Source organism: Flammeovirga sp. AWQ4_249, assembly GCF_056161045.1.
Genome location: NZ_JBSWYJ010000017.1, coordinates 1 through 57671, shown reverse-complemented (window position 1 = coordinate 57671; position 57671 = coordinate 1). Strand labels below are relative to the sequence as shown.

The following is a 57671-nucleotide window of genomic DNA, read 5'->3' as shown; positions in this document are numbered from 1 at the left end:
ATAGAACAATGCTAATAATAAATAGTATTATTTTTTTAAATCTATCTATTAACGAATTTCATATTTTGATTAAATACTACTATCAATTCTGTTTTGTACTGTTAATAATTACATTATGTTTAAATTTAAATACTTACGGCCAAGATGCACAGTTATCACAATATTATGCAGCCCCTTTATATTTAAATCCTGCTTTAGTAGGTAGTGGAGGAGATGGAAGAGCAAATATTAATTATAGAAATCAATGGACAGGAGTGCCTTCTAATTACATGACATTTATAGGAGGCTTTGATACACCATTAGCAAATAAAAGACTTTCAATCGGTGGACAAATTCAACAAGATATCATGGCACAAAATAGTGGTGCTATTTTAGACAGAACTGTAGTCAATGTCACTGGTGGATACAAACTCAAAGTATCAAAAGAATATACTTTGAGTTTTGGTTTACAAATGGGTTTTGAACAATCTTCACTTGGCTTTTATAATTTATTGTTTGGTGATCAAATTGATGATGATGGTGTAACTGGAAATCCCACACAAGATAGAGTAGATAGGGAATCTATTATCTATCCTGATTTTTCAGCTGGAACTATGTTATATGGTAAAGGCTATTGGTTGGGTGTATCTTTTTATCATATTAATCAACCTACAATTTCTAGATTTAATAATGGTAATGATTACTTACCATTGCGCTACAGTTTACAGGCTGGATATCGATTACCACTTTCATATAAATGGCATGGCAGTGTAGCCAACTATGATGATAAATATCTAAGTTTCATGTTACATTATCAATCACAAGGGAAAAATGATCAATTGAGCGTTGGAGCCAACTTTGATTATCATCCAATCATTTTTGGAGTTTGGTATAGAGGTTTATTATTAAAAGAAAATGAAGACCCTAATCAATTTAATCATGATGCAATTACAGTGATGAGTGGCGTTAAATTAAAGCGTTTAACATTGGGGTATAGCTTTGATATTCCAATAGGAGGTTTGCAATTCTCAGAAGGAAATTCTCATGAATTATCACTTACTTATAATTTTAATTTTTATCCTGATTATCGACGAAAGAAAAAGAAAAGTAAGATGGGTGTTCCAACTGATGAATGTCCTGTTCCTAATCTTTAATATAAATAAAGGCTTTGTAAAACGATGAATAAATTAACTCTACTAACAATCACTTTACTTTTTAATATTTCTACACTTTTCGCTCAAGAAATATGGATAAAGAGTAATACCGACGGATTAGAATATAATTTAACTTCTGGAACACCTTTAAAAGGATGTACAGATGTTAGTGGCCTCTTTTCGCTGAGAGGAGTTACATATGATGAAATATTATGGACATTTAGTGGAGGAACTTCTATTGAAGATAATCCTGAGCTACTTTTTCAAAATAAGGGAATAGAAACAATAACAGCACAATATAAAATTGGAACGGATTATTTTACTGTTTCGGCCTCTATTGAAGTTACAGGTATACCAAGTGGTTCTGATTTTTCATTATCTACGAATGAAGGTTGTGTTGGAACAACAATACAATTTACTGCAAGTACCGATTTTGAATATGAAGAAATTAGATTTCTAGTGGATGGAAATACAATTCCAAATGAAGGTTTTCATAATTTTACTAGTCCAGGTGCATACACTGTTGTGATGGAAGGCAAAACAATCGATGGATGTCCTTTTGATGTGCAAAGAACAAACATCATTAATATTGCAGGAGATATCAGCTTTGATATTACACCTAAAGTTGGGCACGATTGTAGTAACTCTTTAGAACAAACATTCACGGTATTAAATGGTAAAACTGATGTAGTATATACGTGGGATTTTGGAGATGGAACTATTGAAGTTAGCAACAATACAGCAATAACACATACTTTTAATAGTTCATCTGCAGAGACATTTACTGTAAAAGTTATTGGAGAAAAAGGTGGTTGTACATTTGAACAAGAAGCTGTTGTGGCTTTAAATGTTGGAACAGATTTATTCGTTATCAATTATCCTTCTTCTTTTTGTAATACCTACACTATTCAACTTCAATCCCAATTACCTTCATCTTTAGATGGACAACAAATTAAATGGACTTTTAATGATGGGACAGAATTAGTAAGAACTTTACCCTCTACTATTTCAAGAACATTTACGAATAGTGGAGAAAACATAACGGTTACAGCTGAATATGATGGTTGTGAAGAAACAGAAAGTTTTATAGTTCCTGATTTACTTCCAAATTCAATTTCAATTAATGCCGAAACACAGTTTTGTGAAGATCCTTATCTTGTTCCTGTATCTGTTAATAATTTAGGTGATCTATCAATTGATTATACATTAAGTTGGGAAACAAGTGACGGGCAAACGGCAAATGGCCCCACAGCTAATTTTACATTTAACGGAAATAACACAAAAACGATTCGTTTAATTGCAACAGGAAATGGTAGTAGTTGTACAATCGATGAGATTACGGTACAAAGTCAACCTATCGTTTCTACTATTCAAAGTAATAATGGTTTTAGAGGATGTGTAGGCTTTACTACTACATTTTCGCATATAAGTACTCTTTTCGGGACTACAATAGATCCAAGTGATATTAATTCAGTACGTTGGGAATTATATCGTGATGGTACTTTAATTAATAATTCAAATACAGAAGACTATACCCACACTTTTAATACACACGGTAATTATAAGGTGCTATTTTATTTAGAAAACAATAAGGGTTGTATTGTTACTGTTGAAGAAGATATTGAAATAGGATATGAAGTTACTCCATCATTTGATGTAGATAAATCACCCGTATGTAATTATGAATTAGCGACTTTCACTAATACAACTCCAGCAACTACAGATTTTGTTGCGTTAGGAATTAATCCCAATGATGTTAGGTATGAATGGAATTATGGAAATGGTTGGGTAGGAAGTTATAATGGTGAAAATACATATGCCAATGTAGAAGGAGATCAAACGGTACAATTAAGAGCAATTTATAATGGTTGCACAGGACCAGTTGTATCTAAAATCATTACTGTTGTTCCTCCAGTTGCAGAATTTACCGTTGATATGGATGATTTATGTCAAATTAACTCATTGACAATTGAAAATTTATCAATAGGAGCGACCGAAGATTATCAATGGAGAGTATCAGTTGGTACAGATGAATATAATTTTACAACTTCTGATTTAACACCATTCAAATTATATGATAAGATAGCAGAAAATATAAGACCAAATGAAGTATATACTATTGAACTAACGGCTAGTAATGCAACATGTTATGATATTTATACATTAGAATATACACCATTAGCTAACCCAGCATTAGATATTACTTGGTCACCTGATATTGATTTTGCATTATGTGCTAATACAACAATAACATTTGATCCAGGTGATGGAATTGATGCTTCAAATGCTACTTTCTTATGGACTTTTTATAAAGATGGAAATCCTTATACATTTCCAGGAAGCCCTATTACAGAGGCAAATCCAGACATAATTTTCACAGAGATTGGTAGCTATGATGTTGAATTAGAAGTTAATTTTACTACTCCAGGAAGTTGTATGGAAACTCAGAGAGTAAATGATATTAAAGTATTCGATATACAAGTTACAGGTATAACGGGTATTAATTCCATTTGTCTTTTAGACGGTAGTACACCATCTCTACAAGAATTTAATGTTGATTTATCAGTAGATGCAATTGATTATACTACGCTTACTACTTTTAATTGGAGATGGGAAGTAGTAGGTGATAATAATAATATACTTCATTTCGAAGAAGGAAATGATCCAAGTGATTTAGCTGAAGCATTAGATTTTGAATATGATTTTAATACTCCATTAAATGATCAGAATGACAGATATAAAGTGAGGTTTAGATTAAATTCAGATGCTTGTGATTATTCTTTTCAAAAGAACATCATTGTGACTGAACCAACTATTAATTTTGGAGATGTAGACACTCATGTTAATTATGCATTTGAATGTGATTATGTAGTTACTACTATTGATCCCAAGCTAGATAGATCTAAGTTACAACGACCGCATAGTGCTTCATATAAGTTATTTAGTGAAAATTTAACTGATGGAACTAGAACAGAAATTACAGATTTCACTATGGATAAATCTGAAGCTAATAATGTGAAATTTATCATCAATAATTTAAGTGCTGGTGAACATAAAATCTGGCTTCAAATTGAAGATAAAAATAATTGTAGTATAGAAGAAGCTTTACTTTTGGATGTTCCAGAGTTACCAATAGGTATTGCAGATTTTACTCCCGATGTTACTGCTTTAGCTTGTCGAGGTTCTATAAATTTCACAGATGAAGCAAATAGTTTAGTGGGTAATTCTACTCCAAGAAAATATGTTGATGGTAGTGAAGTTCCAATAAAACAATGGGTTTGGCATATCACGAGAGATGCTGATCTTGATTTATATTTAGATACAGATGAAGGTATTTTAAATTACTTTTTTGAAGCGGGTATTTATAATGTTTCATTAATGGTTGTTGATGAACAAAATTGTACTTTTACAAGTGATGAAATTGAAATTACAGTAGGTGGTGTTCGAGGGGAATTTACCATTTCAAAAAGGGCTGGTTATGCTCCATTTGAGACTCACTTTGTAGGAACTCCTTCTTATGCCAGTGTTAATTCTGGTAATATTGATTATCTATGGTTTTCTGGTGATGGTAGAAGTGAAACTACAGATGGAGAACTTACGCTTGTGTATGACAGCCTACCACTAAATGATCGTCTTGCTACACCTGGTGTAATTTTTATTGATGAAGAAGGTTGTCGATATCCTGCCAATCCACAAGGTGAAATTAATATACTAACAGCTCCCAAAAGAACGGTATCAGATATTGAACGCTGTATTGATGAAGGAAATATTACAATTGATTATGCTGATCCTGATTTTACAGTAGCCAATATCGATAATGAAAATTATTCTTATTCTGGAATACTTTCTTACCAATGGTATGAAGAAGGAAATCCTATATCGAATGTTGAAGGTGGTAACAATAGTGAGGTCACATTTACATATGGTAAAACAGGTGAAGCATTTATGGTTAATCCAGATTTAGAAGAAGGTAAACAATTTATTATTGAATCTTGGATAGATGCTGAATATATAGATAAGGCTAATAGTGCTAACAATCACACTGAAAGAGTCGCAATAAGAAGAGATACTTTGAATGTAATTTTTAATGCTATTCCTGAAGCTAAATTAAACGATTTTGATGCGATTTGTCTAAATGACATTCTTGTATTAGATGGTTCTAATTCAGATTTTGGAGATTACACAAGGGGTAGTATTGATAGTTATTTTTGGGAGATTGAGAATTGGGGAGATACATTAACAACATCACCTATTATTGATATTTATCTTGAGAATGCAGCGGATTATTCTATTAAATTAACTGTAACTTCTGAAAATACTTGTACTCCAAGTTCAATTGAAAAAACAGTAACTGTTAAACCATTACCTATTTTAGCATTTTCAACTTCAAATGTTTGTTTTGGTGAGGAAAACCTTTTCACAAATACTACAACTTATGAAGGGGTGGCAATTAATAATTCTTCACCCGAAATAGAAAAAACAGTTTGGTATTTCAATTATGGAGATAAAGAAAATGAAGTAATTATAGAAGATTTTTCTCCTACTTTTTCTTTTAATTCAGAGGGTTTTCATACTGTTAAGATGGAAGTGTATACAACGAATGGATGTCTTGATTCTTTGGTGAAAGACATTGAAGTTTACAGCTTACCTGAAGTTACAACAACAGAAGATTCATTTATTTGTATTGGTGAATCAATTACTTTAAATGCTACAGGTGGTAATGCATATCAATGGAGTAGTGGTAGTACAAATCAAAATACTCTTGTAACTCCAACCTCTGATAGTACTTTTTATGTAGAAGTAATGAATGAAAATAACTGTATTACTTTGGACTCAGTGCAGGTTTTTGTCATTCCTGGATTTTCGTCTGAAATTACATTTTTTGAAGCTTGCGAAGGCGAATCGATTCAATTAGATGGAACTCTATTGGCCTATGAGAATACAACAGAAGAAATGTTATGGTCAACAGGTGAAACAACAAATTCGATTGTGGTAACAGAAAGCGGTACCTATGAAGTTTCAAATACAGTAACCCATATCAGTGGTAAAACCTGTACTTTTACAAAAGAGATACAGGTTGAATTCAGACCATTACCACAAGCATTACCGACTACATTAGTTCACTGTTTTATTGATGGACCATTAAAAATTCAAGCTGAAGAAAATCCAAATTATAGTTACTTATGGGATACCGGTGAGACAACATCATCAATTAGCGTAAATGAAGTTGGTATTCATACTGTGACAATCACTGACAATACTCACCCTACTTTATGTGAAGCGACTTCAACTGTAGAAATATTTGACCCAGAAACAAAGGCTGATTTTACTGCATCTCAAGTTTGTTTAGGTGAATTTACAACTTTAGACGCAACTATTTCTAGTATAGAAAATGAAGAATTAGCCATAGAATATCATTGGACATTGGGAACTTTTGGAGATACGGTGACGACTGATCCTATATTAAATTATTCATTTCAAACTTATGGATCTCATAATGTACAACTCAGAGTTCAACCTGTAGGAGGGTGTTCTTCAGAAACAATTTCAAAGACAGTAACCGTATTTGAATTACCAAAAACTAGTTTTACTGCAGAAGATGTTTGTTTGAATATTCCTGCTCACTTTGTCAATACATCAACTTTTGAAAATATATTGATTAGTTCGAATGATAATAAGATTACTTCAGTGCAATGGGATTTTAATTATGATGGAACTACACCTCATTTCACAAACAACGAAATTTCTCCTTATCATACTTTTGCATCAGCAGGAACGTATTCGGTATTTGTTCAAGTAACTACTGAAAATGGATGTTCAACAAATTATACTGATGAAATTACTATTCATCCATTACCAGAAATCAGTATTACAGAAGATACCTATATCTGTTACGGTGAAAGTATTACATTAAATGTTGGAGGAGGAGTAGCTTATCAATGGGCACATTCTGATGAAACTTCACCTACGATCAATGTTTCACCCGAAGTCGATGAAGTATATATTGTAAAAGTATGGAATGAATTGGGCTGTGAAAGTTTTGATTCTGTGACTGTTCATGTGATACCAGGAATTCAAGATGAAATTACAGAAATTCAAATATGTGAAGGTGAAGAAATTACTTTAGATGGTACAATTGGCGAATACCAAGGAGTAATTGAAAACTTCGTATGGTCAAATGGTAGTACTCAGCCAACCATTGATGTTAATGTAGCTGGGAATTATACTGTGACAAATACAGTACTTCATGAAAGTGGAAAAGAGTGTACTTTTGATCGAACATTTACAGTAATAACTAGACCAATGCCTCCTGAATTTTCAAACTCAGATACCACTTTTTGTTTTAGAACTGGAGGTGAAATAGAAATTGTAGCTCCAGGAAACAACTCTAATTTCATCTATTTATGGGAAGATACTGAAGAAACAACCTCGTCTGTTTTTAGAGATGAAGAAGGTATTTATACGGTTAAAATTATTGATACTAGTTTTGAAACTGCCTGCGAAACCAATACATCTATTCAAGTCGTTGATCTTTGTCCACCACAAGTATTTACACCAACAGCAATGACACCTAATAATGATGGTTTAAATGATGAATTTGTGATTAGATCAAGATATGCTTTGAATATCAAATTAAATATATTCAATCGTTGGGGAGAAATTATTTTTAGTAGAGAATATCAAAACTCTGCTGAAGCTAGAGAAGAAGGTAATGGTTGGAACGGAATGTATAGGGGTAAAATAGTACCTGGTGGGGTTTATACATACACCATCGATTTTATAAGTGAACTAGATGGTTCACAACATCGAGAAGCAAATTCAATTACTGTTATTCGATAAAGAGATTATGTCACTTCATTATAGAGAATGGAGTGACTTTTTTAATGTTACGCCATTTCCATAAAGTTCTCTAAAATTAGCTTTTCCATTTATTATTGTCACTCCACAAGCTGGGTCATTGTCTAACAATAAGGCACCATCCATATCTACATAGTCTAGTAATGGTAATAATTGTGCAATTGCTGAAATCCCAACAGATGATTCTGTCATGCATCCTATCATCACTTTTAAACCTAATTTTTTAGCATTTTCTATCATTCGTAAAGCTACAGTAGGACCTCCACATTTTGTGAGTTTAATATTTAAACCATGAAAAAGTCCATCACATTTCTGAACATCATTTTCTGAAATACATGATTCATCGGCAATTATTGGAAGTACAGATTTTGAATAAACATGTTTCATTCCATCTACTTCTTCAGGATGCATGGGTTGTTCAATAAATTCTACTCCTAGATCCTTCATCACTATTGAATTGTGAATTGTTTCTTCAGTATTCCAAGCACAATTTGCATCTACTCTGAATAAAGAGTTTGTATGTTTTCTTAATTCCTTTATTATTTTTACATCTTCATTTGTACCCAATTTTATTTTATAAATAGGGCTATTTATTTCTTTCATTTTAAATACCATCTCTTCTATTGAACTTAATCCAATAGTGTAATTAGAAAGCGGTAAATTCTCATGTAATTTTAAACCCCAATATTCATAGGTTTTAATGTTATTTTTCTTCCCATAAAAGTCTAAAAATGCCTCATCTAAAGCACATATAGGAAAAGAATTGTCTTTTAATAAAGTAGTTATTTCTCGATGAAATTCTTCTGGTTTTAATGCATCAAAAGCACTTATAGACGATTGAATTTGCTTTAAATTATGAATAATATCCTCTGCTTTGACACCATAAAACTTATTCTCTGTTGCTTCTCCAAAACCAGATGTTAAACCGTCTGTTAACTCTATAATTACTGACTTCTGAAAATCTCTCTTATCATGAGCAATTTTAAAAGTATGCTTGAGATGTAAAGTAGTAGGGTAGATTTCAAGTTTAAGCATAGAATAATGATCATTATTTATTTTCTATTAGAATTTAACGATTTCATTATTTAAAGACAAATAAAAATATTGAAGTAAATATCCTATGATATATTAATTATTCTTTATATATGCATTTAAAATTTGAATATTAAATTGAAATTGTTTATTCAAATGTTATTAATATTATATACTAATCAACTGTATAGTTTATAATATAGATTTTTACATTAATTTTGCATAAATTTTTAATAACATCGAAATGAGTTCATTTTTTTTAGATAAAGAGGAAATAGGAATAGATACTAATGATAAAACATTAGTTGACAGTATAAGAAGAGTAAAGAAGGGTATAACAGCCCCATGTTACAAAACAATACGGAAATTTGGTACCTGTGAATCTTGTCTTGTGATCATCGATGGTGAAAAAAAATTAGCATGTGGAAATGCTCCTGAAGATGGTTTAGAAGTTATATTAATGGAAAATGATTTAATTCAAGAGCGTAAAGAGAAGGTACAAGCTTTTAAAAAACATGTAACTATGATGGAGAAATTTATGGGTAAATAGACTAATGTATCAATAATTTGGTGTCAGCTTTTGCATTATGACTGATTACTCTTAGTATATAAATTCCACTTGAGGGTACACTAGGTACTAAATAACTTGATAAAAAACTTCCTTGAATATTAACTGATAAAACAGTTTCACTAATAATTTTACCATGTGTACTCACTAAATATGCAGTTACTTTTTCATTATCAATCACACCTGTAACCTCTAAATTAATCAAGATACCTTCAGAAACGACATTAGGATAGGCCTTAACCTTAAGGTTAAGTTCATTGTTTTCTAAAACAATTGGTCCGTAATATCTAAAGCCATTATCAAAGTCAACCTGTTTTAATCGATAAAATCTTCCAATTGACAAAGTATCGATGTAACTGTATTTTGTTGTAGTATTAATATTTCCTGCTCCTTGAATTGTATCTAGTGTAATCCAATCAGTTTGATTTGTAGAATATTCTACTTCAAAATGATCACTATTATGTTCAGATAAAGTTTCCCAATATAAAGTATTATAGCCATTTTCAACTTTTCCATAAAACTGTGACATTTCAACAGGGAGATCTATACTTTTCACGCGTTTGCACATTTGATAATTAGTTGAATATTCACTACAACTAGCATCTCTAATGATACATGATGTTTGAGAATCCACTGAAAACTTACCATTAATATCAACGTTAATAGTATTCCAACATGATAAAATTATATCTCCTCCAATATGTAAACTTCCTGACTCTGCTACAAAAATGGTTTCATTACCGATCAAATCAGAAGTCTGTTCAATATTTAATGCTCCATATACTTCATGGCTTCCTCCACCACCATCCATAGAGATTTGATTGCCTTCTATTCTTGTTGTTGCATTAAGTCCAACATAATTTACTGCTCCACCTTTATTTATATAATCACCTCCAATATTCAATAATCCAAAATTTCTATATGAACTTCTTCCTCCATTATTAGAATTTAAATTTCCACCAATAAATAACTCTCCCTCTTCATGAATATAAAGGTTATTTGCAGCACTTTGAAAAGTAAGATCTCCATCTATCGTACAAGTTCCGTTCACTTCAAATAATATCTGAGTTGAAACAAATATTGCATCACTTTTAACATGTAAATTACCATATACCAAAAGATGAATTAGGTAGGCATCAACATCTATAAACTTAAGTTTTGCCGTTCCATTTTCAGTGACTAATAAATGACTGCCATATTTTAAATATTGAAAGGATAATTCTGTACTAACATCATCAAGATTAAAATCAATTACTAAAGAATCTATGTCATTTGTATATTCAATAGAGATTATATCTGTTCCCGTTGGATAGGTAGTAGTATTACCACTCTTATCTATCCAATTTGTGGGTTCTTGCCAATCTGCAAGAGATGAAAACCTATTTGTATTTGGTACAAAAACATTTTGTGCAAAACCAATCGAAATTGAATTAATAAGCAGTAATAAGGTAAGTAATCTTGAGTTCATAAAATTTGGGTTTCTATTAAGATAATCAATTCATATGATTCTTTTAGCCACACCCATTTTTAATCCTATGAAACATCAGTTCATTTATACAAATGAACTCATTCTATTTATCCTTCAAATTATTACTACATATATTATCTCTTTTTACTACATTTTTTCACATTTATGTTAATCTCATTTTTTTGTTAAAAGAATCATTAGAGTTAATAGATGAAACATTGTTAAATTCATCTTGCTTAATGTCAGTCCATTAAGTGTTTTTCATGAAAGCTATGAGGGAATTTAAATTCAATACAAGTGAATTTATATCACTTCACTACATCTTATTTAAAAGTAAAAATTAAGAGGAGTCCAATTATAATGGCTCACTAACTAAATCAATTAAATGAAATGAAAACTAGACAAAAACTAATGCATTTTTGGTTGTTTACCACACTATTTTTGGGGCATTCCATAATGTCTAATGCACAACAAAATCTTTCTATTCAGATACCTGGTATTATTGAAGCTGAAAATTACAATGCTTATTTTGATACGGATAATATTAATGAAGGCGGAGTATATAAAAACGATGGAGTGGATATTGAAATATGTGAAGAAGGAGGGTTTAATGTAGGATGGACTTCAACTGGTGAGTACTTAAAATATAATGTTTTTATCAATGAAACTGGAAACTATACTTTTGCTTTTAGAATTGCAGCTTTAGAAAATGGAGGACAATTTCACTTAGAAGCAAATGGTGTGAGTATTTCAGAAGTTGTCACTGTTCCTAGTACTGGTGGATGGCAAAATTGGAATTCTATATCAATTTCAAATATTGCATTAAATCAAGGTGAGAATGAAATAACCTTTTTTATTGATCAAGGAGATTTTAATTTTAATCATATCACAACTTCATTACAATCTGAAGATGATCCTCAATTAGTTTGGTCAGATGAATTTAATTATACAGGATTACCTGATCCATCAAAATGGGGATATGACACAGGAAATGGAGGTTTTGGAAATAATGAATTACAAAATTATACGGCAAGTAGATTAGAAAATGCAAGAGTTGAAGATGGTCGATTAATTATTGAAGCTAGAAGAGATTGGCATCAAAATATCGAATATTCCTCTGCTAGAATGGTGACACGAAATAAAGGGGATTGGTTATATGGAAGGGTAGAAGTGAGAGCAAAATTACCTGGACCAGGAAATGGTACTTGGCCAGCAATATGGATGTTACCTACAGACTGGGAATATGGAGGTTGGCCTAATAGTGGTGAAATTGACATTATGGAAAATGTAGGTTATGATCCTCATGTTGTCCATGGGACTGTACATACTGAAGCCTATAATCATCGTCTAAATACCCAACTTGCAGGTAAAGTTGAAAAATACAATTACAACACAGAATTTCACATTTATGCTATTAATTGGTATGAAGATAAAATTGATTTCTTTATTGATGATGAACTATACTTTACTCATTTTAAACATGGTGGTTCTGCTGAATGGCCTTTTGACAAACGATTTCATCTTATCTTAAACATAGCTGTTGGTGGAGATTGGGGAGGAGCTCTTGGTGTAGATTCTAGTATTTGGCCTAAAAGAATGGAGGTCGATTATGTAAGAGTATATGACAAACCAACTTCTACATCTACAGAAGTAGAAGCAGTAAATATCCCTGGTACAGTAGAGGCAGAGAACTATTATTTATCTGAAGGAATTCAAAAAGAATCTTCTTCAGAAGGTGGCCAAAACATTGGATATATAGACACAGGTGATTGGGCTGCTTATAAAATTAATGTATTGGAAGCCGGCAATTATTTAGTGGAATATAGAGTAGCAAGTAATACAGACGGAGGTATTATTAATTTAGAACAAAATAGTGGAAATACTTTATTAGGTTCAGTTAATGTACCCAATACTGGTGGATGGCAAAATTGGCAAACGATCTCACACTCTGTTCAATTGAATACCGGAGAACAAACTTTCGCGATTGGTGTTCCTACTGGTGGGTATAATGTAAATTGGATTCGATTTACAAAAGATGAGATAGAAATTCCAGTACTAGATCCAATCCATATAGAAGCAGAAAGTTTTGTAAGAATGGAAGGAATACAGACTGAACCTTGTAGTGAAGGTGGGGAAAATATTGGTTGGACAGATAGAGACGATTGGATCGTTTATGAGGCAAATATACCTGCAGGTAATTATCAAGTTAATTATAGAATTGCATCACAAAATGATGGAGGTGAATTACAACTTGAAAAAGCTGGAGGTGGTACTTTATTTTCTAATACCATTATACCTTCTACGGGTGGATGGCAAAATTGGCAAACTATTTCAACAGAAGTGACTATTCCAGAAGAACTAGATGAAATAGCGATCAACATCAGAGAAGGTGGATTTAATTTAAATTGGCTTAGTTTAACTCCGCTTCAAAGTAATGGCAGACGTAAGTTTGTTCAACTAGAAAAAGAGCTGACAATCTATCCAAACCCTGCTCATGATTTCATTAAAATAAGTTATCAGGATAGGATTGATAAATTAGAGATTTATACCATTAATGGACAAAAAGAAATTGAATTATTTAATACAAATAAAATTGAAATTAACACACTTTCTAAAGGCCTTTATATTTTAAAAATAATGGATAAAGAAGGTAATCATTTTACTAAGAAATTCATAAAAAAATAAATTATATCCATGTAAATTTCATATTGAACAAGAAAGGGTCACAAACATTTTGTGACTCTTTTTTTACTGTGCAATCTGATCTGATTGTAAACTATAAACATGTGTAGCTTTATTAATTTTTAAAGTATAATTACCTTTTACATAAATATCTATTCCGTTATATTTCCCTTTATTGACTTTATTTTCATAAAAACCATAATCAGTATATGCATTGATTTTACATTCTCCATTTACTTTAGTTCCAGAAAAAAGAGAAATATTGGCTAAATCACTTGAAAAAACTTTAAAATTAGCTGTAAGGTATTCTCCATCATCTTTCATTTTAATATATCCGCAATCACTTAGACCAATGGAAGTATTGTTTCCCGATGCAATATATAAAGTCTCAATTTCTGGGATATTAATAGAGTATTCATAGGTTTCACTATTAAATGTAAAAGTAGCTCCAAGAGGTATATGAATAAAATCGTCTGCATCATTTTGGCTAGAATCAGACATTTTTTGAAGAAAACCATGTTTTTTATTTTCGATATTTTTAGGCCCAAAATGTGTTTTACTAGCTAAGTTTTTTAAACTATACATATAGCCATGCCAGTTATTTTTTTCTATTGTAATAGACCATAAATTGCCATTTTTTTTCAAAGGCTGATATTCACCTAAACCTGATTGTAATTGAAAATCATCTATAGTCGTGTATCCCTCTTCAATTTCAATTTCTTTAATGACTTTACTGAAACCTGGAATTATTATCGTGGCATTTGAAGTATATTCTTCATTATTCGGAACTCTTAAAAGGTATTTTTCATTTAATAAAATCTCAAATGTTTTTTCATAAGAAATTCCTTCATAAGTATTTATATAAACAGTAATAACATTAGAACTTAATTGGTTGATATTGATAAAAGCAAATTTGCTAAATTCTGAAATTACTTCTTCACCAATATCTTCATTAAAAGATTTTTCAACTGAATTATTATAAAGGTCTTTTATGATAAATTCACCATCTAAATTATAATATCCAACGGATACATTGTCGTTCTCTTTTACACCATGATACACATCAATGAAGGCATAAGACAAGTTTTCTAAAACTAATTGTGCTGTTGTATCTTGATAATTGACTTCACTTAATTCTAATATATAATCAGAAGAAATAGCTTCAAATTTCTTATTCTCTAATGAAAGGGAATAAGTACCATTGATTTTGTTGAAGTTTTTCACCCTACCATCCTCTGTTAATTGAACGGATTTACTTTGTATAAATCCGTCTTTATCTTCTAAAGTGATTTGATAACCATCTTTTTTAAAATCTAAATGAGGGTTGAATGCACTCCCATTATTATCATCGGTAATTTTGTAGGATAATGAAATTGTATGGGATTGATCCGTTAAATTTATCTTAGAAGTCTCATCCTCAAGACAAGCATAAAAAGTAAATAGAAGAGGTAACAATAGAAGCTTTAAATTTTTCATCAAAAGAAATACTTATAATTGGGCAAAAGTCAATACTTATACAAAACCTATAACATCAAACAAGTAAATGAATTCATTAAGAAAAGTAGGATACAATAAAAACAATAATAAATTCTATTTCAATTGCTTAGGGTAAATTATGTTCATGAATTTAAAGAAAATAAATGAACAAACCTCTATTATAACATTAAAAAGAGTACTTTTGCAACCGATAAAGCAACTACAGATTTATACATTAACCTAATATCTAATGCAATCAAAATATGTAAATGTGCATGGTTCAAATATGCACGTATTATCCGTAAATGAAGAAAGCAGTCTAGCTCCTGTATTATTCTTACATGGTAACCCTTCAAATTCATTTATTTGGAGAAATATTGCACCAATTGTTGAACAAACAGGGCACCCTATCTATGTTCCAGATTTGATTGGAATGGGTAAATCAGATAAACCTAAATTGGATTATACTTTCCCTGAACAATATTTTTATGTAGAGAAACTAATTGAAACACTAGGTCTTGAAAATGTAATTTTAGTATTACATGATTGGGGTTCTGGATTAGGTTTCCATTATTTTGCTCAGCATCAAGAAAATGTAAAAGCGATTGCCTTTATGGAAGGAATTATCCAAGATGTTGGAACATTTTTCGATGAAGGTACAATTGAGTTCTTCACTCAGTTAAGAGGAGAAGAAGGGTGGAAAATGATCTGTGAGGATAATATCTTCTTACAAAATGTAATGCCTACTTGGGTTTCTAGAGATTTAACTCAAGAAGAAATGGAAGGATATACCGCTCCATTCCCAACTCCTGAAAGTAGAAGACCAATTTGGAAATGGGTATCTCAAGTTCCTTTAAATGGTAAGCCAGAGTTAATGGCATCAGTTGTCGAAAATTATAGAAATGTATTGTCAAAATCTACTATTCCTAAATTATTCTGCTACGCTGAACCAGGTGCATTCATGCCTGAACCTGTACGAAATTGGATTATTGAAAACATTCCAAATTTAGAAACGGTAAATATCGGTGATGGGGTACATTTTATACAAGAAGATAATCCAGAATTAATAGGGGAGTCAATTAAAACATTTATTGCTTCTCTTTAAAAGGAATATATAATTATAGACTTTATTTTCAGGTCTTTAAGTAATAACTTTGCATGCTGATATTGTAAAAGATATCAACGCTAGAACTTCAATACAAATTTTAAACGAGTAGATCATATTTAATGGCTTCAGGATTTTTCGCTCTATTAGATGATATAGCGGCAATTATGGATGATGTTGCAGTAACTACAAAAGTTGCAACACAAAAAGCAGGAGGAATCTTAGGTGATGACTTGGCGGTAACAGCAGAAAAAGCTTCAGGATTTAAGGCTTCAAGAGAAATTCCCGTTTTATGGGCAATCTGTAAAGGTTCTTTTCTGAATAAGCTTATCGTATTGCCTATGGCATTCTTATTAAGTGCATTCTTACCTCAGGCTATCACTCCAATCTTGGTTTTCGGTGGCATTTTCCTTTCTTGGGAAGGTGCTGAAAAAGTATACCATTATGTTTTTACAAAGGGACATACAAAAGTACTAGAAACGAAGAAAAACTTCTCTGAAGAAGAAGCTATTGCTGATGAAAAGAGTAAAGTTAGAAGTGCTATAATTGTTGATTTTATCCTTTCAATAGAGATTGTAATTGTTGCTTTAAGTTCAGTGATGGAAGAGGACCTAACTGTTCAGATTTTATCCGTTTCTTTTGCAGCATTAATTGCCACAGTGGGAGTATATGGTCTTGTAGCCTTAATTGTAAGAATGGATGATTTCGGGTGGGCACTTGTTCGATCTACTCATGGGAAGAAAAATTTGATCTCACGATTTGGTATTCTTTTAGTAAAAGCATTACCATGGGTAATCAAAGCACTTACCGTCATTGGTACAGTAGCAATGTTTTTAGTAGCGGGAGGTATTTTTGTACATAATATACATCAAGTACATGAACTACTTCACAGTCTTCCTTTATTAATTGGCGAACTCCTTTCTGGGCTTGTAGTAGGCACAATTGCTTACATTATTGTAGAAGGCGTAAAGAAAGTAGTAAAAAAGAAGAACTAAATCTATCTTAATAATAATATGTCTAAAAAGAGTAGTTTATTTATATGAATTGCTCTTTTTTTTTGTTCTTAAAAAATAACTATTCTAAAAGAAATAGAAGCCAATTATTTAAATTTTAATCAAACAGAAAATAGGGTAGAAGTTAAATTAAAAGCTAGTTATGCTTAATAAAATGGGTAAGTTTACTAATACTTAATCACTGAAAAAATGAATTACTGTCGGTTTGGATAATGTATTTCAACCTCAAATATATCATGTACAAACAATTCAGAATTTATATTTTTCGGTAGATTTTAGCGTTAATAAAACATTTTTAGATGATGCATTAAAATTAAAATTTTCCACACTGAATTTATTGAGTAATGGTATTATAGAAACGTATTATTTTGAAGACAATACTTCTCAAGAAATGCAAAATTCCAATATTTCAGTATTTAATTTTTCTATAAGTTATTATATAACAAATTAATAGTTATATCTTAAATGTAAATCAAAGTTGGTCATATGAATAACCATGATATTAAATTTACATTTTTTCTAAATGCGATTACAAGTATAATGTTGTTGGTCATTAATACAAATATGGAAAGTATTGGTGACGCTGTATTAGGTATCATGCTTATTTATACTGTAGTATTCTTATGGTTAGCAGTAATTATCTTAGCCTTACTCTTTAAAAAGATTTCATTAAAATCTTTACTCATCAATTTATTTATAATGTTGTCAATTCTTGCACTTATGTATTCATAATATCTTAAATGTCTAATGTATTTACATATACGTTGTAAATATAATTAAGATTATGTTAAATAGATATAATCAATTATATGTATTTAACTAATTGTTAATCAATATATTATGTCAATATTTTTATATAAATTTCTTGCATATATATGTAGTTGTATATTATATTTGTAATACATTAATGATAAACAAAACAACTACACTTATATTATGAAAAATCTTTTGATCTTATTCCTTGCCACTACTCTCCTTTTCTCAGTAAATTCATTTGCTACAGAAACTAAAAACACAACAAAAGAATACACAGTTGTATCAATCATTTTGACTGTTGAATATGGAGATGGCTACTTCCAGTTAACCAGAAAACTATTTAAGGCTTTGGACTTGCCTGCTGAAACTGTCACTTGGAAAGATGTCTTATATGTAAAAGAACTTTATCAACAGAAATATGAAACCTATGATTTGAAGGTTGGAAATGAAATAACAATACAGAAATCAGAGTTTGCAGAATAAAAGAATGGCTGTCATACAATTTAGTATGGCAGCCATTTTTTATAAGATGCTTATTTAAGAAATAACAAAACACAAAAAACTCCTTAATAGCATAACTATAAGGAGTAGAATAAATGAAATGAAAAAATGAAGTATAGTATCTTAAAATATCTTACTCCATTGGTTTATGTTTTAATTCTTAGTCTATTATTAAGCTGTTTAAAAAGCTATTGGTTGCTTTTAAAGTAAAAAGTAACAACTTAATGTATAAATGTAAAACTATACTATTCTAGAATATTAAACATGTACTATTTTGTTTTACAATAGCATTATATTGACATGTAACATTGTGCAAACATTAAAAAAAGAAGTCAGCAAATAGATTTACTGACTTCTTTTAAATAGTTATTAGTTTTTAATAAATCGAATACTTATATTTCCATTAAATTTCAAGAAATAAATTCCTTTTTGTAATGTAGAAATAGCAATACTTTTTTGAGTAGTAACACTCTTTACTTCTTGTCCAATTAAATTAATAATAACAATTTCTTCCGTCTTGTCTAACCCTTTGATATTTAAGATATTATTTGCAGGGTTTGGATAGACAGTAATCTTCTTTTCTAAACCTTCAATTGAAGTAGGAATATCTTCTTTTACTTCAAATGAAATTATTTCTTCAGCTGCATTATATTCTTCATTTCCTTCTTGTGAAATTGTAATTGTAACAATACCCGTTTCACCAGTTAATGTCACGATTTTTCCTGAAATTGAAGCTGGTCCTTCAGCCTTATAACTTAATAATAATCCTGAATTAGTTGATGCTACTATTTCAAATGACTCAGAAGAAGTGTACTTATCTTCGACTGAATTTACTGTAATTTCTTGATCTTTTTTCACAGGAACTTCCGGTTCACTGACTTCAAAAGTGATTGATTTAGAAGCTGCATTATATTCTTCATTTCCTTCCTGTGAAACCGTTATAGTCACTGTTCCTTCCTCTGCAGTTAATGAAACTGTCGTTTCATCTAAAGTTGCTGGACCTTCAATTGCATAATCTAATACCAAACCAGATGTAGTTGATGCGTTAACTTCAAACGAAACATCGGTAGTCAACTTATCTTCTATTCCTTCAATGGTAATTGTCTGAGATTTCTTTTCGATTATTGGAGCTGTTACTTCAAAAGTAATTGATTTAGAAGCTGCATTATATTCTTCATTTCCTTCCTGTAAAACCGTTATAGTCACTGTTCCTTCCTCTGTAGTTAATGAAACTGTCGTTCCATCTAAAGTTGCTGGACCTTCAATTGCATAATCTAATACCAAACCAGATGTAGTTGATGCGATAACTTCAAACGAACCATCGGTAGTCAACTTATCTTCTATTTCTTCAATGGTAATTGTCTGAGATTTCTTTTCGATTATTGGAGCTGTTACTACAAAAGTAATTGCTTTAGAAGCTGCTTTATATTCTTCATTCCCTTCCTGTGAAACCGTTATAGTCACTGTTCCTTCCTCTGCAGTTAATGAAACTGTCGTTCCATCTAAAGTTGCTGGACCTTCAATTGCATAATCTAATGCTAAATCAGAAGTAGTTGTTGCGATAACTTCAAACGAACCATCGGTAGTCAACTTATCTTCTATTTCTTCAATTGATATTGTTTGCTCCTTTTTTTCCTTTTCCATTGGAGCTGATCCACTTACTAAGTAATTATTATAAAAATAGACACCTCCTAACTGTAAATTCCATGCAGATGGGTTAGTATTCTCAAGACCATTTTTAATAGTAACTTTTACGAATTTCACTCCTTCAGGAATTACTATATTATCTGCAGGAACTAAAGCAAATTTTTGAGAATGTCTCCATTCATCTACTACACCATTATTATAAACATCTTCTATGGCAAGAGAGACATGTCTTGTTGGAATTGATAAATACGTCTCATTATCTTCAGAAACAGCAATCTCAACGATATGATCTTTTAATGTTGTATCATTTAAGGCAACGTTTGAACCTGAGTGAATTTCAACTACCTCTATTCTAAATGAACCCATTTCATTTACTTGGTAAATCACTTCAGCATCTTCAGTTGAATTTCTTACTAGACGTTGTCCGTCTTTATGAAAACCATTTCCTTCATCATCTGTCAAATAAGTATTTTGAGATTTTGAATAATATCTACCATACTCACTAAAATCGTCTGATATAACCGGCAATATAGCTTCACTTGTACGTATTTTTCTTGGGTCAATTTCAAAGAGAGATGGATCAACATCAACAGTAATTTCATCCAAATTCATATCTGTATTTCTATCACTGTTTTCATATACTAATACTTTACCGATTGAAGCCGCAAAGTGATCATCTCCATTCCCAATTAATGAAATCTTGATATATTTTGTGTTTTCAGGAAAAGCATTAAGGTTTTCATATGTAAGAATATTACTGTCCCATGTATAATTACCAACTATTTCTAAAAGTTCTATCGCTGTCCAATTACTATTATCTTCTGATACTTCCACTTTCCATTCACCGAAGTTTTGAAGAACTTTCTTTCCATCTATTGTCAAAATCGGCACCCAAGTTTCAAAACTTAATTTACCTGGATTTGTAACTTCATATGTCAAATAGGTATCTCCTTCTTCTTTACGTTGAATTTGTGTATTGTCGTTACTATAAGGTATTCCCCATGTTTTAGAGAATGTTTTCCAGTTTTCACTTGCATCAAAAGCACCTGCAGTATTTTCTAATTCATCATTTACCACTGTATTTGGACGTAATTTATATTCTAATTTTTGATGAAACGCTTCTAAAACTTCTGCATATGCAGGGTTATCGATAACATTGATAAATTCATTTTGATCATATTGATGATCATACAATTCATCTTGATTATCAAATCGGTTGATATAACGATAACGCTTACTTTTAATACTATAATTTTGACGGTCAGTTGTTTTGAAGAACCAATTTCCTGTAGTCGAAAGTGCAACTTCATCCCCTTGATATTGAGTTGAATTTACATCATATAAGAACGGTTTTAAACTATGTCCATCCAAATCAGCTCCCATTTCATTAAATTTTGTATCACCTGTAAGTGAACACATATCTTGTAATGTTGGGTATATATCAATTAATGAAACAGGATGCTCCACTTTTTGTCCATTTGTTTCATCAATCAATGGCGACTTAATAATTAGAGGAACTCTAGTAGAATGTTCCCATAAGTTATTTTTGTGAGCATAATCTTTTTCACCCATTAAATAACCATGATCACTAAATAGCATAATGACTGTATTGTCTTTGAATTGACTATTTTCTACAGCATCTACTACACGACCTACCATTTCATCAGCAAATGCAACACTGGCTAAATATCCTTGGAAATACTTTTTTAACCCTTCATTTTTATCAACATGTGTATTTTCTAAAACATCTACAATTTCATGACCTCGATTAGTTCTGTTGTACGTATAATCCTCCTTATCATCGATGTAAATTTCAGGTAATTCAATTTCATCTAACGGGAACATATCAAAGTACTTATCTGGCACAACAAAAGGTGAATGTGGACGAATAATACCAACCGCCATAAAGAACGGATCATCACTATTCATCTGATCTAATGCTTGAATATTGGCCACTGTCCAATCTGTATTTTTTTCATCAGGCATTTGATCTCGATCTTCTTCTGAAACATATCTAAAAGGAACATCAGAAGTTGTACTGTACCATCCTTCATAATAACGTTGTCCTGTTGCCTCTGTATATGAAGTATGTGCTCTCACTCTTGGAATATTAGATAATCGACCGTATACGCCATCTAAAGCACCACCCACATCCATCATTTGATGTGCAGATGCATCATGTGTTGTGGCTCCATTACCATTATAAGCTACTGGTCCATAATCTTGAGAATTTTCATGTACAAAATCCCACCATTTATCTTCACCTGATGTAGAATGAGTAATTTTACCAGTTTTATAAGTAGTATAGTCATTGTCCATAAAGTATTCAGAAATTAACTTTGAATTCTTTAGTACTTCATTGTTTTTCCAATTACTATTTCCCGTTCCAAAATGTTGAGAGGTCATTGGTAAAATACCATTTAAGAAAGAGGCTCTTGATGGATCACATAAAGGGGCGTTTGAATGTGCATTCATAAATGAAACACCAGAAGCAGCTAATTTATCAATGTTAGGAGTCTTCGTTTGTAAATGTCCACCCATAAAACCGATGTAATCATTCAAGTCATCTAATACAATCATGACAACATTAAGCTTAGCTCCTACGATACTTAATTCAAACAATTGAGTAGTAGAAATTTCTCCTTCTGTTGCAGTGATTTCAACTTTATAAGTATTATCTTGATCAAAATCTAAGGGTTGATCTTGTCTAGGTTGTGTTTTGAATGCTAATTTATTTTGTTTTAGTGTAAATAAATCTTGGTCTTCTCCTCCAGTGATTGTTAAAACACTTGCATTATTAGAAGACAACATTTCTATCGTTAAACCTTCTTGATTTTCAGCGTAATTTTGGTATTGATCCGTAATAAAAATTGGTGATAAAGCTATTGCACCTACACCAATATGTCCAATATCTTTTCCTGTTTTTACAAAATCAACGGCATCATTTGTAGTACCTTGAGCACTACCCATGTTATCTGCGATTGAAGTAGGGTAAACAGGTAATATGTATAGTCCATTATCAGCTTGTTGAAGCTCACCAAATTTAATATTATCGCTCTTTACTTGTTCACTTCCATGAAAATTAGTAGATAAATCAAAAATGTTACGATCTGCTGTTGCATGGATATAAGAAAAAATATTTCCTTCCGCTTGATATTCTGTAAATAATTCACTTGTTGTTGAAAAATCTTCACCATCTATTCTATCATCATTTTCTTCTACATTATTAAAGAAAAGGTTATTAATGATTTTTGCTTTTGCCATTAATCCTTCACCAGGGTTAGTAGTGAAAATATTAACGCCTTCTACTTTATTTTGTCCTTCAGTATTATTAAAAGCAAATGTATTATTAACCAAAGTAATATCTCTTGAATTGGCTCTAACGGCACCACCATTACCGCTACCACCTGCTGTATTGCCATAAAAAAGACAGTTTTCAATCGTTAAAGCAATATTTGTAGATGTATTATTTAATGCACCAGAATGTGTTGCACTTTTATTATTGATAAATGATGAATTACGTATTGTTAAAAGTTCTTTTGCAGAGATTGCCCCACCTTGACTTTGAGCATAATTATCAATGAAATTACAATTTTCAACTGTTAATTCAGAACCTGCTTTATTATGATATAAACCACCAGCTTGCTGTAGTTCAAAACCATGTTGAATCGTTAAGTTTCTTATGATTACGTTAATATTAGTAGTATTAACTGTAATCACTCTTTGGTTCGCTAAAGGTTCTTCATTATTTGATAACCTTTCAGTTGGAGTCAGTTCATGCCCTTGAATAATTGAAGTTTTTGGATTGTCTCCTTCAAGCGTAATCGACTTCATGATACTAATTGCATTTTCTGTAATTAATCCAGAAACATGAATAATATCATTCTCAGCCGCTTGATCTAAAGCATGTGCCACTGTAGCAAATGGATTTTCCATGCTACCATCACCTTCAGTATCACTTCCTTCAGCACTCACATATAATGTGGTGGCAAAAGATGTACTAATGAACAGAAGTAGATTGATAGTTAATAGTAATAGTTTCTTCATTTCATTAAAAAGTAATTGAACAATCAGCGTAATTTTTACACCTTTCAAAAATCTAATATCAATATTATTATTCTATAAAAAATAAGACTGCAATATGTTAGTATATGCATGCTTATTATTGGTCAATATTGTATTAGTCAAACAAGAAGACATACTAAAAATATGCTGTAAACGTAAAAAAACAATACAAAGGTGTGTATTTCAACACTAAAATTAAATTTACCATCATTGAAGATTAATATTTTTTTAACTGGTAAAATGATGTTTTAAATGGTTATGAATTTACTTGTTGTACACTCATAAACTATCAGTGTATTATTTTGTAAAATTAAACGCTTAAAGAAGATATTATTGATGATTCATGGCAATTATTAGATTTTTCTAACCTATTATGTTAATTGTCAGTATTTTACAAACCATTTTATTGAAAATTCGTTAGTTTCAATAGTTCAAATTAATTTATTACTTATTAACTATTATTACAATGCCTAGAATTCTTACCCTATTCTTTATTGTGACTATCTCTTTTTTAACATTTTCATGCAACAGTAATGACCCAGGTCCAGAGGGTCAAAATGATGATGCTTTACCTGCTAGATTCATTGAAGATGACCGAACAATTATTGATCGAGAAAATAAAGTTTATACTGGTACTGGTTCTTCTTCATCTTCAGATGAGAATGAAAGTATTGATGAAGATTAAAAATGTAATGAGATAAAGAAAAAGCCGATAAAACAAATCGTTTATATCGGTTTTATTTATTTTTGATAAGTTTAATAATGTGATGTCAATATAAAACTACATTAATGTAAACTTATGAGTAAATTAAAACAGACTCTAATTATTGTTCAATTTTAAGTATTAAAATTCATTATTTATTGACACAAAAACGCTATTTTCAATGATAAAAACATTAATTTAATAAATTCACAATCCATCAAAAAAGGCTTTAAGATGGATAAAATAAGCCTAATACTACATGCTGATTTTCTGAATATTTGTAACAACAACACTTAATAAATAATCAGATATCGAAGTATGAAAGGAAAAACTACAAATTCGAAAAAGCTACTTACCCTTTTTCTATGCTCTTGCCTACACTTCTCTTTGTATGCATTGGAAGGTAAAAACAATCACACTAATACTTTTAATGGAGAAACCGAAGAAACTGTTACCACTATCCTATTGAATAACTATCAAACATTTTATGTTGATCAAATCAATGGTAATGATAGTAATAATGGTCTATCACCAACCACTGCATGGAAATCATTGAGTAAAGTGAACACTTCTCATTGGCAGTATGATGCAGGAGATTCTATACTATTTCATACAGATCAAACATGGGAAGGTCAATTGGAATTGAATAATCTTGATGGAATAGATGGACTTCCAATTGTAATTACCTCTTATGGAAAAGGTAAAAAACCACATTTAGCTGGACAAGGTCAAAAAGATTGGACTGTCAAACTACAAAATTGTCATTATACTATTTTTAAAGGATTTGAAATCACCAACATGGGAACATCTCCAAAAGGGTGGCGATATGCTATCGAATTAAGAGCTAATAATGCTGGTGAAATATATGGGACTGTAATTAGTCATAATGATATTCATGATGTTAATGGTCAACAAGATAAAAGTTTGCAACAAGGTGGTGCCATATTAATTAAGAATACAGGTTCCGTTAGAAGTCGTTTAGTAAATGCTGTGATAGAATACAATCACATTTATGATGTGGTCAGAAATGGTATTTATGGTAATTACAATTTTGGGTTAGATGATCCATTTAGAAATAAAAATATTATCATCCGTAAGAATTTAATCGAACGTATCCCTGGTGATGCTATTGTTGCTTTTGGATTAGAAAATGCTGTTGTTGAGTATAATATTTGTAGAGACTTTACTCCACTTTTAGATGCACCAAATAATGCTGCAGCAGGAATTTGGGCATTTAATTCAACGAATACAATTATACAACATAATGAAGTGAGTGGACATCAAGCCAAACATGACGGTCAAGGTTATGATGCTGATTTCAATTGTGAAAATACGATCATCCAATACAATTATAGTTTTAATAATGTAGGTGGTTTTGCTCTTGTTTGTAGTGATGGTAGTCAATCAACTTCCTTCAATCGAAATCCTATATTAAGATATAATCTAAGTATTGGGGATGGCTTTAGAACTGATGGTGTGAAATACGCAAACAAAGCTCCTACATTTCATATCACAGGTAATGTTGAGGGTGCTAAAATTTATAATAATACTATTTACGCGAGTCAAAAACCTGAAAGTGTAGTAAAGGAATTTGTAAAATTTGACAATTGGTTTGCCCATCCTAATGCTACAGAAATAAAAAATAACACCTTCTTTGGAGTCGAAGAAATGGCTGTTGTCATTGGAAATAGTACATATACTGTTGTTGATCATAATGCTTATTATGGTGGTACAAATGTTCCTGAAGATGAGAATGCATTTTATGGTGAACGTACAGGAAATGAATATGCTACACTACTTGAAGAGCCAGGAACTGTTGAAGGAGCTTCCATTTTAAACAATGGTGGGCAAGACTTTTTTGGGAACCCAGTTACGACCAATCAAATAGGTGCTTTTGTAACACCATCAAATAATTTACAATTAAAACAACCTATTTCAAGTACTTCATTAGCGTTATTTTCTCAAAACACTTTGAGTTCCACAATTATTCAAGTAACGAATATCATAGATGAAGTTTTTATTACGGAGGAAATGTCTTTAACTTCTGGAGACAATCCAATAGACATTTCAATGCTTGAACCAGGAATGTATTGGTTGGATGTAATACAAGGTAATCTTACAACTCGTCTAAAATTTATTAAAGTTGAAGAAATAATAGAGACTCCTCCTGCTGAATTCCTTACATTTTTTGATCCACTTCTTAATTTAAATCTTACAGAAACGTATCATAATGCAGTTATTTACAGTGGTGGTTCTACTAATTTTAATGATGACGAAGGGCGATTTAGTCGAGTAAATATTGATACCGGTTATATTGTTTATCATATTCCAAATTTAGTCGACTTTGAAGTTGAATACTGGTCATGGGTTTGGGCAGGTAATGGATCTATGCATGTATATGGCTCAACAGATGGATTAAATTATACACCAATAAATACACAAAATGAAAATGAAAGTGTAATCGGTGATCGTACTTATACTATTGTTAAAGCTGAAAATGATCAAACAGCAGAACAGTATAACTATCTCAAAATTGAACTTAGTGGTGGAGATTTCAATTGGAAGGATCAAATTGGTAGTGTTCGTATTTTCCATAAGGAAAATAATACAATCGCTGTGAATGGGGTTTCTTTAGATCAATCAATTTCTACTATTTCAGCAGGATCAACTTTACAACTAAATGCCTCTATCACTCCATCAAATGCTACAAATCAAAATATCGTTTGGTCAAGCAGTGATCCTTCTATCATTTCAGTCGATGGAAATGGATTAGTTATAGGAATTAAAGGAGGTGAATCTATTATTCAGGCACAAACAGAAGAAGGTGGTTTTATTGCTACATCAACAGTAAGATCTATTACTTCAGGTAGTGTTAAAGCACCCACCAATCTACACTTCGAAACTACAGAAACAACAGTTACTATTAATTGGGATGCACATGAAAATGCTACTTGGCATACGATCTCTTACCGTCTTCCACCATCTTCTTGGGTAACTATTGATAGTATTCCAAACAAAGAAATTAATACTTATAATTTGGTAGATCTAACACCAAACTCGACATATAATTTTAGAATTAGAAGTCATAGTGCAACTAATTCAGTAGGTTGGACAAATACTACTTTTACAACTTCTTCAAGTCAAAATAGAATGAAAAGTAGACCACTTGAGGAAGATCTTGAAATGCTTGTTTATCCAAATCCAACTTCGAATTTCCTTTATATTAAAGGATTAAAGAATAAGGAAAGAATAAGGATTCTAAATATCTCAGGGCAATTAATCGATGAGAAAATTGGTGTTCAAAAAATTGATGTATCAAAATACAATAAGGGTATATATATTCTTCAAATAGAAAATCAAACACCTCAGAAATTTATAAAAAAATAACTCTTTGAAAATATAAAGTGAACCAAGAATCGATGTATTATCTTGGTTCACTTTATCATTTATTCAATGAAGTTTTGTTGCTGTTTCCCAACTTCATTCAATTTATATTCTTGTAATTTCTTCATTGTTTCCTGAAGTTCAACTCTAAGTTTTTCTAATTCTTCACTTTCATTGACCAACATTGGTGTTGGAATAGTAGTTACAGTCGATTTTTGAGGTAGTTCTACATAATTTAATTCTTGCTGAGGTGCAATGGTATTGAATTCAATCTCTGCAAAACTAGGCATATTAATCCCCTCTTTTAAAACCTCTGCTTTCACTTTAATTTTTCCTGGATTAGTAGATGATCGTACTAAAGTTACTGCTTCACCCCATAGTAATTTCTGTGGATTGATTTCATTTTCTTCTCCTCCAATCAATTCTCCTTCACCTTCAACAGTAAAACGAACATACTCATCACTCAATCTTTTGACGGCTCCACCAGCATCTACAAGATAAGCAACCACTGCCGTGATATCACTTCCATCTGCTTTAGGAGAAATACCAAGATCGTCTACTTTTAATAATAATCTTCTTTTACGGCCAGCTGGCCAACGATTATGAACAGTTACAACCTCACCTTCAATCATGCCTTCAGCCTTCATTACTGCTTCTTCTACCCATTTCTGATCGATTTTCCCATACCCTTTTTTATTCTTATTTCGAGCATCAATTTTTTGGAATACATCTTCAAAAATAACAGGTACTCTTGGAACTGGACTATTGATATCTGTTGCTTTTTTAATCCCAATCTCCTCTCCATACATGGTTAATTTTACTTCTTCACAATTTGTAAAAATAACAACATCATCCGGTGAAAAAGGTGTCATAAGATGAGCAATATAAACATAAGGTTCTGCTTCTACATGAGGAACATCTTCTAAGCCACTTGTAGGTAATAATGATTTGAATAAATAATAAGAGAATTTTGGTTGACGGTAAGCATCCATGATTCCACCCCAAAAAGGATCAGGATGATAACCACGTTGATGATCAAATGAATGCCATAAAGTACCACCAAATAAGGATTCACTAGCACCATAAATCATCGTCATCGAAGGCCATTCTACTACTTTTCCATCTTCAATCCACTCTTCTTTGAAATAATGTAATGCTTGTTTGATTTGTGGAGCTTCTCCCCATTGTTTTGCCACTCTACTTACGGAATTGTGATCTACCCAATTGTCTACAAAATCACCCCATTCTCTTTTAAAAATGGACTTTTGTGGATGAGCTTCTACGTAATCATTTGAATATAATACATCAAAATACTTTTGAGCTTGTGAACGATGTGTTCTTGCATCTGTCACTGTATATCTACCAGGGTAAGGATATTCTTCTTTGGCATATTGTGTCGCTTTTATCGCATATTCCTCAGGAAAATGTGTTTCATTTGGTACAATTTCCCACAATAAAATTGAAGGTCGATTTCGTTCTAAACGTACAATATTTCGAACATCTTTCAACATTCGTTCTTGGAAAATAGGTTCTTTTTTATTCCAAAATTGCCAACCAGGAATGGCAGCAACTACAAACATACCCAATTCATCACAAGCATCCATAAAAGCTGGATCTTGTACAAAATGTGCCGAACGAATTACATTCATTCCTACTTTTCGTAGTTTTAAAGCGTCTCTGTAATGTAGATTATTGGGTAATGCATGACCAATATGTGCAAAATCCTGATGCCTATTGGCTCCCATTAACTTAGGATATTTCTTTCCATTCAAAAAGAAACCTTCAGGGCCTTTTAATTCAATCGTACGAATACCAATTCTTTTCTTAAAAGTATCTAAAACTTTACCATTTTCATCTTGAATTGTAACGTATAAGTCATGCAAATGAGGATGATTAGGTGACCACAACTTAGGATTTTTAACCGTAAAGTTCATCTTCACCTGTTTATCTCCTCCTCCTTTTATTTTTGCTTGTTGTATTAATTGAGCGACTTCTTGTCCATTCTTCTCTTTTAATGAAAGGTGTACTTGAAGATTTTTTGTTTTGCCTTCATTGGCAATATCTATATCAACAAATAATTTAGCAGATTTTTCCGAAAGCTCTTCGAAATGAACAAATACACCACCACTAGCCACTTTATCAACTGCTAATGGATGGGTCACATAAACATCATTATGTGTAATCAACCAAGCATCTCTGTAAATTCCACCAAAATAGGTAAAATCTAAGGTTTCTTGTGGTTTTCCTGGTGGATAACTACGGTCATTACTATTATCAGGTCGGACAGCGATGATATTTTCTTCACCAAATTTCAGATAATCTGAGATGTCAATATGAATTGGATAATAGCTTCCGAAGTTTTCTCTAAGGAGTTGACCATTAATCCATATTTTCGACTTACCCATGACACCCTCAAAATGAACCATGACCTTTTTACCTTGCATTGATTCATCAGGAGTAAAGTGTTTTCTATACCAAGCAGGACCTTGATAATTTACCCCTCCACTTGCATTTAATGGTAGCAATTCTAAACCATGCGGTAGATTGACAACAGCCCAATCACTATCATCAAAGTTGATCGCCTCTGCACCTTCTACGTCTTGTTTGATAAAACGCCATCCAACATTAAAGTTTGTCGCTTTTCTAACAGATGCATCTGTTTGGTAAAAACCAGCAGTGGAAAACTCCTGAGCAGAAGCACTCCACTGCATGAACAACAATGCAATCAATACCAAGTAGTACTTTGATATTTTTACCATTGTTAGTTTGTTAATTTGTTTTGATTACGTTGGACTTTAATTTGGTCAATTATAATTGTGGTTTTTTTCTTTCCTTTGAATTCAATTGAAATCGTTGAAATTTCACCTTTCCAAGCAGTGTTTTCAAAAGGAATTACGACATCTTCAAAAGATGAATTACCTACTAATTCACTTTCACCAATCACTTTATTATTCGCATAAAATATTACGGTGAGAGGTTTATCCGCTTTCATTTTTATGCCAAGATCTTTATCTTATTTTTGAACATTCAGCTTTAAACCAGATCGTTCTATTTTTCCAGAAGATTGATCTAATGAAAATCTAAGAAACCTTGATATCCCGCAAGATTAGAAGAAATATCAGTTGATGACCAGCCTTCTGTTTGCCAACCCCCACAATTAAATTCAAAAGTTAATAAGCCATCCTCTGGGTTTCTGCTATTCAATTTTTCCCATTTATCAGAAAGCCCATCACCATCACTATCTTCTCTATATACCTCATACTCAGCATTCACACCTTCACCCCAAGGTTTATCTTCTCCATTATTTTTTAATTCAGCAATTGATTCATCACCATTACCTAAATCTCCATTAGCTAACCATTCATCCATTAATTGACGATGTTTCAAAAGTTCTTTTTTAAACTTTTTATCCTTTGCAAGATTATGTACCATTGCAGGATCTTTTTTGATGTTATACAATTCTTCAGGTTGACGTTCACCAAAATAAATAGAAGCCAACTCTAGAGATAATTCTCCATTTGCATATAAAGCTCTGAGGTTTTTAGTATACTCCTTTTTGTTACGGTATTGAGGTTGCATAACAACACGATCCAACTTATAATTTCTTACATATCTATAGTTCTCTGTACGAATTGATCTCACTTGATCTATAGTATGATCTAGACGATCTTTATGTCCGCCAACTACAATTCTTTCTTTAAAATTTTCTCCAAAAAGATCTTGACCTTCATACCAATCTGGCTGTTCAATACCCGCCCAAGCTAAAGTAGTTGCAGATAAATCCAACATAGTTACTAGATCATTTCGAACAACTCCGCTTGGAATATATTTTTCAGGACCCATGACCATAAATGGAACATGGAGACCACCTTCTGTCGTCATTTGTTTGTGTCTTAATAAATTATTCGCTCCATGGTCTGAAAAGTAAACTACAATTGTATTTTTATCCAATCCGGCCTCTTTTAGGCCTTTTAAGATGTTACCAATTAAATCGTCATCTTTACGAATAGCGTCATAATGTTGAGCGACCCATTTTTGAAAAACTTCATTATTAGGATAGTCTGTAGGGACAGTTACCTCTTCTGGATTTACTTTTCTATCTTGAGGGAACTTGTTTGTATTATTCTTACCACCTTTTGTTTGAATTTGCCCGAAGAAAGGTTGTTGATTTACCAATTCAGAGAAATCTACTTTTGACTTAGGTGTAAAACTATAGACATTGTCTTTTTCCCAAGCAAAATTATAATCTGTCTTAACATGGTTGTAAGTTGTATTCCCATTTTCTTTCATGATTTGTGGTAATAACTTATATCCTTCTGGAAGATAAATCCTTGTTTCATTTGTTCTTGATGAGCGGTGTTCATGAGCACCAAAACGGATAGCACTTTGTCCAATCATCATCGCTGATCTTGTTGCTGAACAAACTGGAGCAGGAACAAATGCTTGATCAAAACGAACTCCATTGCTAGCTATTATATCAATGTTAGGCGTATCATCTTTATTAATTTCATCGCCATAACATCCCATCCAAGGTGAAGTATCTTCTGCGTAGATCCATATAATATTAGGTTGTTCTTGTGCGAAAGTAGTCCATGCAATGAAGAGACATAAAAAAGTAAAGAGGTATTTTATTAGTTTATTCATTTTATTTGATATTTTTCTTTTTAGGTTTATTCCAAATGGTAGATTCATCGACTTCTACACCGTTTACTTCACATGCAGCTGCAGCATTAAATAGAGGTTTGAAATCTTTATCCCAGAAAGGACTTTTTATATGAGCATCTTTCATCATGATAGCGATTTCTTTTACCACTTCAGGATATTCTTTGGCTACATCTTTAGATTCACTTTCATCTGAACTTACATCGAACAGTTGGATTTGCATTCCTTTTCTTCTATCAGAAACTACTGCTTTCCACTGTCCATATCGAATCGCACAATTTGGTTTACCTTCGTACAATTCCCAATATAAATATTGGTGCTGCTTTTGTTTTTTATCTTTACCTAGTAGTGTTGGAAGCATTGAAATACCATCTGTTTCACCTTGAATAGGTTCGTTGGTTAAATCGGATAATGTTGGTAACATATCCCAAAATGCTGAAATATGATCATTCACTGTTCCTGCTTTGATTTTACCTGGCCAATAAGCAAACATAGGAGAACGTACGCCACCATCATACATCGAACGCTTTACTCCTCTTAGTTCACCAGATGTTTTAAAGAATTCATTCGTTCCTCCCTTACCATGTGCACCATTGTCACTATTAAACATGACTAATGTATTCTCATCGATGTCCAATTCCTCTAGTAGTTCTATTATTGTACCTACATCCTTACTCATACGAGAAGTCATTGCCGCTTGAATCTTCATTCTTTCAGGCCAATCTAAATCTTTATACTGTGCAAGATCAGGAACCTGCCATTTTAAATGAGGAATTGTATAGGCTAGATATAAGAAAAATGGTTCATCCTTTTGTTCTTTGATATACTCTAAAGCTTTTGCAGTAAAAAGATCATGGCTATAATCATTTTCTTTACCATTTTCATTATCAAGCATTTGTTTTTCACCATTCAACCATAAATATTTTGGATAATAGTTATGTGCTTTACGTTGATCAGTATATCCATAAAATAAATCAAACCCTTGCTCGTTAGGATTTCCAGAATCATGAAAACTTCCTAAGCCCCATTTACCGATGCATGCAGTGTTATAGCCTGCTCTTTTCATTAATTTCCCTAAAGTTTCTTCATCTTCTGTAATAGGAGTTTGTCCAGCAGGATAACCCGGACTATTTGCTCTAATGTAAGCATGACCTGGATGTTTACCTGTCATTAGAGAGGCTCTACTTGGTGCACAAACAGCATTACCACAATAATGATTATTAAAGATCATTCCATTGGAAGCTAACTTATCCAATTCGGGAGTTTGTATTTTTTGTTGCCCATTATAACCGACTTCTCCATAACCGAGGTCATCACAAAGAATATAAATTACATTTGGCTTTTTCTTATTCTTGTTCTGTGCAAATCCTTGAATTGTACAGCAAACAAAGAGTGCTAGTATTAGTTTTTTAAATATCGAATCAAACATAATAATATTAGATTAAAGTAATAATTCAGTTAAAAAAGTATAGACCTCAAAAATTGAATTGAGGTCTATTCATAAATTATTGTGTTTTCTTTTGTTTTGCTTTCTTTTTTTTCAACATATTTTGCCAATGCTCTGAATGAATCAATCCTAAGAAAGTTGGATCTTTTAATTCTTTATCCCAAGCAACACGTAATTCTTCTATTTTTTGTGCCTCTTCAGGATGAGCAGATTTGATATTATTTTTTTCAGAAATATCTTTTGATAAATCATATAATTCTAATTGATCTTTTCCATCAGAAAAGCTTCTCACTATTTTGTAGTCATGATGTCTTACTGCATATTTTTTCTGATCAAATTTTCTTAGATAAATAGTTTCATGAGGCACGCCATCTGCTTTTCCTTTAAGGAATGGAACTAGATTTACACCATCCAATGGCTTTTCTTTATTCGTTTTTGCGTTGGCTAATGCTACAGAAGTTGCAAAAATATCAAGTGAAGAAATCATGTTATCATACGTACCTGCTTCAATATGTCCAGGCCATGACATTGCAAATGGCACTCTAAAACCACCTTCATACACACTTCCTTTTCCCTCTTTTAATACACCATTATCTGAACCATTTTTAGGTTCTGGTCCTCCATTATCTGATAAGAAATAGATAATTGTATTTTCCTCAATACCTGAATCTTTTAACTGTTGTAATACACGTCCTACACCTTGATCAACTGCACCAATCATGGCTGCATATTTTTGTCTTTTTGGATTCTTGATATGCTTGTAATTTTCTAGACTTCCCTTTGGTGCATGTAACGGAGTATGTGGAGCATTATAAGATAAATATAAGAAGAATGGTTCTTCACTATTTCTTTCAATGAATGAAACGGCTTCATCTGAAAATTCGTCCGTAAGATATTTTTTGGGTTTAACAGGTTCGTGATTTTTCATGATCCAAGTTCTATAACTTTTGGGTTCATCTAAATCATCACCATAACTTTCTTTAATGGTTAAATTTTCAGGATAATAAGCATGCCCCCCGCCTAAGTGACCGTAAAACTCATCAAAACCTCTATTCAAAGGATGATTTGATTCGTGAGCTCCAAGATGCCATTTTCCAATGACACCAGAATGATATCCTGCAGGTTTTAATACTGAAGCCAATGTCTTCTCCTCTTTAGGTAATCCCATATTAGGATCATTCGTTTTGTACTGAGGATTTCTTTCAAAGCCAAAACGTTGTTGGTATCTACCTGTAATAAAACCAGCTCTAGAAGGTCCACATACAGAATATGAAACATAAGCATTCGTAAATCGAACACCATTATTTGCAATTTTATCAATGTTTGGAGTAGGAATATCTTTACAGCCATTAAAACCAACATCCTGATATCCTAAATCATCACACATGATAACGATGACATTTGGTTTCTTTTTTTTCTTTGTTGGACTATCACCAAAATTAAAAGACGACAATACGCCTATTAGGGATAGAATACTGATAGTTGTAATAAATTGTTTCATTGTTTGTTCACTTCATTAATATTTCACACTACGAAAAAATAGGTCGATCTAAATATTTTAAATAATTGTCTAGGTACAAAAAGAGCCCCTCGAAAGGAGCTCTTTCCTTCTTAATAAATATAATTATTTAATGATTACTTTCGAAGAAGTAACTTGATCACCGCTAATTAATGTTACGATTACTACACCATTTGCTGATGAAGGTAAAGTAACTACTTTTTTATTTACCACGTTCTCACTTAAGATTTCAACACCACTTAAAGATGTTACAATCATTTCAGCAGAAGTAGCATTACCTAATTCAACAGTGAATACACCATTTGAAGGGTTTGGATACACATTTACTGATAATGTATTCTGATCAATTGATGTAGGTGCTGCTGGATTAATTACTAATGTTGCTGTTGCTGAACCTTCATAATTATCATCTACAACAGTAGCTATAACTTCATAAGAACCTACTGCTGATGGAGCATCTGCTGATCCATCATACGTTACGTCAATTTGTAAACCTTCAACATCTGAAGTTACAGTTACAGACTTGGCTGTTTCGTCAAAATCAAATTCAGTGTCAGTAATAGTTACAACTGCTACTGCTTTCTCAATAGTGAAATTAAACAAAGCACCACCTGTATATCCTTCTTCAGTTACGTTTACAACTACTGAATAAACACCTGCATTCGTAGGAACAGTTTGTTCGTTATTATAAGTAACTGTAGTCGCCACTTCAACGTCATTACCTTCAGCATCTTTCGTTGTAAATGATACTGCTTGAGGTGATCCATTATAAACTGTTGATGTCAATGTTTGCTCAATAGTAATTTCCATATCTGGAACTTCTACTTCAGTAATTGTTAACACACCTTCTGCAGAACCTTGGTAGTTCATATCTACAACAGTAGCAACAACATCATAAGAACCTACTGCCAATGGAGCATCTGCTGATCCGTCATATGTTACATCAATTTTTAAACCTTCAACATCTGAAGTTACAGTCGCTTCTTTAGCTGTTCCATCAAAAGTATACGATAAAGTACTTAATGTAAGATTTGCTGTTGCTTTTGAAATAATGTATGATCTTGACACTGAACCAAAATGATTCGATAAATCATTTGCAAATACAGAATACCTATGCTCACCAGCACTCATTCCATCTCCTTCAGTCACATTAACAGTAAAATCTGTAAATTCTTTATCGTTAGAAGAATATGATGCCCAAACTCTAGGTTTTTGAACTTCACCATTATAAATTAATCCAGACTCATCATAATTAAAATCAATGTATGCTTTATCAATTGTAAAATCAAAAGTTGATGTTCCTGAATATAAAATATCATTAATAGTAACTACAACTTCGTAAGTTCCTGCATTTATTGGACTTTCTTCCTTCCCATCATAAGAAATTGTTGTATTAACATCAATTTCTACACCTTCTTGATTTTTAATTGCAAATGTTGGAATCTGAGCTTCAGTATTATATTCTACTGATGTAATTACTGGTGTAATAATTAATGGTGTTTTCTCAGCAACTGCAGATTCAATGATTAGGATACCCTCAACTGAACCAAAGTAGTTTGTAGAATTGATTGAAGCTTCCACAGAATAAGTACCGATTTCAACTGGAGCACCTTCTAATACAGCTCCTTCAGCGTCTCTATAAACAATTGTATAATTTTGATCCGAAATAACTGTAGGTTCAATTGCTTCACCTGTATATTCAGCAGTTAATGAAGTTTCATCAAAAGCAATTGCTCCTTCAATTTTATTAATTGTGAAAAGAGCTTCTGCTCTACCCACATATTCTGCATCATTGATCATTACATCAACAGTATAAGTTCCTGCATTGAAAGGTGCTTCTTGAACACCATTGTATGTTACATTATAACCAGGAGTAATTGTTGTTTCTCCATCTTTAAATTCAAAAGTAAGTAACTGTTCAGCATCATTGAAATCTACTTCTAATGGTGAATTAATATTGATTGTAGCAACTTTAGCAGGAGTACCATTGTATTCAAACGCTCCAATATCTCTTGCTGTTCCACTTGCTACTGATCCTGTAATATCATTTAATACACCGAACTCATTATTACCTGCATCAATAGCGTTAGACGTTTCTTTTAATGGAAGGTAATATACGCCATTTGCATTCATCACTGGCACCGTTTCGATATTAATCAATGAACCAGGAGCACTTGCAATTCTAATATTTCCTTGGAAACCATCTACATATGGAACATTGTCATTTACATTAGTAAAAATATTGTTGTTAAACGTCACTAAATCAGCTGGTAATTCATCTGCTGTTTGTGCATGAAGATCTGTTTGCCAATTCGCACTGAATGTATGGTAATATCCAAAAAGTAAGTTATTTGTAAAGTTTAGAATATTGATATTTGTGGCTGCATTCTTTTTAAATAAGATACCAGAAGCACCATTTACTTTATTAGCACTATAATTCGATACTATAGTATTATTGGTGATGTTGATATTTGTATCTCTATTTGCATTGGAAACAATTGCGATAGCTCCACCAGCATTGACAGTTGAGTTTCTAAAGAATGTTGAATTGAACAAAATAAAGTCACCAGAGTTTACAGCAATTGCAGAACCTTGATTGTGTGCTTTATTTTCCGAGAAATAAGAATTCGAAACAACTAAAACACCTGATGTTAAGATGGCTCCACCATTGATAGTTGTCTCAGGGTCTAACAATACTGAATTATTGATAAAGTTACATTGATCAACAATAAATTTACCATTACCACCTACTTGAGCAATACTACCGCCTTCATCTGTAAGGAAGTTTTGGAAAGTTACACCTGTTGTTTTCAGCGTACCGTTTACCGTAAAGAATCTTTTCGATCCACTTCCTTCAAAAGAAGTTACACCATCCCAATTTTGGATTGAGATATTTGTTCCTCCTTTAATTTCATAACTACCTACTGTAAAATCACCTTTAGTATAAATTTTTACATTGACAGCATCTTCTAATTTAAACATAGCGTAATCAAATGACTTCCAAGGATTTTCCATAGAACCATCATTTGCAGTGCTACCATTTTCTGCATCGATATAATATGCGGCATTGAATGAAGTTAATTTTTCAGCTACAACAAACTTTGTTGTCAATGAACCTGTATATCCTTCTTCAGTCACTTCAACTACAACATCATATACACCTACTGCTTTTGGTAATTCTGAACCACCATTAAAAGTAATTGTATGAGCGATAGTTTCTAAAACCATACCTTCACTTTCAAAAGTTAGGTCTAGCATATGTTCTGTATCGTTAAATACGGCATAATCCGTATTCAATGATATTTCTACTAACTTATCTTGATTAGGAAAAGTACCACCAAATTCAAATGCCCCAATATCTGAAACATCTGAACGTGTCGCCCCTAAGGCATCAAATTCAGGAGCATACGTATCACTTCCTGCATTTACCAATAAACTAGCCTCATCTTCAATGGCTAAATATTTTAAACCGTCTGCAGTTTCTATTGAGGTTGCAGAAAGGTGAATAGCATTGATATCAAATGTTCCTCCTACAATACTATTAGATAAAACATCAGTTGAATTGTTGTTAGCTGATTTAATTGCATTATTAGTCACAACAAACTCTTCGTAACTATCTAAACTTGCACGATTTGGCCAAGTAAGGTCTTGTGAAAAACCTGAAATAGGGTTGTAAATTAAGTTATTTGCGAATACAATTCTTTTTATTTTACTTCCTGTTTCGTTACCATCACTTATTGAAACACCCATTACTCCATTCGCTTTTTCTCCAACTGGAGTTTTTCTTGAGTTTTGATAAACAGTGTTATTGACAAAACGAATATCTAATGTACTATTAGCATAAGCTAGAAAATTAATTGAGCCATTTTTCCAAACATCTTGACCATCAAGCATATTCTTATAAAATGTTGTATTTGAAATATCTACAACACCATTATTTGCTTGAATTGCACTACCTACATTATTCGCCTCATTTCCTTCAAAGTATGAATTTTCAATAACGATACTTCCTATACTATAAATAGCACCACCTGAAGCTGCACCAACTTTATTATTTAAAAAGTTAACACGAGAAGCTGAGAATTTCCCTAATTCATTTACTTTAATGAATCCTCCATTTTTTATACTTGCTGTTGCATCAAAATCAGAGACTGTAAGGTCAAATAAATTTAAAGATGTATTTAAAGTAATACCTTGAGCATCTTTTGTAAATGCTACATCTTCTAAATCAGCAAAAGGTTTAATAAACGTATTTTTAGGTCCTTCACCATAAAAATTATACGTTTTACCTTCTCCACTTAATGTATAATTATATATATATACTTCACCTGAGATATGCACATTATATTCAGCTTGAGCTGCATATGCACCACCAGCTGTTGATTCTACTAAAAATTTATCTAATGTAGCCCAGGCTGATTCTGCAGTTAATCCATCGTTTCCATCATCACCTGATGTACTATTAATGTAAAATGCATCCTGTTGTGCAAAGGAAGAGAGACTAAAGAGTGATAATAAGATCACCGCTAAAGTAGTCCACTTAAAACGTAGTGGTGTTTTCATTTCAATAAAAAGTAATAAAAAGTAATAAAAAATTTTTTGTGTGTTTGTTACACTTACAATTGTAAACTTACAACCTCTAATTGATTGTTGTTAACGTTCATTTCCCCGTATGTAGTACTATTTTGACTTTAAACACTATATCTTATTGAATCTGAGTACCGTCGAAGTGTTGATTACCAAAAAGTAGACACCTGATGGTAAGTGAGACACATTAATAGTTGATTGATTTTCATATGCTAAAATAGATCGGCCATAAGCATCTTTCACTTCTAAATTCTTGATTATTTCTTCACATTTAACAGATATAGTATGTGCTACAGGATTTGGATAGAGTACAATTGAGGTTGATTTAGGTACAATACTCGTCACCGTATCATCACTTTCTACTATCAAAAAGGAAATTGATTCTTGTGCTGCATTATATATATGATCTCCTTCCTGAGTAGCTGTAATTTCAACTGTTCCTGTATCTCCTTTAATTGTAATCCAATTGTCCACGATTTCTACAGGACCACTTGCTGAATAATTTAATGGATAACCGGTATCAGTGGAAGCCTTTATTTCAATTCTGAGATCTTTATCTGATGATTTTTGATCTTCAATTGCTGTTATGGTTATAGTCTGATCTACTTTCGTAATGGAGAATGATTGTGTCACAGAAGTTGCTGCTTCATGTTGTTCATTTCCATTTTGAGAAGCCTCTATAGTGATGAGTCCAGCTTCATGGATAGTAAGTTTATTTCCTTCAATACTTGCATTACCCTCTGTAACTTTAAGCATTACAGGCAAATATGAACTAGCCAATACTTCCAACTCGATTTCACGATCCAACATTGTTCTATCATCAATTTCATTAAAATCAATCACTTGTCGTGCAGGGTTATCTCTATGAATTAAACCCATAAAAACAGGGTAAATCAACTCGTCTTCCCATGCATCTAAATCAGCTTGTAATTCTTCAACAATTTCAGGGTTTTGAGCATAAATATTATTTGTTTCTGAGATATCATTTTGAAGATTGAAAAGCTCTCTCGGATTTGCTCTATTATTATGAATAACTAATTTATAATCTCCTTTTCGAATTGAATATCTATTGTCATCAAACTTACGCACAAAGATTTTATCATGTGGCGCTTGTGTATTTTCTCCTTTTACAAAAGGCAATAAGTTGACACCATCTAAAGGTCGTTCGGGATTAACAGTAGCCTCTATAATTTCTGATGCGGTTGCTAAGATATCTAACGAACTTACTGGTTTATCATACACAATTGGTTGTATTTCTCCTTTCCAATACATAATAAATGGCACACGATATCCCCCTTCATAAACGGCACTTTTTCCATCTCGCAATACTCCATTGTTTGAGGCATTTTTAGTTTCTGGACCACCATTATCTGATAACAAGAAAACAATTGTATTTTCATCTAAATTTAACTCCTCCAATTTATCCATTACTTTTCCCACACCTTCATCAACTACATCAACCATTGCAGCGTACATTCTTCGATCTTCATCTTGAATAGCGGCATATTTATCCAAATATTCTTGAGGAGCTTCTAACGGTTCATGAGGAGCATTGTACGACAAAAACATAAAAAATGGATTGTCTTTATTTCTTTCAATATAGTCAACTGCTTCATCTGTAAAACGATGGGTTAAGTAACCATCTACTTCTATGGATTCAAAATCTCTTTGAATCCAAGTAGTATAACTTTGCCATTCTGTTTTGGCTTGATGAGGGTATTGAATAGAATAATCTTCTCCAAAATACTTATGACCACCACCTAAATGTCCATAAAACTCATCAAAACCACGATTTAATGGATGAAGTTGTTCTGTCGCACCTAAATGCCATTTCCCGATAATGGTAGACGTATAATTTGCTGTTTTCATAACATCTGCAAAGGTATCTTCTTGAAGAGGCAACCCCATTCCATCATCTTCTGTAGTATATTGAGGATTTCTTTCGAAACCAAAACGTTGTTGATAGCGACCTGTAATAAAACCTGCTCTACTTGGACCACAAACAGGATAAGTTACATAGGCATTTGTGAAATTCGCTCCACCTGCGGCTAATTTATCCATATTAGGAGTTTGAATATCTTCACATCCATTGAATCCTAAATCTTCATAACCAAGGTCATCCATCATGATGACAATAACGTTGGGTTTCTCATTTTTTGGATTCTCTTCTTCTTCTTTGTCTTCTGATTCAATGCCTCCTGTATATTCAGGGACTTCCCCATTTCCATTATAGGCGCCAACATTAGGTTTTTGATTTTGAGAAACTGTCAGTTCAAAGAAATCATTTCCTCCATTGTTTTCTACAATTACACCTGTATTTAATAGAGGGCTATTTTCTTGTAAAATATAATCCAACGGATCGCTTGGACCAACATTGGCTAACAAAGGATTTTCGGTAATTGCGTTTGCATCTTGAGGTCTCGAAATCTCACCAAAATATGCATTATTTTCAAAGATAATTGATGCCTCATTTAATGTAAAAGTTGAGGGTTCTTCAGAGTAAAATAAATTGTTTTTGAATACGATATCATATGGAAAACCTACTCCCCATTCTGTAGCACTCACTAATTCATTTTTAACGGATTCAGGTTTTTTATGCCAATAAATAGTATTATTATAAATCTGTGTACCTTCTACTGGTCCTGCCAAATGAAAAGCAGGTGCTTTATTTGCACCTTGTCCCCAAGTTCTAAATCCATCATTGACAGAGATATTATAGCGGACAATCGAATTCGTGTTTAGAGTAGCTCCACCGGTATTCTCACCATTTGAACAAATCAAAATAAATCCACCCGCATTATCATGACTATAATTGTATTGAATAATTGTACCGTCACAATTGAAATCTGAATCATAACCTTGACCATCCCAATGTGCCTGATGACCACTTACTTCATTGAATTGTATTATCGTACGATTGGACATAAATGCCCATATTCCAGCGGCTGCATTATTGTTGTATAAATTCGTTAATTCTCTTGTAAAATCTCTACATAAATTGTGTTCGATTAAAGCATCTTCACAACCAAATGCGACTATTCCATCGCCTGGAACACGTTCAATTAAATTATTTTTAATCAATAAATTTTGATGTAAGACTTCTTTTCCAAACTGTCCTGCTCTACCATAAATACCATTTCTTTGAACATCATAAATATGATTTCGTTCTATGACAGCATCCACTAATCGAGATGGATTATTCCCACTCATTTTATAGAAGATTCCACCTCCTCCACCATCTTGTTTTTCTAATTGTCCATTGACATTATGGATATCAAGATGAGAAACTTTTGAACCAAATACATCCCCTTCATTATTTGCACTGAGTACAACGCCATACCTTAAACCTTCTCTTGCATTTCCTTCGTTTGTCACTTCAAATTGCGTAACATGATTGTAATCTGCATTTTCTAAAAGGATCGTATAATCCTCTTCACCATTACCATGAATTAATGGTTTTTGTTCACCCCCGTATTTTGTATAGACTATTGGATGTTCTTTCGTTCCTCTATTTGTTGCTTTTAATTGTCCATTCCATACTCCACCTGCAATAAATGCAATTGTGTCTCCAGGAAAAAACTGATGATTATTGACTTCCGTGAGACTTGACCATGGCGAATCTTCAGATAATCCGTCATTCGAATCACTACCTATACTGTTATTGACATAATATTTTTTAGGAGTAGGGTTTGAAAAGGTAAAGGTTTCTGAAACGTTCATTTCTTGGTTTTCTTCAAAAGTCAAATGAACAGTAACTTCACCAGCCGTGCTAGCTCTAAGTGTATTTCCATTGATGATTGAAGCATCACCTTCTACAGAAAAAAAACCTGAATCAGTATATGCTGAAGAAGGTGTAATAGAATATTGTAAATCATAAGAAAGTCCTACAGTAGGTTGTTCAATATCTTGTAAGGACCACAAACGTACTTGAGGAGCTGTATTCCCAACTTCTACAACTGATGCTTCATCAAACGAGAGTTCTCCATAGGCTGCTACACTTTTATAAATTGAAAAAGTAATGGGTTCAGTGAGTTCAGAAGTAGTAAAGGTAGTTTCAAATTTTGTATATGAATTTGTCAAATTAAACTGTTCGTATTTGATTCTATCATCTCCATGTTTAATCAAAATACGCACGCTCTCACCAGTTGCAACTTTAGACTTACCATAAACAGAGAAAGTATAAGTCGCATTAGATTTCATCTCCACAACCTGAGCCAAGCTTCCTGCTACTCCTCCTAAAATACCACCGGCATACGCTCCAGAATAAGCTCCATTGGCTATAATTTTATTATTCCATGTCCCCCAATTATCTGTATTTCCTGTTTCAAAACCAGGATTGAGAAAATAGTTTTCATTGTCTTGTGCCTGAACTAGTAGAGAGAGAAAGTTAAATAAAAAGATTAAATAGTATTTGTTAGTCATATCATTAAAAAAGTAATAATTATCTCCTATTTCATTTCAAACTTTAATTTCATAAAGCTAGGAGCAAGTTAGTATTGAATCTGTTGAGTTGTTTGACATTGATCTGCTAATAGCAATACTATTTTGACTGAAAGACTATAATTATAGGTAAAAAAATAAGCTCAGAGGATTAATTCTGAGCTTATTTCTTTCCTTAAAGAGAAAACTAAATTTAGTTATCCAGAACTAGTTTTACTTTTTGAATACCTGTTGTTGTTTGTACCAGCATAAAATAAATACCATTATTTTGTGTTGATAAATCAATTGAAAACTGATTCCCTTTAATTTCTTTCTCATTAATATTTTGTCCTACTGAATTAAACAAAGTGTAGGAAATTGAATTTACTGCTTTTACATTAAAAATTGCGTTAGAAGGATTGGGATATACCAAAACTTCATTTTTAAAATCCTCCACTGAAGTAGGTTCCTCTGGCTCTTCAGGTTCTTCGATTGAAGCCCCAAATTCGTGTGCTCCAATATTTCTTGTTTCTTTTCCTAAAGGCAAATTAAAATAGTCTTCTGTTAAATCAATATCAAAAAGAAATCCCGCCTCAATTGCTGGGGAAGATTCATCAATTTGATAATCCTCTTCTTCCGTACCGCCTGGGTTAATAATTCCCGATGGAACATCAACCATAGAATGACTGCCTGGTGTAAAACCAGTTAAAGTTGGATTTTTTCCACTATAAATATTGTAATCAAAATCAACAACAATATCATTCCTATTATCATAAATTAATTCTCCATCAATATGTAAAATATTGTTTTTAAATACATTTTGAGTACCATGCGTTAATAAATAACGTGAGGTAATTCCTTCACCAATATAAATGGTATTATTATATACTTGAGAATTCACAGAACCTTCAGGATCTAAACCTTTACCCATATAACCTGCTAACCAAAATATGATTCCTTCTGCATATCCCGTTTTAGAGTCTTTCACTCTCCAACCATCATTGACACTGACATTATAGCGATAGATTGAATTGACGTTACCACCCATAAGTTCAGCAAAACCGCCTTCATTATCGTAGCTGTAATTATATTGAATGATTGTATTTTCATTACCAATATCAATATGTGCACCACAAGAATCTTTCTTACCACGTGCAGACATAAACTTATTATATTGAATCATTGTATCTACACACCTTACCATCCAAATACCACTTCCTCTACCAATCATACGAGGATCAGAATTATCACCTGAGTGATCAATAATGTTATTCTCAACAGTCAATCCTTTTACTTGAAAAGGTACAATACCAGAACCTCCTAAATGATGTATGTAGCTATTTGTAATCGTAAAATTCTGATTATAAAAATACGCTTCATCTACATTTCCCCATCTACCTGATATAATACCTCTATACCCAATATCATAGATTTCAATATTATCTATGGTAACATCTTTAATATATGTATCATTATTTGAACCTGTTGTAACTTGAATTCCATATCCTTTGTAAGCTGGATCATTTGATTCATCAGGCGTTGCTTCAACTGGATAAACATTATGAATAATAATATCATGAATGTAAAAATAAGATTTGACACCTGGAGTATAATTCGTAATCTGAATGCCATATCGAGTTCTATCAGAATTCTCTCCTGTAATTTCACCACCATAATTTTGAATATCTAAATCTGCAATTTCATAACCTTGATTACTTCCCAATGCAATTGCAGCTGTATTACCATCACCATTCAACATAGCTAATGCTTCACCTCCATATTTCCCAATAAAAATGGGATTATTGGATGTACCATTACCTTTTGGTTTAAATTGTCCCTTTATTTCTACTCCCGACTTAAAGAGTATTTGATCTCCACCTGTAAAAGTAGCTTGATTTAGTTTTTCAATGGACTGCCAAGGTGTGGATTCAGTAGTTCCATTATTGCTATCACTCCCATTTTCAGCATCAATATAATAATTCGTTGCGTGTAAAGGCAGTTGCAAGAATAGACCAAAAATAAAAAGTATATAAAAAGTAGTACGCTTAAAATCCATAAAAAGGGTCAATATCATTGACATTAAAAAGTATAATTCATTTCAAATGACAAGATATCGACTAGAACTACAGTAAACTCTACCAATTTGGGTAAATAGTAATACTATTTTGACTTTAGAACTATTGGAATAATATATTTCAAATATTCAATGATAATCAGATTCATAGTATTGTATCTACTCTTTAAATAGTATGATGGATAAAATCCAATAAATCTTCACCTTTCTCCAACCCCAATCTTTTACGTAATCTATACCTTGAAGTATTGGCACTTTCCGGTGATATCCCCAAGAGTTTTGCCATTTCTTTCCCTGTAAAATTAAGTTTAATCAAGGCACAGATTTTCAAATCATAATTGGTTAGAGTTGGGTATTTATCTTTTAGTACCTTATAAAAATGAGGATTGACAGATGTGAACCTATTTTCAAATTCAAGCCAACTTTGATCTTGATTGATTTTTATAGCATTCATCACCCTCTGAATTTCTTTAGATTTTGTATCCTTATAAACTGTTTTCAATTTACTTTTCACATCAATGAGCAGTTCATCTTTGGCAATGATTTGAAGCGTTGTATTCGTTAACTCACTATTTTTAATGGTTAATACCTCATTATTCTTTTCTTCTTTTATTTTTTGTTGGTATTCTAAATTGGCTTTTTCATGAGCGTAATTTAGTTTCAATGTCTTTATTCTATTCCTCACAATGGAGTAAATTCCTAAAGTAATGAGTACTAACACAGCGATGGTGAGCAATAAGATTTTTTGTTCTTGTTTGATGTTTTCAAATTCTTGCTGTTTTATTAATTGCAGTTGCTGTTGTTCTTTCTTTTTGTAGTCATCCGATATTTCTAACAACGATTTATTATGGTCACTTTTACTACTATACAACCAATTATTTAGCTGATTTCCGATCATCGTGAATTTTAATGTATTCTTCAAATCTCCTTCTGATTGAAAGGCATGACTTAATTTTTCATAGATAATAGGCGTGAAATTTAGATGTGCTTTCTCTTTCTTTGCAATATCAAGTGCTGATAAATATTTTTCTTTTGCTTTTGTTACTTCTTTATTCTTCAGATAAGAATCCCCATGAATGGTATAAAAAATTACTAAATAAGAAGTATAATTTAAGTCAAGTAATTCTTTCTCCAACTTTAAGAAATCCTCCTCAATAAAATCAGTGGAATGATAGATTTTCTCTGATTTAATAAGTACTTCAGAATATCGGTTATCAGTGGGTAAAGCAGTACAACTATCTAAATAATTTTTTGATTTTTCGAGTTCATTCTGATACCTGTAATGTACTGCTAATGAATAATAGTTTTTCCTTAATCTTGATGGATCTAAGATAGATTGATCTACTAAACTTTTTATAATATCGAGCGACTTTTGATAATAATAAACAGCTTGTTTATTTCGATTAAACAAACTATACAATACTCCCATACCGTTAAACGCTTGAGCTTTTAACTCAGGAAAGTTTTCTTCATCTAATAAAAATAAGGCTTCCCAATAAGCTTCATAGGCTTTATGAAAATTAACTCTATTACAATAGAGTTCTCCTAATTTCAGATACAGATTTACTTGTCTCTTTACATTGCTTTCTACTTTATATTTTGAGAGTTCAAAATATAAATTTCTGATAGTCTCATCATTATAATTCTCCATAATAAATTGAGGAGTAATAATGATCTCATTGTCATAAGCAAAACTATTTTGCATATATGATATCAGGAAAATGAAAAGGAGAAGCTGTCTATACATTAATCTAAAGTTTTGCCCACTGTCTAGTTAAAAACCTTTCTCAATATGATTTAATCAAACATTTCTTACAATTTTTTTTACCTAAAAAAGTGCATTGTCTATATAGAGTCTATGTGGTTATTTAGGGTTATCATCATTTCTACATCAAATTAGGTCATCAGAATTCTCATACACACAAACTTTTTTGATGAAATGAAATACAGCTCTTTAGTTTTTCTGCTCACTTTATACTTTTTTTCTTCCTGTAAAATGGAAATGCCTCAAGAGGTTAACGAAGCATATCTTAAGTTGCCCGTTACTTTAGATTTTAATAAAGATATAAAGCCCATACTATCTGATAAATGTTTTGCTTGTCATGGTCCAGATAAAGGTAAAATTGTAGCAGGTTTACAATTACATAGTTTAGAAACGGCAACCAAAGAATTAACGGAATCGAAAGGGAAATATGCTATTTTTCCTGGATCACCAGAGAAGAGTGAAGCTATCTTTAGAATTCTATCAGATGATCCTGAACTTATTATGCCCACACCCGATTCTCATTTAACTTTGACTGCCAAAGAAAAAGCATCATTAATCAAATGGATTGAAGAGGGGGCAGAATATAAACCACATTGGTCTTTTACAGCCATCGAAAATCATAAAGTTGAACAAGTCTCAAACTGGGGAAAAAATCAAATTGATCACTATGTGGAAACGAGATTAAAAGAAGAAGGATTAACGCCTTCTGAAGAAGCTGATAAAGCAATTCTTTTAAGACGTTTATCCTTAGATTTAACAGGTCTACCTCCTACTCAAAAAGAATATCAGTCATTTATGAATGATTCTTCTGAAGATGCTTATGAAAAACAAGTGGACCGACTTATAGCCTCTAATGCTTTTGGTGAAAAAATGGCTACTGATTGGATGGATGTAGCAAGATATGCAGATACTCATGGCTATCAAATTGATCGCTACAGAGATATGAGTCCTTGGAGAGACTGGGTCATTTCTTCTTTTAATCATAATATGGCTTATGATTCTTTTTTGATTTATCAATTGGCGGGAGATCTCTTACCTAACCCCACAAAAGAACAAATACTTGCGACGGGCTTTAATCGATTACATGCTCAAAATGCTGAAGGGGGCATAGTCGATGAAGAATTTAGAGTGGAATATGTAGCGGACAGAACAGCTGTTGTAGGTACTGGTATAATGGGGTTGACTGTAGCATGTGCACGTTGTCATGATCACAAATACGATCCCATTACTCAGAAAAACTATTATGAGCTCTTCAGTTTTTTCAATAATATCAATGAAACTGGGCAAATTTCTTGGGATGAAAATGATACTCCTGTACCGACTATGACACTTCCTACAGGCGAACAAGAAGAGGTCATCAGTTACCTAAAAGAAGTTTGTCAACAAAAAGAAAGGGAGATTAATAGCAGTTTAAAAGATGAAAAACATAACGCCGAGAAATGGTTGCAAGAAGAAACTTATCAAACAAATTTAAAAAACACATTCCCTACTCCTACGGCATTTTTCTCTCTTAATGATCATCTTAAAGATAATCGTTCTGGAAAAGAAGGACGTATGAATCGTCAATTTTCAAACAATGAGCAGCCTTCTTTTGTAAAAGGAAAGCGTGGTAATGGTGTATTACTTGATGGTGATGCATGGATTGATTTAAAACCAGTAGGTACCTACGATCGCAATCAACCTTTTTCAATTAGTTTATGGATCAACGTACCTAAATCTTTAAAAGAAGGCGTCATCTTTCATAAAAATCAAGCGGTCATGTTACATGCAATGAAGGGCTATACTTTATACCTCAAAGAAAACAAACTTCAGACGATCATGGCACATACCTACCCTGAAAATGCCATCATTAAAGAAAGTGATATCGATCTACCAAAAGATGAATGGGTACAATTAACCATGACTTACGATGGAACAAGTCAAGCAAAAGGGTTACAACTATATTTAAATGGGGAACAGCTCTCAATGAATACATCAAAAGATAACTTGACGAAAACGATTATTTTCCATCAATATGAAGATATTATTTATGCCCAACCTATCGAGCCTGGTTTACAAATTGGTGCACGATGGAGAGGATTAGGCATGAAAAAAACTATTGTTGATGAAATTCAAGTTTTTGCTACTTGTTTAACGGACCTTGAAGTGAGTTATCTCTATTCACCAAGTAAAATCAATCCTTTTCTTGAAAGACCAAAAGAGCAATTAACGGCTAAAGAAAAAGAATTATTGATAGATCATTATTTCAATAGAATCAATAAAACAATCAAGTATCATCGTGAGGAATATCTTGTTCAGAAAACAAAACTGGATCATACACTAGATACCTTAAAAGAAGTAATGGTGATGAAAGAGATGGAAACGCCTCGTAAATCTTTCCTTCTTGAAAGAGGTGTTTATAATGAATATGGAGAAGAGGTTTTCCCTAATACCCCTGAAGCTATCTTACCTTTTGATGAGTCATTGCCTAAAAATAGGTTGGGATTAGCAAAATGGTTGACAGATCCTAAGCATCCTCTGACTGCTAGAGTAGCTGTGAATAGATATTGGCAAAATTACTTTGGACAAGGATTAGTAGAAACTTCTGAGGATTTTGGTAATCAAGGAAAACTCCCATCACATCCTCAGTTATTGGATCATTTGGCTGATTCATTTATCAAAAGTGGATGGGATGTAAAAGTACTTCAAAAGAAAATTGTTATGTCAGCTACTTACAGACAAAGTAGTATTTGCCCTTCTGAATTAAGAAAAAAAGATCCTTACAATACTTTACTTGCTAGAGGTCCTCAGTTCCGATTGAGTAGTGAAATGATGAGAGACAATGCACTCGCAGCAAGCAATTTAATTAAACCTAAAATTGGAGGGAAAAGTGTAAAACCTTATCAACCGGAGGGTTTATGGGCAATGAATGCTGGGAAATATCAGCAAGATAAGGGTGATGATCTTTATAGAAGAAGTTTGTATACTTTTTGGAAAAGAACAGTACCTAATCCTACTCAATCAACTTTTGATCAACCTGAAAGAAGTGAATGTACTGTAAGGCGACAAAAGACCAATACACCACTACAAGCTCTGGTACTGTTGAATGACCCCACTTACATAGAAGCATGCAGAAAGTTGGGTGAGGAAATTACGAAAAGCGATTTCAATGAAGATGGGATTCAACAGGTGTATTTCAAATTAACAGGTAAAGATATTTCTGAAAAAGAATTGGCTTTACTCAAAAAAGTACAAGAAAAAGAAAAGTTACGCTTTTCTAAACATCCTGAAAAAACGAAAGGATGGTTAAGCGCTGGAGCATCGAAAAAAGAGGAACATCTAAATGACTCAGATGTTGCTGCAAATGCAATAGTGGCGAGTTTAATTCTTAATTCAGATGCTACAATTACTAGACGATAATAATTATGTGTAATAAAAAGAAATATAGATCAAACAACAAAGACCTTCAATCTGTAGAAAAGAAAATGGATAGAAGGCATTTCCTTACCACGACTTCAATGGGTATTGGTGCTTTTGCCTTAAGTTCATTAATGGGTTTGGATAAAGTCTTTGGAAAGACTCCCACTAATTTTGAGCAGGAAGTTACTCAGAGTTTACCTCATTTTTTGCCTAAAGCTAAACGCATTGTATACTTATTTCAAAGTGGTGGACCTTCTCAATTTGAGACCTTTGATTACAAACCCAAACTGACAGATATGTTTGGACAGGAGTTGCCTTCTTCGGTAAGACAAGGTCAACGGTTAACAGCCATGAGTGCACAACAATCATCCCTGCCCATTGCTCCATCAAAGTTCAAGTTTAAGCAATATGGAAAAAATAAAACTTGGGTAAGTGAACTTCTTCCTCACACTGCTGAGATGGTGGATGATCTTTGTATCATTAAATCCATGTATACGGAACAGATAAATCATGACCCTGCCATTACTTTTTTTCAAACAGGTCATCAACTTCCAGGGCGTCCGTCTATAGGGTCTTGGATGAGTTACGGGTTGGGTTCTGATAATAAAAACCTCCCCAATTTCATTGTTCTTACTTCAGGGAATTCAGGGCAGCCATTGTATTCTCGTCTTTGGGGGAATGGCTTTTTACCTACTCAACATCAAGGAGTGCAATTTAGAAGTGGAAAAGACCCCGTTCTATTTTTGAATAATCCTGAAAACTATCAGCATGAGGATAGAGAAGAGATGCTTTCTTATTTAAAAGAGCTGAATGAGGTTCAAAACTCTGCTTATGGCGATCCTGAAGTTGATGCTCGTATTGCTCAATATGAAATGGCTTTTCGTATGCAAACATCTGTACCTGAAGTGACTGACCTTTCTGATGAACCTGAGGAAGTTTTTGAATTATATGGAAAAGATAGTAGAACTCCAGGAACTTATGCTGCCAACTGTTTAATGGCAAGACGATTACTTGAAAAGGAAGTCAAGTTTATTCAATTGTATCACAGAGGTTGGGATCAACATATTGGATTGCCCAATGGTATTAAAAAACAATGTTTAGATACTGATCAGGCAACAGCTGGTTTTCTAAAGGATCTAAAACGTAGAGGGCTTTTGGAAGATACACTCGTTATCTGGGGAGGTGAGTTTGGAAGAACGGTGTATTCACAAGGTAAATTAACTGCCAATAATTATGGTAGAGACCATCATCCAAAGTGTTTTAGTATGTGGATGGCTGGCGCTGGAGTGAAAGCAGGCATGACCTATGGTGAAACGGATGATTTTAGTTATAACATTGTCAAAGATCCTGTTCATGTACATGATTTTCATGCTACGCTCATGCACCTTATGGGTATTGACCACGAAAAATTGACGTATAAATTCCAAGGGCGAAGATTTAGGTTAACGGACGTCCATGGTAATGTTGTAAAAAAAATCCTCTCATAAATCATGAATTCTAGACGAACATTTATCAAAAGTACTAGCATAGCGGTAGCAGGTACATTGGCTTCACCTTTGTATAGTTTCAATATTCTTAAAAGAATAGTAGAGCCTGAGTTGATCTTAGGACATGGAGACTATCAATATCGATTGGTAAAAGATTGGGCAAAAATTAGTAGCGTAAGAAACCCAATTTTGAACTGTCATGAAATGGTTATCGATAGTAAAGGACGACTTATCATGATGGGAGATCATACGGATAATAACATTTTGATTTTTGATAAATCTGGTAAACTCCTTGATTATTGGGGAACAGTTTATCCTGGAGGGCATGGACTTACACTTCATCGAGAAGGTGAAGAAGACTTTCTTTATTTAACAGATTCAGGTTGGTTCTTAGGAAAAAATGGTCAGTTCGTTCAGCATAATGGAAGAGTTTCTAAAACTACTTTAGATGGAAGAGTACTTTTTGATATTGGTCACCCTCAGACTATTGGAGTCTATGAAGAGGGAGATCATTTCTGCCCAACAGAAGTTACCGTTGCTCCTAATGGTGATATTTATGTAGCAGATGGCTATGGTAAAGATTATATTCTTCATTATGATGCCAAAGGACAGTTTATACGTAAATGGGGAGGACATGACAATGAAGATGAAAACTATAATCTATTCAATGCTCATGGAGTAACTGTAGACTTGAGAGACCCTCAGCAACCTTTATTATGTTGTTCTTCCAGAAACGAAAGCACTTATAAATTTTATACGTTAGAGGGTGTATTTGTCAAAAAAATTAAGTTGACTAACATGTATATGTGCAGAGCTGTTTTTGATGAACAAAACTTATATGCTGGAGTATGCTGGTCATCTCCTAACAATAGTGGAGGATACAATTGGTTAAAACATACAGGATTTACTACAATCCTTGAAGGGGACAAAGTTGTTTCAAATCCGGGTGGAACGGCACCAATTTATGAAAATGGACAACTTCAACCCTCCTATCAAATTCCAAGTCAGCCTATATTACATGGTCATGATGTATGCATAGATGAAGATAAAAACATGTATGTATGTCAATGGAATGCGAATAAAACACCACCGTTAAAACTTGAAAGAATTTAAACCAATACTCACACGAAAACCATGATAGATTTTTCAAACTTTTCTATTTTTATTGGTCGATTTCATCCGCTAATTGTCCACCTTCCTATCGGTTTCCTTTTTATGCTTTTTATTATTGAATTAGCTGAAAAATTTAGGGTGGTTACTTCTAATAAAAATGTAGCTAAACTAATTCTAATTTCTAGTGGGATTAGTGGAATTATAGCTTGTATTTTGGGGCTATTTTTAGGAAGTGGTGAAAGTGATTATGATGTACAGAGTATTCAATTACATCAATGGATCGGTATCATCACCACAGTGGTCATTTTTATTTCATACTATTTAAAAGATAAAGATTTAAAATTATATGATTCCTCTTTAATCCTGTTATTTATTCTATTAGGGTTAACAGGACATATGGGTGGCAATTTAACACACGGTTCTACTTATCTTACACAATATTCCCCTATTCAATTTCATCAAGAAAAAAGTGAATTTGATAGACCAGAAATTACCTCATTGGAAGATGTACAAGTTTTTGGAGACCTTGTCTATCCCATTCTTGAAACAAAATGTATAAGCTGTCACAATGAAGAAAAAAAGAAAGGAAACTTATCCCTGACATCAGTAAAAGGTATTCTTAAAGGGGGTAAAAATGGAGCCTTTATTATTGCTGGAAATACTTCAAAAAGTAGCTTTTTACAACGTATCTCTCTTCCTCATCATCATGAAGAAATAATGCCTCCTGAGGGTAAGAAACCTTTATCTGATGATGATATAGCAATTATAACATTTTGGATAGAACATGGACTTGCCGATTTTGACACCTTATTGCTTTCTATAGAAAAGTCAGAGATGATTTTCGCAAATATAGAACAACGTTTAGGTTTAACTTCACAAGTAGAATATGCTTTTGATCCCATTAAACCATCTGTTTTACAAGATTTAGCTTCGTCAAACTTTCACTACCGTGAAATCATAAATGAAAGCAATGCCTACGATATCGCATTTCATGAAAAAGTAAAGTTAGAGAAACACCTTCCCCTTTTGAAAGCAATTCAAAATAATATCATATGGTTAGACCTTAAAGGACAAAATTTGGATAAAGAGTTTCTAACCTTAATTAGAGATTGTAGTAATTTAGAACGTATTAATTTAAGCAATACGAACATTAATGATGACAATCTAGATTATTTATTGTCATTAGAAAAATTAAAAGTAATCAATCTACATTCTACCGAAATCAGTGATACTGGTTTAGAAAAACTTCAACAGTTACCTCTTTTAGAGAAAGTTTACTCTTGGAATACGAATGTTGGAAAAAAATATGCCACTCTAAATAACTAAAAAATGAAATACATAATATTCTTACTCTTCCTATTAAATGTATCTACAATTTTTGCACAAAAGAAACCGAATATAATATTAATTCTGACTGATGATGCAGGTTATGCTGATTTTGGGTTTCAAGGTAGTACAGAATTTAAAACTCCAGCACTTGATCGTTTAGCTAATGAAAGTATCATTTGTACTCAAGCATATGTAGCAGGGGCAGTTTGTGGTCCCTCTAGAGCTGGTTTGTTAACTGGTAAATATCAACAACGATTTGGTTTTGAGGAAAATAATGTACCAGGGTATATGCAAAATTATCATATTGAAGATGATGAAATGGGGCTTCCCCTGGAAGAAAAAACAATAGCAGATTATCTGAAAGAATTAGGGTATACAACAGGAATTATAGGGAAATGGCATATGGGTAATGCTGATAAATTCCATCCTAATAAAAGAGGATTTGATTTCTTTTATGGTTTTAGAGGGGGAGCAAGAAGTTATTGGGCATTCAATGAAAAAAATATTAATACGAAAGAAGAGGATAGAATAGAAAGGAATTTCCGAAATTTTGAGGAACCTGACCAATATCTTACTGATCAATTTGCTGAAGAAACAATTGCATTTATAAAAGAACATAAAGAGAAACCTTTTTTCTTATACTTATCATTCAATGCTGTTCATAATCCAATGCATGCAAAAAAAGAGGACTTAGATAGATTCCCCAACCTTGAGGGAAAAAGAAAGAAATTAGCAGCTATGACTTACGGATTAGATCGGGCTTGTGGTACTATCTTTTCCTATCTAGAAAAGGAAGGTCTCAAAGAAAATACAATTATAATTTTTACTAATGATAATGGTGGTCCTACAGATGCAAATGCTTCTGATAATTCTCCTCTAAGTGGAACAAAAGCTAACCATTACGAGGGAGGAATTAGAGTTCCATTCTTTATTCATATCCCTAAATTGGGAAAAGGGGTCTATACAAAACCAATAAGCACATTAGATTTACTTCCAACCTTTTACAAAATGGGTAACGGTAATGAAAATTTGAAGTTAGATGGTGTTGACTTGTTACCCTTCTTAAGTCAAAAAAACGATATTAATCCGCATCAAACATTGTATTGGAAAAAAGAAAATAGAGGTGCAATTAGACATGAAAATTGGAAATTACTACGTTTTCCAGATCGCCCTGCAGAATTGTATGATCTCAGTGAAGATATTTCAGAAGTAAATAATTTAGCCTATCAATACCCTGAAAAAGTAAAAGAACTGTATAAAATGCTTTTTGATTGGGAATTAACTCTATCTCGTCCAAGATGGCAATTACAAAGAAAGTATGAAGGTGCAGCAATGGAAAGAATAGATAAGTATAAACAGAGAAAGTCAGTGGATAATTAAACTGTATTTTGGGAGTGTAAACTGAACGCTGTCTCGTTTTTAATTCAGAGTTTAATTTCTTTCTCAGTTCATAATTAAGTTTCTTTTTTCAAGAAGAAC

Annotated in this window: 28 protein-coding genes; 15 read left to right on the top strand and 13 right to left on the bottom strand. The window is 32.5% G+C overall.

Translation table 11 applies throughout. The annotated features are described in order from the left end of the window. The first annotated feature begins 65 nt into the window (after positions 1 to 65). Entirely contained in the window at positions 66 to 1133 is a 1068-nt protein-coding gene (locus ACXAHM_RS13925; RefSeq protein WP_474961057.1) for a PorP/SprF family type IX secretion system membrane protein, read from the top strand. 24 nt (positions 1134 to 1157) lie between these two features. After that, complete coding sequence (locus ACXAHM_RS13920) at positions 1158 to 7973, top strand: PKD domain-containing protein (RefSeq protein ID WP_474961056.1); 6816 nt, start codon at positions 1158 to 1160, stop codon at positions 7971 to 7973. Positions 7974 to 7991: 18 nt separating this feature from the next. Here the strand turns inward: ACXAHM_RS13920 and ACXAHM_RS13915 are convergent, their stop codons facing one another. After that, positions 7992 to 9026, bottom strand: coding sequence for a dipeptide epimerase (locus ACXAHM_RS13915; protein WP_474961055.1), 1035 nt, complete (start codon positions 9024 to 9026; stop codon positions 7992 to 7994). A gap of 241 nt (positions 9027 to 9267) precedes the next feature. On the opposite strand from ACXAHM_RS13915, the gene ACXAHM_RS13910 reads away from it, so the two are divergent. Then, the gene (locus ACXAHM_RS13910; protein WP_474961054.1) at positions 9268 to 9573 is read left to right on the top strand and encodes a hypothetical protein; all 306 of its coding nucleotides are present in this window, start codon (positions 9268 to 9270) and stop codon (positions 9571 to 9573) included. Between the two features lies 1 nt (position 9574). On the opposite strand, the gene ACXAHM_RS13905 is transcribed toward ACXAHM_RS13910, so the two are convergent. After that, on the bottom strand, positions 9575 to 11059 hold the full coding sequence (locus tag ACXAHM_RS13905; protein WP_474961053.1) for a hypothetical protein: 1485 nt from the start codon (positions 11057 to 11059) through the stop codon (positions 9575 to 9577). Between the two features lie 390 nt (positions 11060 to 11449). On the opposite strand from ACXAHM_RS13905, the gene ACXAHM_RS13900 reads away from it, so the two are divergent. Then, complete coding sequence (locus tag ACXAHM_RS13900) at positions 11450 to 13744, top strand: carbohydrate-binding protein (RefSeq protein ID WP_474961052.1); 2295 nt, start codon at positions 11450 to 11452, stop codon at positions 13742 to 13744. A 63-nt stretch (positions 13745 to 13807) separates the two neighbouring features. Here ACXAHM_RS13900 and ACXAHM_RS13895 read toward each other — a convergent pair whose 3' ends face one another. Next, entirely contained in the window at positions 13808 to 15217 is a 1410-nt protein-coding gene (locus ACXAHM_RS13895; protein ID WP_474961051.1) for a hypothetical protein, read from the bottom strand. A gap of 250 nt (positions 15218 to 15467) precedes the next feature. Here ACXAHM_RS13895 and ACXAHM_RS13890 point away from each other — a divergent pair, with 250 nt between their 5' ends. From ACXAHM_RS13890 to ACXAHM_RS13875, 4 genes are all read left to right on the top strand, one after another. Further along, a complete protein-coding gene (locus tag ACXAHM_RS13890; protein WP_474961050.1) occupies positions 15468 to 16322 on the top strand; it encodes a haloalkane dehalogenase in 855 nt (284 codons plus the stop codon). A 122-nt stretch (positions 16323 to 16444) separates the two neighbouring features. Further along, a complete protein-coding gene (locus ACXAHM_RS13885; protein ID WP_474961049.1) occupies positions 16445 to 17317 on the top strand; it encodes a DUF808 domain-containing protein in 873 nt (290 codons plus the stop codon). 504 nt (positions 17318 to 17821) lie between these two features. Beyond that, the gene (locus ACXAHM_RS13880) at positions 17822 to 18067 is read left to right on the top strand and encodes a hypothetical protein (RefSeq protein ID WP_474961048.1); all 246 of its coding nucleotides are present in this window, start codon (positions 17822 to 17824) and stop codon (positions 18065 to 18067) included. A gap of 204 nt (positions 18068 to 18271) precedes the next feature. Beyond that, positions 18272 to 18574 carry a hypothetical protein gene (locus ACXAHM_RS13875; protein WP_474961047.1) on the top strand — a complete coding sequence of 101 codons (303 nt, stop codon included), beginning with the start codon at positions 18272 to 18274 and terminating at the stop codon, positions 18572 to 18574. A gap of 387 nt (positions 18575 to 18961) precedes the next feature. Here ACXAHM_RS13875 and ACXAHM_RS13870 read toward each other — a convergent pair whose 3' ends face one another. After that, positions 18962 to 24286, bottom strand: a complete 5325-nt coding sequence (locus ACXAHM_RS13870) for a sulfatase-like hydrolase/transferase (RefSeq protein WP_474961046.1) — start codon at positions 24284 to 24286, stop codon at positions 18962 to 18964. A gap of 484 nt (positions 24287 to 24770) precedes the next feature. Between ACXAHM_RS13870 and ACXAHM_RS13865 the strand changes: the two genes are divergently transcribed. After that, a complete protein-coding gene (locus tag ACXAHM_RS13865) occupies positions 24771 to 24989 on the top strand; it encodes a hypothetical protein (RefSeq protein WP_474961045.1) in 219 nt (72 codons plus the stop codon). Between the two features lie 336 nt (positions 24990 to 25325). Beyond that, a complete protein-coding gene (locus ACXAHM_RS13860) occupies positions 25326 to 28394 on the top strand; it encodes a T9SS type A sorting domain-containing protein (RefSeq protein WP_474961044.1) in 3069 nt (1022 codons plus the stop codon). A gap of 59 nt (positions 28395 to 28453) precedes the next feature. On the opposite strand, the gene ACXAHM_RS13855 is transcribed toward ACXAHM_RS13860, so the two are convergent. The 9 genes from ACXAHM_RS13855 to ACXAHM_RS13815 all read right to left on the bottom strand — a co-directional run bounded on the left by ACXAHM_RS13855 (position 28454) and on the right by ACXAHM_RS13815 (position 48804). Then, positions 28454 to 31150, bottom strand: coding sequence for a glycoside hydrolase family 2 protein (locus ACXAHM_RS13855; protein WP_474961043.1), 2697 nt, complete (start codon positions 31148 to 31150; stop codon positions 28454 to 28456). A 2-nt stretch (positions 31151 to 31152) separates the two neighbouring features. Beyond that, on the bottom strand, positions 31153 to 31383 hold the full coding sequence (locus ACXAHM_RS13850; protein WP_474961042.1) for a hypothetical protein: 231 nt from the start codon (positions 31381 to 31383) through the stop codon (positions 31153 to 31155). A 77-nt stretch (positions 31384 to 31460) separates the two neighbouring features. Beyond that, on the bottom strand, positions 31461 to 33035 hold the full coding sequence (locus ACXAHM_RS13845; protein WP_474961041.1) for a sulfatase family protein: 1575 nt from the start codon (positions 33033 to 33035) through the stop codon (positions 31461 to 31463). A gap of 1 nt (position 33036) precedes the next feature. Then, positions 33037 to 34482, bottom strand: coding sequence for an arylsulfatase (locus tag ACXAHM_RS13840; protein WP_474961040.1), 1446 nt, complete (start codon positions 34480 to 34482; stop codon positions 33037 to 33039). Between the two features lie 76 nt (positions 34483 to 34558). After that, positions 34559 to 36001 carry a sulfatase gene (locus ACXAHM_RS13835; RefSeq protein WP_474961039.1) on the bottom strand — a complete coding sequence of 481 codons (1443 nt, stop codon included), beginning with the start codon at positions 35999 to 36001 and terminating at the stop codon, positions 34559 to 34561. Between the two features lie 123 nt (positions 36002 to 36124). Further along, on the bottom strand, positions 36125 to 40582 hold the full coding sequence (locus ACXAHM_RS13830) for an MBG domain-containing protein (protein WP_474961038.1): 4458 nt from the start codon (positions 40580 to 40582) through the stop codon (positions 36125 to 36127). A 135-nt stretch (positions 40583 to 40717) separates the two neighbouring features. Further along, on the bottom strand, positions 40718 to 45028 hold the full coding sequence (locus tag ACXAHM_RS13825; protein ID WP_474961037.1) for a sulfatase-like hydrolase/transferase: 4311 nt from the start codon (positions 45026 to 45028) through the stop codon (positions 40718 to 40720). 211 nt (positions 45029 to 45239) lie between these two features. Continuing rightward, a complete protein-coding gene (locus ACXAHM_RS13820; RefSeq protein ID WP_474961036.1) occupies positions 45240 to 47081 on the bottom strand; it encodes a T9SS type A sorting domain-containing protein in 1842 nt (613 codons plus the stop codon). A gap of 184 nt (positions 47082 to 47265) precedes the next feature. Then, positions 47266 to 48804, bottom strand: coding sequence for a hypothetical protein (locus ACXAHM_RS13815; protein WP_474961035.1), 1539 nt, complete (start codon positions 48802 to 48804; stop codon positions 47266 to 47268). A 234-nt stretch (positions 48805 to 49038) separates the two neighbouring features. Between ACXAHM_RS13815 and ACXAHM_RS13810 the strand changes: the two genes are divergently transcribed. The 5 genes from ACXAHM_RS13810 to ACXAHM_RS13790 are packed head-to-tail and all read left to right on the top strand — an operon-like array spanning position 49039 to position 57572. After that, entirely contained in the window at positions 49039 to 52263 is a 3225-nt protein-coding gene (locus tag ACXAHM_RS13810) for a DUF1553 domain-containing protein (protein ID WP_474961034.1), read from the top strand. Positions 52264 to 52268: 5 nt separating this feature from the next. Continuing rightward, the gene (locus tag ACXAHM_RS13805; protein ID WP_474961033.1) at positions 52269 to 53750 is read left to right on the top strand and encodes a DUF1501 domain-containing protein; all 1482 of its coding nucleotides are present in this window, start codon (positions 52269 to 52271) and stop codon (positions 53748 to 53750) included. 3 nt (positions 53751 to 53753) lie between these two features. Continuing rightward, a complete protein-coding gene (locus ACXAHM_RS13800) occupies positions 53754 to 54863 on the top strand; it encodes an NHL repeat-containing protein (RefSeq protein ID WP_474961032.1) in 1110 nt (369 codons plus the stop codon). Positions 54864 to 54884: 21 nt separating this feature from the next. Then, positions 54885 to 56189, top strand: a complete 1305-nt coding sequence (locus ACXAHM_RS13795; RefSeq protein ID WP_474961031.1) for a c-type cytochrome domain-containing protein — start codon at positions 54885 to 54887, stop codon at positions 56187 to 56189. Positions 56190 to 56192: 3 nt separating this feature from the next. Then, positions 56193 to 57572 (top strand): sulfatase-like hydrolase/transferase, encoded by a 1380-nt coding sequence (locus ACXAHM_RS13790; protein ID WP_474961030.1) that lies wholly within the window; start codon positions 56193 to 56195, stop codon positions 57570 to 57572. Positions 57573 to 57671: the final 99 nt, after the last annotated feature.

Excerpts from the sequence above, each read along its gene's own strand:
- ACXAHM_RS13875 (WP_474961047.1), top strand. The coding sequence starts at position 18,272 with ATGAAAAATCTTTTGATCTTATTCCTTGCCACTACTCTCCTTTTCTCA.
- ACXAHM_RS13865 (WP_474961045.1), top strand. The coding sequence starts at position 24,771 with ATGCCTAGAATTCTTACCCTATTCTTTATTGTGACTATCTCTTTTTTA.
- ACXAHM_RS13805 (WP_474961033.1), top strand. The coding sequence starts at position 52,269 with ATGTGTAATAAAAAGAAATATAGATCAAACAACAAAGACCTTCAATCT.
- ACXAHM_RS13845 (WP_474961041.1), bottom strand. The coding sequence starts at position 33,035 with ATGAATAAACTAATAAAATACCTCTTTACTTTTTTATGTCTCTTCATT.
- ACXAHM_RS13815 (WP_474961035.1), bottom strand. The coding sequence starts at position 48,804 with ATGCAAAATAGTTTTGCTTATGACAATGAGATCATTATTACTCCTCAA.
- ACXAHM_RS13900 (WP_474961052.1), top strand. The coding sequence starts at position 11,450 with ATGAAAACTAGACAAAAACTAATGCATTTTTGGTTGTTTACCACACTA.
- ACXAHM_RS13790 (WP_474961030.1), top strand. The coding sequence starts at position 56,193 with ATGAAATACATAATATTCTTACTCTTCCTATTAAATGTATCTACAATT.
- ACXAHM_RS13905 (WP_474961053.1), bottom strand. The coding sequence starts at position 11,059 with ATGAACTCAAGATTACTTACCTTATTACTGCTTATTAATTCAATTTCG.
- ACXAHM_RS13795 (WP_474961031.1), top strand. The coding sequence starts at position 54,885 with ATGATAGATTTTTCAAACTTTTCTATTTTTATTGGTCGATTTCATCCG.
- ACXAHM_RS13870 (WP_474961046.1), bottom strand. The coding sequence starts at position 24,286 with ATGAAGAAACTATTACTATTAACTATCAATCTACTTCTGTTCATTAGT.
- ACXAHM_RS13890 (WP_474961050.1), top strand. The coding sequence starts at position 15,468 with ATGCAATCAAAATATGTAAATGTGCATGGTTCAAATATGCACGTATTA.
- ACXAHM_RS13810 (WP_474961034.1), top strand. The coding sequence starts at position 49,039 with ATGAAATACAGCTCTTTAGTTTTTCTGCTCACTTTATACTTTTTTTCT.
- ACXAHM_RS13920 (WP_474961056.1), top strand. The coding sequence starts at position 1,158 with ATGAATAAATTAACTCTACTAACAATCACTTTACTTTTTAATATTTCT.
- ACXAHM_RS13915 (WP_474961055.1), bottom strand. The coding sequence starts at position 9,026 with ATGCTTAAACTTGAAATCTACCCTACTACTTTACATCTCAAGCATACT.
- ACXAHM_RS13885 (WP_474961049.1), top strand. The coding sequence starts at position 16,445 with ATGGCTTCAGGATTTTTCGCTCTATTAGATGATATAGCGGCAATTATG.
- ACXAHM_RS13840 (WP_474961040.1), bottom strand. The coding sequence starts at position 34,482 with ATGTTTGATTCGATATTTAAAAAACTAATACTAGCACTCTTTGTTTGC.
- ACXAHM_RS13835 (WP_474961039.1), bottom strand. The coding sequence starts at position 36,001 with ATGAAACAATTTATTACAACTATCAGTATTCTATCCCTAATAGGCGTA.
- ACXAHM_RS13855 (WP_474961043.1), bottom strand. The coding sequence starts at position 31,150 with ATGGTAAAAATATCAAAGTACTACTTGGTATTGATTGCATTGTTGTTC.
- ACXAHM_RS13850 (WP_474961042.1), bottom strand. The coding sequence starts at position 31,383 with ATGAAAGCGGATAAACCTCTCACCGTAATATTTTATGCGAATAATAAA.
- ACXAHM_RS13910 (WP_474961054.1), top strand. The coding sequence starts at position 9,268 with ATGAGTTCATTTTTTTTAGATAAAGAGGAAATAGGAATAGATACTAAT.
- ACXAHM_RS13820 (WP_474961036.1), bottom strand. The coding sequence starts at position 47,081 with ATGGATTTTAAGCGTACTACTTTTTATATACTTTTTATTTTTGGTCTA.
- ACXAHM_RS13800 (WP_474961032.1), top strand. The coding sequence starts at position 53,754 with ATGAATTCTAGACGAACATTTATCAAAAGTACTAGCATAGCGGTAGCA.
- ACXAHM_RS13895 (WP_474961051.1), bottom strand. The coding sequence starts at position 15,217 with ATGAAAAATTTAAAGCTTCTATTGTTACCTCTTCTATTTACTTTTTAT.
- ACXAHM_RS13825 (WP_474961037.1), bottom strand. The coding sequence starts at position 45,028 with ATGACTAACAAATACTATTTAATCTTTTTATTTAACTTTCTCTCTCTA.
- ACXAHM_RS13880 (WP_474961048.1), top strand. The coding sequence starts at position 17,822 with ATGAATAACCATGATATTAAATTTACATTTTTTCTAAATGCGATTACA.
- ACXAHM_RS13830 (WP_474961038.1), bottom strand. The coding sequence starts at position 40,582 with ATGAAAACACCACTACGTTTTAAGTGGACTACTTTAGCGGTGATCTTA.
- ACXAHM_RS13860 (WP_474961044.1), top strand. The coding sequence starts at position 25,326 with ATGAAAGGAAAAACTACAAATTCGAAAAAGCTACTTACCCTTTTTCTA.